The following is a 57,671-nucleotide window of genomic DNA, read 5'->3' as shown; positions in this document are numbered from 1 at the left end:
CTGTTGTTTTCACAGTAGCATTAATGGTCAGGGTTGCAGCGGCATCTTTGACTAGTGATCCTACGCTCCAAAGACCAGTCGTCGGATCATAAGTACCTTGACTTGACGCTGGAGTGCCAACCAAATCATAACCATTTGGTAGTTTATCAACCACCTCTATTCCAGTACCCGTTGCGCTATTTGGACCTATGTTGGTTACTGTTACAGTAAACACAACCGGATCACCCGCATTAGCATTACTATTATCAACTGTTTTAGCAATAGCTATATCTACTTTCGGCGAAGTAACGGTGACAGCGGCACGGTTATTTGCATCATTACTATCCACTTGATCTAGTAATGAAATAGCCGCAACATTTTCGAATTCACCGTTTAATAGCACTCTGGCTTGGACGTTGAATTGGACAGAATTTCCATTGGTTAACGATCCAATGATCCACTCTCCGGTGTTTTCATTGTACACTCCGTTTCCATTAGTATTGGTGCTAATTACAGTGTAGCCAGATGGAATCTGGTTCAATACTCTGACCCCAGTAGCATCGTCTGCACCATTGTTAGTTACGGTGACTACAAAGTTTACGAATTCGCCCACATTGGCAGTCGAATTGTCGACGGTAATACCAACGCCGAGATCAGCTTGTTGTAGCGTTATATCTTGCGAAGCAATATCATTAGTAGCATTCTCATCTAGTTGATCAACTTCGATGATACTAGCAATGTTGTTATAAGCCGTAGAGCTTGTCACCGTGGCAATCACGCTTAAAGTTGCCGATCCAGAAGTTGGAATTGTTCCAATACCCCAGATACCTGTCACTGCATTGTATCCGCCCTGGCTAACAGCACTACTGACTATTTCATAACCTGCTGGTACAAGGTCATCAACTACCACACTAGTAGCCTCGTCAGGTCCATTGTTAGTCACTGTCATTGTGAAAGTCACACGATCTCCAATGTTTGGATTATCGTTGTCGACGACTTTCGTTATGCCCACATCCGCCTTCTGCAATACGATGGATTGACTACTTGTATTATTCGTTACATCAGGATCAAACTGATCCGATGCCGTCACATTGGCTATGTTATTGAAGTTTCCTGAAGCGTTTACGCTCACACTCATTACCAATACAGCACTACTTCCGTCGCCTAGTGTACCTAAACTCCAAGTTCTAGTATTCGGGTCAAAAGTACCTTGTGAGGCAAATGCGCTTTCGAGGTTATAACCACTCGGTAATTGATCTTCTATTTCTACACCCGAAGCTGCATCAGGTCCAATGTTAAAGGCAGTTACCAAGAAGGTAATGACATCACCTGGATTTGGATTCGCGTTATCGACAGTTTTGCTGATTGTGACATCCGCACGCTGTGGTCTTGGTGTCGAGCTTGCGCTATTATTCGTAACGTCAGGATCAAATTGATCGACATTCAATAGCGAAGCAATGTTCTGGTAGTCGCCATCAGATTTCACCGTTGCTGTCAATTCTAAAGTAGCTGATGATCCATTGACGAGGTCATCTACTGTCCAAACACCATTAATATTATTGAATCCGCCTTGACTTGGGTTCGCTGAAATGAAGGTATATCCATTTGGCAATTGATCCTCAAGGGTAATTCCTGTAGCAGCATCTGGGCCGTCGTTGGTTACGGTAATGGTAAAGATTACGTTATCGCCAACATTAGGTCCACCATTGTCGACCGCTTTTTCTACAATGATGTCAGTCTGAGTAGGGAAGATGGTTACGTCGGCTGCATCATTCTCCTCAACTTCATCATGTTCGATCAGGTCTGTAACTATTGAGCTGTTATCATAAGACCCATTCGCCAGTACTTTCGCCGTAATGGTGATAGTCTCCGTATCTCCGTTAGGGATATTTCCGATAGCCCAAACGCCACTGCTCGCTGTATACGCACCTTGACTTGGATTATCCGAAACGAATTCCAAACCATCAGGTAGGAGGTAAGTAATCTCAACATTGGTTGCATCACTTGGGCCGTTATTGACGACTGTCACAGTCACCTCTACTTCGTCACCAACATTTGGTCTAGATATATTGACTTCTTTTTGTAAGCCAATATCAGCTCGAGGTGAGTTCACAAATGTACTTGCCGTATTATTGGTATCGTCAGGATCGTTTTGATCTAGTTCAGATACTGTTGCGGTATTACCGTAATCTCCAGTCGCCTGAACTATTCCTACTACTTCTAGCGTAATGTTAGAGTTGCTTGCTATGCTTCCTGCTTCCCAGATTCCAGTAAACCTATCGTATGTGCCTTGTGAAACTGTCGAATTTACAAACTCATATCCTGAAGGCAGTCTATCGGTAACCTCTACATTAGTTGCTGCATCAGGGCCACTGTTCGCAATAGTGACTGTAAATACTACGCTTTCGCCAACATTAGCCGCGGCATTATCTACCACTTTTGTTACGATTAGGTCTGACATCTGAACAGTTGCGCCTTGGCTAACACTGTTGTTAGAAGCATCAGGATCGTATTGATCAACTGCATTAATATTTGCCACATTCAAGTGAGAGCCTGTGGCTAATACTGTCGCCCTCAATGTAAGTACCGCACTTGAGCTATTGACTAAATTACCTACCGTCCAAATTCCAGTATTGGCGTTATAACTACCAGTACTTGTGGTGGAGGCTGCAAAACTGAATCCACTTGGTAGTCTATCACTTACTTCTACATTCGTAGCAGCATCAGGTCCATTATTCGTAACGGTAATGGTATAAACAACCTGTTCTCCAGGAATTGGAGTAGTATTATCAATCACTTTAGTGATACTCAAGTCTGCTCGTTGAGGAGTTACATCAACTGTTTGTGTATTGTTGATTGGCTGTGGATCGTTTTGATCACTGCTCGAAATAGTAGCCGTATTATTGTAGCCTCCCGTTACTCTTACCGCAGCAACTATTTCTAAGGTAGCCGTCGCACTATTATTTATGACACCTGCCGACCAAATACCATTTGTTGCATTGTAAGTTCCAAATGAAGTTACTGCGTTGACAAAGTCATATCCGCTAGGCAGTACATCAGTGATTTCCACATTTGTAGCTGCATCTGGTCCGTCATTGCTCACAGATAAAGTAAATGTTACTTCCTCACCAATATTTGGTGTTGCATTGCTGACTGTTTTAGTAATGCCTAAATCGGCAGATTGCGCTACAATACTGGCACTGGCTGTATTGTTTCCTGCATTAGGATCAAATTCAGTAGCAGCAGTAATGCTGGCGGTATTCGTGAAATCGCCAGCAGCACCAACTGTGGCCGTTATGGTCAAAGTTGCGCTTGCATCTTTTGCTAATGATCCGACTTCCCAAATACCACTACTCGCAGTATATGTTCCAATACTTGGTGTTGCTGTACCTAAAGCATAACCAGATGGCAACTGATCAGTCACTTCTATTCCAGTGGCATTGGCGGTGCTTGGTCCATTGTTCGTTAAGGTAACAGTGAAGGTTACCAAATCACCCACGTTTGGATCAGTAGCGTCTACTACTTTTTCGAGTACTAAATCAGCTCTTGGTGGATTTACCGTAGCGGTAGCCGCATCATTAGTATCGTTAGGATCATTCTGATCTAGGGCACTAACTGCAGCTGTATTCGCATAGTCACCAGCAGCTTTTACCGTGGCAACAACCGTTAATGTTGCAGTTGCCACATTATCAAGCGAGCCGATATTCCATAGTCCAGAACCATTGTTGTAAGCACCTTTTGTGGTAATCGCACTTACTAAATCGTAACCCGATGGGATAACGTCTTCAAGGGCGAGTCCGGTTGCTTCATTTGGACCATTATTGCTCGCAATAATTGTGAAAGTCACTTCATCACCAACATTGGCCATTGTATTACTGACCGTTTTCGCGATGCTGATATCTGAAGTCTGAAGTGTTACACTTGCACTTGCAGTATTATCTGTGTTATCAGTATCAAATACATCAGAGGCAGTTACCGTTGCCGTGTTTGTGAAAATTCCTGCTGACTGTACAGTCGCTCTGATTGTGAGTGTGGCAGAGGCATTACTTCCTAAACTACTGAGTGACCAAATACCAGTTGAGCTTACATAGCTACCAACTGAAGCAGTAGCGTTAACTATGCTATAGCCGTCAGGGACCTGATCGGTCACTTCTATGTTAGTAGCATCATTTGGTCCTTCGTTCAATAGGGTTACTGTGAAGATGACATCTTCTCCAGGAACTGGCGAACTGTTGTCTACGGTTTTAGAAATGTTCAAGTCTGCAAACTGTGCAGTAACATTAACCGTTGCATCGTCATTGTCAGTATCTGGGTCGTCTTGATCGGCAGCAGTTATACTAGCAGTATTGTCGTAATCTCCAGTTGATTTAACTTTCGCGACTAGATCAATAGTGGCAGTGTTTCCGTTTCCAATCGATCCAATTGTCCAAAGACCTGAGTTATTATTGTAGCTACCGAAAGCTGTATTTGCTTCTACAAATTCATATCCAGAAGGTAATTGATCCGTTACTACAACTCCTGTAGCAGCGTCTGGGCCATTATTAGCCACGCTAATCGTGAAGGTCACGTTTTCATTTACGTTCGGTGTTGCATCGCTAATTACCTTAGACAGGGCTAGGTCTGCTGACTGTGCCACGATACTCGCGCTAGCCGTGTTATCACCTTCATTCGGATCGAAAACATCTGATGCAGTTACGCTAGCCGTGTTAGTAAAGTCACCATTTTCTCTAACGGTTGCCTCAATAACTAATATTACTTGCTCATCTTTAGCCAATTCTCCGACAGTCCATTTTCCATTCACATTATTATAGGATGTTCCTGGAGTAGTTGTTGCGTTTGTTAGCGCATAACCAGACGGCAATTGATCAGTTACTTCTATTCCTGTTGCAGGTGTAGTACTTGGTCCGTTATTGGTCAAAGTAACTGTGAATGTTACTTGATCTCCAACATTCGGATTGTTGGCGTCTACTACTTTAGTAAGGTTCAGATCGGCACGTGGAGGGTTTACACTTTCAGTGGCTGAATCGTTATTTGACGTTGGGTCAACTTGATCCAGTGCTGTAACTGAAGCCGTATTTTCAAAGTCGCCTGAAGACAATACAGTCGCAGTTACTTCAAGTCGTGCTTCGCTCGCATTATTCAGGGTTCCAATTTCCCATTCTCCTGTTGCGCTCGTAAAGGTTCCTTGGGTAGATGTAGCACTAACAAATGTATATCCTGACGGTAGTTGATCTGTGATGCTCAATCTTGTTGCTGTGTTTGGTCCAGCATTCGACGCAGTGATTGTAAACGTTACATTTTCGCCCACATTTGCCGTGGCATTGTCAACTGATTTAGTCAAGCTGATGTCAGCAGTTTGAACCGTAACTGCCGCGTCGGCAGTATTATTTGAGTTATCAAGATCAAACTGATCCGCAGCAGTGATCGTAGCAGTATTTGTAAAATCTCCACTTGCTTGAACTGTTGCCCTTATAGTCAATACAGCACTTCCCGAGTTACCGATGCTAGATACTGCCCAAACGCCACTGTTGCTATCATAAGTACCGATAGAGGCGTTACTACTTACTAGTGAATATCCACTTGGAAGTAGGTCAGTTATGGCAATGTTGGTCGCTGTATTTGGTCCATTGTTGGCGACAGTAATCGTAAAGATTACATCATCTCCAGGTACTGGTGAACTATCGTCAACTGTTTTGGTAATATTCAAATCAGCAAACTGGGCGACAACTTCTACTGTTGACGAGTTATTAGCATCTTCAGGATCATCTTGATCAGCCCCTGTGATGGTGGCTGTATTGTCATGATCTACAGTTTGGTTGACCGTAGCTACTATGGTCAATGTCGCCGTTTGCGCATTAGCAATTGATCCAACAGACCAGATGCCAGTATTCTCAGCATAAGTACCAAAGTTGGTCACTGCAGAAACAAAGTCATATCCACTTGGAATCTGATCAGTTACCTGAACATTTGTCGCAGGATCTGGTCCGAGGTTATTGAGATTAATAGTGAAAGTGATATTGTCACCAATGTTTGGCATTTCATCACTTACCGCTTTAATCACTTCGAGGTCGGAAGCTTGGGCAAGAATACTCGCACTAGCTGTGTTATCTCCCTCGTTCGGATCGAAAACGTCATTTGCAGAAATTCTAGCCGTGTTCGTAAAATCACCAGTTTCGTTCACTGTAGCTGTCATGGTCAACGTGGCTTGTGCCGCATTGGCTAGGGAGCCTACTGTCCAGATTCCTGAATTACGGTCATAAGTTCCTACCGAAGCAGTAGGGGTTACCAAAGTATATCCGGATGGTACTACATCAGTCACTTCAATACCTGTCGCATCTGACGTACTTGGTCCATTATTCACAAGTGTTACGGTAAACGTTATTAGTTCACCGACATTCGGATTGGTATTATCCACAGTTTTGGTGATCGCTAAATCTGCACGCGGTGGTGTCACCGTTGCACTAGCCGTATCATTTCCACTGGTTGGATCAATTTGATCTAGACTATTCACTAAGGCAGTGTTTTCGTATTCACCAGTTGATAGCACGCTAGCCGTCATGGTGAGGGTAACTGCGTCACCATTCGCCAATTGACCGATTGTCCAGATGCCTGTAGCAGAAACATAGTTGCCAGCACTTGGGTTGGCAGATAACAAGTTGTAGCCTGTTGGTAATTCGTCTAGTATTGAAAGACCAGTAGCTCTGTCAGCACCATCATTGGTTACGGTCACTGTAAATGTGACGGTTTCACCGACATTGGCATCATCGTCATCTACAGTCTTAGTGATATTAATATCAGCAGATTGTAGTGTGACTGCACTGCTCGCGGTATTATTCGAATTATCGTTATCAAATTGATCTACAGCAGTAATGCTCGCGGTATTGGTAAAATCTCCACTTGCCTGAACTGTGGTCCTAATTGTTAGGGTAGCAGTGGCACTGTTTGCCAGACTGTTTATGGTCCATGCTCCAGTATTGGTATCGAAATTTCCTTGCGATGCCACGGCACTCACCAGACTAAATCCACTAGGTATTTGGTCGGTGACCGTAATGTTAGTCGCCGCATCTGGTCCAGCATTCGATAGATTTATGGTAAAGATTACGTCATCACCTGGTACCGGATTGTTATTATCTACTGCTTTTGTAATACTCAAATCAGCGATCATTGGGTCGACTGTAACTGAAGCAGTGTTATTCGTATTATCAGTATCATTCTGGTCTGCGGCAGTGATAGTTGCGGTATTCACAAAATCACCAGTCGATAGGGTTGTCGCCCTGACTTCTAGTGTAGCTACTCCAGCATTATTTAGGCTCGAGAACATCCAAACGCCCGAAGTATTATCGTAAGAACCTCTTGAAGGCGTCGCGTTCACGAATGTAAATCCGCTAGGTAGTTGATCTGTGATAGATACGTTCGTTGCCGCATCAGGACCCGCGTTATTCACAGTAATTGTGAAGGCTACTTCATCACCTACATTAGGTGTTGCATCACTGACAACTTTCGTAATGCTAAGGTCTGAGTTTTGAATACCAGACGTTACCGTCGCAGTGTTATTGGCCGTTTCAGGATCGAACTCATTTACGCTAGTAATAGAAGCGGTATTGGCTCTGTCACCACTTGCATTCGCTGTGGCTAATACTTCTAATGTAGCCACACCGTTATTTGCTAAGTTTCCAACTGTCCAAATGCCAGTTGTAGAAACATAGCTTCCTTGACTTTCTGTGGCATTGACAAATGTAAATCCACTTGGCAGTTGATCGGTCAAAATGATATCCGTCGCCTGACTTGGTCCATCATTAGTCACCGTTACTGTAAAGGTTACATTGTCGCCCACGTTAGGACTAGCGTCATCAATTACTTTTGTAACTACAAGATCGGCGTTCGGTGGTGTTACGGTTGCTGTTGCGCTATCGTTCGTTAAGTCAGGATCGTTTTGATCTACTCGTTGAACACTAGCCACATTATCGAAATCGCCAGTTGCTTCTACTGTTGCTACAATGCTAATGGTCGCGTTAGCACTATTGTTAATCGTGCCGACCGTCCAAATTCCACTGATTTGGTTGTATGTTCCTTGACTTGCCGATGCGCTGACGAAGGTATACCCAGACGGTACTTTGTCGAGTATTTCTACGTTGGTAGCTGCATCTGGTCCCGCATTTGATGCTGTGATTGTGAAGGTTACATTTTCACCAACATTCGCGATGTTATTACTTACAATTTTGGTCACGCTTACATCGGCTACTTGAACAGTCGTGGTTGCCGATGCCGTGTCATTTGTATTATCAGTATCGAAAGTAGTGTTTCGTGATACGGTCGCAGTGTTTAAATAATCGCCCGCGGCATTTACAGTTGCTCTGATAATTAAGGTCTGAGTCGTACCACTACCAATACTTCCAACATTCCAAATACCAGTTGTATTATCATACGTTCCTTTAGTTCGTGTAGCATTTACGAAGGTATAACCACTAGGTAGCATATCGGTGATCTGAACTTCGCGTGCACTATTAGGTCCAGCATTTGCCGCAGTGACTGTAAACTCAACAGATTCACCAGGAATAGGAGTGGTGTTGCTTACCACTTTAGTGATGGATACATCAGACAGTAATGCCGTAATCGTAGTACTTGCTTGATTATTTGAGCTATCAAGGTCAGTTTGGTTGGCAGATACCACCGAGATAGTATTAGTATAATTACCTGTGCTTAGCACTTTTCCAACTACCGTTAAATTGGCTGTAGCACCGTTTGGTAATGCCCCAATATTCCATGTTCCTGTGGTCTCATTGTAAGTTCCAAAGTCTTGGTTTGCCGATACAAATTCGAATCCATCAGGAAGTACATTGTTGGCAATTACTCCTGTGGCAGCATCAGGCCCATTATTCGTCAATGTAATTTGGAAAGTGACTTCACCATTTACGTCTTGTGTCGTAACATCTGGCGTAATCGTCACCCCTAAATCAATCGCTTGAGAGTTAGTGCTCACCGTGGCTGTATTATTACCTAGGTTTGGGTCGAATTGATCAGAACCTGTGATTCTAGCGACGTTTGTTAAGTCGCCACTTGCATTCACCGTCGCGTTGATCGTAAGGGTAGCTGTACCACCATTCGTCACTGTGCCTACAGTCCAAAGTCCTGTAGAATTGTCATAGCTACCAGCTGCAGTATTGGCACTTGTGAAAGTGTATCCGCTCGGTAACACGTCAGTTACAACTACATTGGTAGCATCCGAAGTACTTGAAGCTTCGCTCGTTACCACAAGTGTGAATGTTACTTCTTCACCAACAGTCGGCGTATTGGTATTTACACCTTTCGTTATGGATAGGTCAGCTATTGGAGGAGTTACCGTCGCGCTAGCTGAGTCATTTGAATCGGTCGGATCAATCTGATCTAGTTCACCAACAGAAGCGATATTCACATTGTCATCCACCGAAGCCACAGTGGCTGTAATGGTCAGTGTCGCATTGGCACCGTTGGCAAGCGTTCCTACTGTCCAAATGCCCGTAGCATCGTCATAACTTCCAGTAGCGGTATTACTTGATACAAAGGTGTAGCCAGCCGGTAGATCATCGTTGATTTCAAGGTTGGTCGCCGCATCTGGTCCGGCATTGCTTGCCGTAACTGTGAAGACTACGTTCTGTCCAACATTTGCACTTGCATTATCGACAGTTTTGGTAATGCTAATATCTGAAGTTTGAACGGTGACACTTCTAGAAGCAGTATTATCAGATGTATCATTATCAAACTGGTCTGAGCTTGTGACAGAAGCTGTGTTGTTATAATCACCCGTTGCCAGCACTCTTGCTCTAATCGTTAGTGAAGCACTACCTGCATTAGCCAAGTTACCAACTGTCCATACACCTGTACTTGTCGTATAAGTTCCTTGTGAAGTAGAGAAGCTTACTAAGGTATAACCTGAAGGTAGTTGATCAGTGATTTCAATATTTGTTCCAGCACCTGTTCCTTCATTAAGGACCGTTACCGTAAAGATTACATCTTCACCTGGTATCGGGCTAGCGTTATCAACCGTTTTTGTCAAGTTTAAGTCAGCTACTTGAGGTACTACATTTGCAGTAGCCGTATTGTTACTAGCTGTACCATCGGCCTGATCGATTGTCGTTAACGTTGCAGTGTTGTTGTAATCACCTGTTGATTTAACGGTTACTGTTAGGTCTAATGTTACCGAAGTGTTGGCTGCAATTGCACCAACTGTCCAGATACCAGTTCCATTATCATAACTTCCATTTGCCGTGGTGGCTCCTACAAAGTCATAGCCACTCGGTAGCGCATCAGTTATTGTAACACCCGTCGCATTATCTGTACCTGTATGAGATGCCGTAATTGTAAACGTGATGTCATCCCCAATTTGAGGAGAAGCGTTATCAACGACTTTTTCAATCGCCACATCTGCATCTTGTTTGATTGTCGATGCGCTTGATGCATTATTATCAGTATCAGGATCGAACTGATCCGCAGCCGTGATCGTTGCAGTATTTTCAAAATCACCCGTCGCATTCACTGTAGCGGTTATGGCTAGCGTAGCGCTAGTATTACTACTCAAATTACCGATTGTCCAAACACCTGTTCCTGATACATAAGTACCTTGACTTGGTGTGTTGCCGGTAATGGTATAGCCACTTGGCAATTGATCCGTTACTACCACACCTGTTGCATCTTCAGTGCCGTCATTATTGGTCGCCGTGATAACAAATGTTATTTCATCGCCAGTATTAACACGTTCTTGATCTACAGTTTTATCTAGACTGATATCCACTCTAGGTGGCGTAACGGTCTCTGTATCTTGATCATTTGCGCTGTTATCGTCTACTTGATCTAAGCTACTGAGTGATGCTGTATTTCCATAATCACCAGATGCGTTGACGGTAGCTACCACCGTGAGGGTAGTAGATCCACCATTAGCTAAGTTTCCAACTGTCCAAACTCCTGTAGTCGCGTTGTAAGTTCCTGTAGCAGGGGACTGGCTTACCAAAGTATATCCAGAAGGTAAAAGGTTGTCAATGACAAGGTTAGTAGCATCGTCACCGCCATTATTGCTTATGGTTACGGTGAATGTTACATCTTCTCCAACGTTTGCGTTGGCATCGTCGACTGCTACGGTAACAGCAATGTCAGATTCTTGAAGTGTAAGACCTTGGCTTGCGCTATTATTACCGTTATCTGGGTCAAATTGATCTGCACCTTCAATGTTGGCTACGTTCGTAAAGTTGCCAGTTCTTTGTACGGTGCCAGTTAGTGTTAGGACTGCACTTGAACTACTCACTAAGTTGCCAACAGTCCAAATACCAGTGTTTTGATCGTATGTTCCAGTGCTGGCCGTGAAACTAGCGAATGCAATTCCACTTGGTAGTCTATCACTTACTTCTACTGAAGTAGCAGCATCAGGACCATCATTAGTCACTGTAATTGTGTAGACCACTGTTGCGCCTGGAATTGGGTTGTTGTTATTGAGCATTTTAGTAATGCTCAAATCTGCAATCTGTGCATCTACATTGGCGGTACTCGTATTATTACTTGTAGTTGGATCATCTTGGTCTGACCCCGTGATAGAGGCAGTGTTGTTGTATGCGCCTGTCGGTAAGACTTTAGCTCTTATGGTCAGTTCTGGAGTCTGTGTTGTAGTCACATTACCCACTGTCCATAGTCCCGTGGTTGCACTATAGTTACCAAATGCTGTGGTCGAACTTACGAATTGGTATCCGTTTGGTAGAATATCTGTGATTGCCACATTCGTTGCCAAATCAGGTCCAGCGTTAGAAAGGGATAATGTAAATGTTACTTCCTCATCTACATTAGGCGTAGCATTATCCACAACTTTCGTCAAGTTAAGATCGGCAGACTGTGTTACAATAGTGGCAGTAGCACTATTATTACCAGTATTAGGATCAAATTGATCTGCTTTTGTTACGGTTGCTGTATTAGCAAAGTCTCCTGTAGAAAGTACTGTTGCAGTGATCACTAAAGTAGCGTTTGCATCTTTTGCTAGGCTTCCTACCGTCCATAATCCAGTGCCGTTGTCATAAGTTCCAACACTTGGTGTTGCAGAACTGAAGGTATATCCAGAAGGCAATACATCAACTACTTCAATTCCTGAAGCAGAACCAGCTGTAGGGCCATTATTAGTCAATGTCACAGTGAATGTGATCAAGTCACCTACGTTTGGACTACTGTTACTTGCCGTCTTTTCAATGTCTAGATCCATTACAGGTGCAGTAACAGTCTCAGACGCACTGTCATCAGTATTATCTGGATCTTGCTGATCTAGGGTATTCACTGAAGCGGTATTGGTGAAATCTCCTGTGGAGAGTACCGTTGCCGTAATGGTCAAGGTAGCCGATGATGCGTTGCTGAGTGAACCGATAGTCCAAATACCAGCTCCACTATTATAGCTACCGGTTGAGGCAGTTGCATTTAAGAAGCTGTAGCCTGAAGGAATAGCCTCATTAATGCTCAAGTTCGTGGCATCGTCAGCACCTGTGTTCGAAACAGTTACTGTAAACGTTACATTTTCACCGACATTGGCGGTTGCATTGTCTACAGTTTTTGTGATTGCGATGTCAGATGTTTCTAATGTGACGAGGGCACTATCAGAATTATCAGCAGTATCATTATCAAATTGATCAGAGGCCGTTACGCTTGCCGTATTGGTATAATTTCCTGTTGCTAATACAGTAGCTCTTAAAGTGAGTGTAGCGGTACTTCCATTTGCAATGGTGTTCACTGTCCATAGCCCTGTAGAAGCCACATAGCTGCCTTGAGAAGTTACAGCGCTTACAAGGGTATACCCGTTAGGAAGTAAATCTGTCACTTGAACTCCGGTGGCCGTTCCTGTACCTTCATTTAAAACATTTACCGTAAAGATCACATCATCACCAGCATTTGGTGTAGCATTGTCTACAGATTTGGTAACGTTCAGATCGGCTACCATCGGTACTAACGTAATTGTACTTGAGTCGTCCGCATTATCAGGATCATCTTGATCTAGTGAAGTGACTGAAGCAGTATTGGCGTAAGAGCCTGTGGATAGTACAGTGGCTGTTACCTGAAGTGTTGCAGTTCCAGCGTTGTTCAACGTACCTATAGTCCAAACGCCAGTTCCAGATACGTAAGAACCTCTATCTGCGGTATGATTTGCATATGTAAAACCGCTTGGTAATAAATCCGTCACTACTAGGTTATCAGCAGCATCAGGACCAGCGTTATTTACTACCACTGTGAATACCACAGATTCTCCAATATTTGGCGTAAGGTTATCTACGGATTTAGCTACTGAAATATCTGAACTCTCAATAAATGCAGCGGCAGTTGCGGTATTATTGGCTGTGTTGGTGTCGAACTCTGCTACGGCAGAAACAGTTGCTGTGTTTGTTAAAGCACCTGATGCATTTAAGGTAGCAACAATCTCAAGCGACTTTGCAACATCTTTGGCAAGACTTCCAACGGTCCAGATTCCAGTACCATCATCATAAGTGCCTTGGTCGGCAGAAGCGCTAACAAATGTATAGCCAGCTGGAAGCTGGTCGGTTACATTAATGCCTGTAGCCGCATCAGGGCCATTGTTTTCTAAGAGGACTGTAAATGTTACTTGATCGCCAACATTCGCCCCTACAGGAGAGACTGATTTAGAAATAGCCAAATCGATATTCGCTGGGTCGACTGTTTCTGAGGCACTATCATTCGTTGAGGTACCATCGAATTGATCGAGCGATTGGACACTTGCTGTGTTAGTATAAGTTCCAGTAGAAAGAACAGTAGCAACAATGTCCAAGGTGGCATTTGCGCCACTATTCACTGCTCCCACGGCCCATACGCCTGTACCTGCAGTATATATCCCTTGGCTAGCATTAGCGCTTACAAAAGTATAACCTGAAGGTAGTTGGTCAAGAATATTTACGTCCGTGGCATTATTAGGGCCAGCATTACTTACGGTAACCGTAAATGTGGCGTTCTCCCCAACATTTGTAGTGCTATTATCAACCACTTTTGTAACACTCAAATCAGACTGTTGCAGCGTTACTGCTTCAGTAGCCGAATTATTGGCTGAATTGGTATCAAAAGTATTGTTTCTGCTTACTGTGGCAGTGTTCGTATAAGTACCTGCTGTGTTGACAGTAGCGGTGATTAATAAGGTTTCATTGGCCGATGCAGCAATGTTACCAATATCCCATAAACCGGAAGTATTAGTATAAGTACCCGCTGTTGGCGCACTACTCACAAAAGTATATCCTGAAGGAAGTACGTCGGTTACTTGAACACCTTGTGCTGTACTTGTTCCGTTATTTGTGGCTGTCACAGTAAATACAATCGTACCGTTTGGCAGTGGCGTACTGTTATTGACAGTTTTAGTTATCTCTACTTCTGATAGTAATGGGGCAGCGGCTGCGCTTGCAGAATCGTTGGCACCGTTAGCATCAGTTTCCGTTGAAGATGTAACTGAGGCGGTGTTAGTATAAACACCTGTTGCATTAATTGTGGTTCGGATCGTTAACGTAGCAGTTTCAGCATTCGCTAAACTTCCTACTGTCCAAACACCAGTTCCAGATACATAAGTACCATGTGATGTTGTACTTGATACAAATGTATATCCTGAAGGCAGTAAATCATTTGCTACTACATTCGTCGCAAGGTCTGGTCCATTGTTTAATAGAGAAACAGTGAATACGACACTTTCGCCTACGTCCTGAGTAGCGTTGTCCACAGTTTTGCTCATTTGTAAGTCGATAGACTGAACCGATGGACTCACAGATGATGTATTGTTGCCACCATTTGGATCGAATTGATCGGAAGCCGTAATACTAGCCACATTGGTGTAATCGACAACCGCAGTGACTGTTGCGTTAATCGTTAAGGTAGCAGAACCACCATTTGTGATCGTTCCTATATCCCATACACCTGTTCCAGAATTATAAGTTCCTTGACTAGGCGTATCACTATTGTAGGTATATCCTGCAGGCAAGAGGTCAGTTACTTCCACATTTGTAGCGTCGGCCGTACTTGAGGCACCACTCGTCACAGTAATGGTGAATACAACAGGGTCATTTAGTGTTGTGGTCACAACGTCAACTGTCTTAGTAATTCCAAGCTCCGCAATTGGCGGCGTCACCGTAGCCGATGCAGAATCATCAGTTCCATCAGGATCAAGTTGGTCAAGTGACTGTACTGAAGCTGTGTTTGTGTTGTTATCAACGTTGACAACCGTAGCAGTGATGTTCAACGTAGCCGTGACACCATTGGCCAATGAGCCAAGTGTCCAAAGACCCGTGGCATTACTGTAGCTTCCTGTCGCAGTACTACTCGAAACGAATGTAAACCCTGCTGGAAGTTGATCTTCAATGATCACGTTGGTCGCATCATTCGGTCCGTCGTTTCTCGCCGATATTGTGAACGTTACGTTCTGACCTACATTGGCTGTTGGTAAGTCAACTACTTTTGATAGGTTGATATCGGAGTTCTGAACAGTTACTGATTGACTGGCACTGTTATCAGTTCCATCACTATCAAATTGATCAGAAGAGGTAACCGAAGCCGTGTTATTGTAATCTCCACTTGATTTAACGGTTGCTCTTAATGTCAATGAAGCGCTTGCACCATTAGCTAACGTGCCAACTGTCCAAACTCCTGTATCCGATAAATAGCTTCCTTGAGAAGTCGATGCACTTACGAAAGTGTAGCCACTTGGCAATTGATCGGTAATGCTCACATTGGTTGCTTGCCCACCGCCTTGGTTCAATACAGTCACAGTAAAGATGACATCAGCCCCCGGGATAGGAGAAGCGTTATCCACCGATTTACTCATATTCAAATCCGCAAATTGGGTTACTACCACAGCAGTGGCAGAATCATTTCCAGCATTGCTATCAGCTTGATCTATTGTAGTCAAAGAAGCCGTATTGTCATAAGTTCCAGTTGAAAGTACTGTAGCTGTGATCGTTAACGTTGCCGAAGCATTTACTTCAATTGAGCCTACATTCCAAATGCCAGTGCCATTGTTGTAGTTGCCTTGTAGCGTGCTTGCACTCACAAAAGTATAGCCATTAGGTAGCGCATCAGTTATGGTTACTCCAGTTGCTGCATCATCTCCTGAGTGTGTCGCTGTAATTGTAAACGTTACTTGATCGCCAACCTGAGGTGCTGCATCATTCACAGTTTTGGCAATTGCTATATCGGCCGATTGCTTGGTTGTAGCAGCTGAAGCTGCATCATTTGTGGTATTTGTATCAAATTGATCAACCGCAGTAATCGTTGCCGTATTCGTGAAATCACCCGCTCCATTTACTGTTGCGTTGATTTCTAAGGTAGCTGTTGTGTTCTTAGCCAGACTACCTACTGTCCAAACTCCGGTTCCATCTACATAAGAACCTTGACTTGGTGTATCACTCGTGTAAGTATAACCCGATGGTAGTAGGTCAGTCACAGAAATTCCCGAAGCATCAGTTGTTGTGCTGTTGTTTTTGACAGATAATGTGAAGGTCACAGCATCACCTGTGTTCACTCGTTCTCTATCCACCACTTTTTCCATACTGATATCCACCCTTGGAGGCGTTACCGTACTAGTCGCCTGATCATTTGTTGGCGTATTATCTTGCTGATCGAGACTACCGACTGAAGCCGTATTTCCATAGTCGCCAGTGGATTGAACAGTACCTACTACAGTAAGTGTTGCGTTGGCACCGTTGCCCACAGTTCCTACCGTCCACACGCCAGTTCCAGAAACATAAGTTCCCTGACTAGTTGCTTGACTCACGAAAGCGTAGCCTGATGGTAATAAGTCGTTGATCACAAGATTCGTAGCAGCGTCTGGACCGGCATTTGCCGCTGTTATGGTAAAGGTTACATTTTCTCCCACATTCGCTGAGGCATTATCTACCACTTTTGAGATCGAAATATCAGCTTGTTGTAACGTATAAGTTTGACTCGCACTATTATTCGAAATGTCGGTATCGAATTGATCGGCACTTTCTATGTTCGCCACATTAATGCTATTACCAGAAGTCAAAACGGTTCCAGTTAGCGTCAATACTGCAGAAGAGCTATTGGCTAAGCTTCCAACTGTCCAAACTCCTGTTCCTGAATCGTAAGATCCAGTGCTTTCAGTTGATGAAACAAAGGTTAGTCCTGAAGGCAAGCGATCGCTCACAGAAACATTTGTTGCATCGTTCGGCCCATTATTAGTCACTGTTATAGTATAAGTGATTTGAGCACCTGGAATTGGTGTACTGTTGTTTTGAACTTTTGTAATGCTCAAGTCAGCCATTTGTGCCGATACAGGGGTGGTAGAAGTATTGTTTCCACCGTTAGGATCGTCTTGGTCTGAGCCAGTAATAGACGCTGTATTATCATAGTCACCCGTAGAAAGTACTTTCGCCACTATTGTCAAGACTGGAGTCTGGGTAGTAGAAACAGTTCCAATATCCCATAGCCCTGTGGAGGCGGTGTAAGTACCGAAAGTTGTGTTTGAAGAAACAAATGTGTAACCACTTGGTAAAAGGTCTGTTACGGCCACGTTCGTTGCTACATCAGGACCAGCGTTACCCATTGTAAGGGTGAAAGTGATTTCATCATCTACGTTCGGCGTGGCATTACTTACAGCTTTTGTCAAAGATAGGTCTGAAGACAACGCTACAATACTGGCAGTTGCGGTGTTGTTTCCTGCATCTGGATCAAATTGGTCTGCATTAGTGATAGTTGCCGTATTACTGAAATCACCAGAAGCAAGTACAGTGGCTGTGATAGTCAATGTTTCAGTTGCATCTTTTGCGATTGTACCCACCGTCCAAAGACCTGTGCCAGCTGTATAGGTACCCGTGCTTGGAGTTGACGTACCTAAGGTATAACCAGAAGGTAATAAGTCAGTAATTTGAACGCCTGTGGCCGAAGAAGTGCTAGGTCCATTGTTGGTAACACTGACTGTAAATGTGATTACATCACCGACATTTGGATTTGAATTGTTTACCACTTTAGTCAATTCCAGATCTGCTCTTGGCGGCGTGACCGCTGTTGTCGCAGCGTCATCAGCATTGTCAGGATCTAATTGATCGAGTGTTGTAACAGAAGCTGTATTTCCATAATCCCCAGTAGATAATACTGTGGCAGTGATGGTGAGTGTAGCAGAAGTAGCATCATTCAGTGTTCCGATATTCCATATGCCTGAAGCATTGTTGTAAGTACCAGTTGATGCTGAAGCGCTCACAAAAGTATATCCGCTAGGTAGTTCATCTGTAATGGTCAATCCTGTTGCATTGTCTGCACCGGTGTTGGCCGCTGTTACAGTAAAGACTACATTTTCACCAACATTGGCTGTTGGGTTGTCAACTGTTTTGGTGATGTTGATGTCAGCAGTTTGTAAGGTTACAGAAGCACTTGCAGCATTATCAGTTCCATCTGTATCAAAGACATCAGAGGCAGAAACAGTGGCTGTGTTGGTAAAGATTCCAGAAGACTGTACTGTTGCTACAATGCTCAATACAGCGGAAGAACTACTGTTAAGCGCACCAACTGCCCAGATACCAGTCGAAGCAGTGTAAGTACCCGCTGAAGGAGTAGCAGACAATAAAGTATAGCCATCAGGAAGTTGATCGGTGATTTCGATTCCAGTAGCCGCATCAGGTCCTTGGTTAAGTACAGTTACTGTAAATACTACATTGGCACCTGGAGTAGGAGTAGGGTTATCTACCGACTTAGTTACGTTCAAGTCAGCAAATTGAGCAGCGACTGTTTCCGTACTGCTGTTATTTCCACCATCAGGATCAGTTTGATCAGCCGCTGTAATAGAAGCTGTATTGTCATAAGTACCCGTTGCTTTCACTTTAGCGACAATTTCTAAAGTGGCCGTTCCCGCATTAGCTACTGATCCGACAGACCAAAGTCCATTGGTATTGTTATAACTACCAAAGGCAGTAGTAGCAGAAACAAAGTCATATCCATCAGGTAATACATCTGTTACCTGAACACCAGTAGCCGCATCAGGGCCAGCGTTGTTGACGCTAATGGTGAAAGTAATATTATCATCTACGTTAGGCGTATCATCACTAGCCACTTTGGTAATGGATAGATCAGACGACTGAGCTTGCGTACTAGCAGAAGCAGTGTTGTCACCCGCATTAGGATCGTAGACATCGTTAGAAGTTACTGTAGCAGTGTTTGTAAAGTCACCAGCCGCCAGTACTGTTGCGGTAATGGTTAGTGTAGCTTGCGCATCTTTGGCAAGGTTTCCAACTGCCCAGATACCAGTTCCAGCAGTATAAGTTCCTTGACTAGGAGTGGCCGTTCCAAACGTATAACCAGAAGGTATTTGATCCGTCACTTCAATGCCCGTAGCATCCGCTACATCTGGGCCGTTGTTGGTCAATGTTACAGTAAATGTGATAACGTCACCCACGTTAGGATTTAAATCACTAACCGTTTTAGTCAAACTCAGGTCAGCTCTCGGTGCATCTACAATTGCACTAGCAGTATCATTGCCACTGACATTATCAACCTGATCTAGGCTGTTGACACTGGCAGTATTGTTAAAGTCACCATTGGCCAGAACCGTTGCGATTACTTCAAGAGTCACCACACCATCTTTCGGAAGGGTACCGATCGCCCAAATTCCTGTACTACTGGTAAAGGTACCTTGAGTAGAAGTAGAAGAGACAAAAGTATATCCACTTGGTAGTTGATCCAGCACCTGGAGGTTAGTGGCAGCATCATCTCCATTGTTGGTTGCAGTAACTGTGAAGGTCACATTCTCACCTACATTAGCAGTAGCATTATCGACTACTTTTGTTAGGGCGATGTCAGCTTCTTGCAGTGTTACTGAGGTAGAAGCGCTATTGTCAGCAGTATCATTATCAAATTGATCGGCAGTGGTTACTGAAGCCGTATTGGTGAAATCACCAGAGGCCAAAACAGTTGCTCTGATAGAAAGTACAGCAGAGGCAGAGTTTCCAATCGTACCGACAGTCCAAAGACCAGTTCCAGCAACATAGCTTCCTTGAGAAGCATTAGCAGAAACGAAGGTATACCCAGAAGGTAATTGATCGGTCACAGAGACATTAGTCGCCGCATCAGGCCCATCGTTTCTGAGGGTTACCGTAAAGATGACATCATCACCCGGAACAGGGTTAGCATTGTCAACAACCTTACTCATATTCAGGTCAGCAAACTGCGTGTCAACCGTTACCATTGACGTGTTATTGGCGGTTACTGGATCGCCCTGATCGGCTGCCGTAATAGTGGCCGTGTTGTCATAACTACCTGTAGCAAGTACAGTAGCGACTATCTCTAGTGTTGCAGTCTGTGTTGTTGAAACAGAACCGATTGTCCAAAGTCCTGAATTTTCATCATAAGAACCGAAACCTGTGTTTTTCGATATAAAAGTGTATCCATCAGGAAGTAAATCTGTTACTGAAACTCCCGTGGCTAAATCTGTTCCGTTGTTGCTTACTCTAATCGTGAAAGTTATGTCATCTCCAACATTTGGAGCGGCATCACTCACAATTTTCGATACTTCTAGATCGGCAGATTGTGTCACCAATGTCGCCGTGGCAATATTGTTTCCAGCATTCGGGTCAAATTCATTGACAGCAGTTACCGAAGCGGTATTTTCATAATCTCCTGTAGCTAATACGGTGGCTTCGATAGCTAGCGTAGCATTGGCATCTTTTGCCAATGAGCCAACTGCCCAAACACCTGTACCCGCTGTATAAGTACCAGCGCTTGGCGTTGCAGAAACGAAGGTGTATCCGGAAGGTAATTGGTCGGTAACCTCGATTCCTGTAGCAGATCCTGTACTTGGACCGTTATTCGTCAATGTTACCGTGAAGGTGACGTTAGAACCTACGTTAGGCGCAGTGTTATCAACCACTTTTTGAATTTCTAAATCAGCACGAGCAGGTACAACTGTCGCAGAAGCCTGATCATCAGCGTTATCAGGATCAAGTTGATCGAGCGTTGTAACAGAAGCTGTATTTCCATAATCCCCAGTAGATAGTACTGTGGCAGTGATGGTCAGCGTGGCAGAAGTAGCATTATTGAGCGTTCCGATATTCCATATACCTGAAGCATTGTTGTAAGTACCAGTTGATGCTGAAGCACTCACAAAAGTATATCCGCTAGGTAGTTCATCTGTAATGGTCAATCCTGTTGCATTGTCTGTACCAGTGTTAGCCGCTGTTACAGTAAAGACTACATTTTCACCAACATTGGCTGTTGGGTTATCAACTGTTTTGGTGATGTTGATGTCAGCAGTTTGTAAAGTTACCGAAGCACTTGCTGCATTATCAGTTCCATCTGTATCAAAGACATCAGAGGCAGAAACAGTGGCTGTGTTGGTAAAGATTCCGGAAGACTGTACTGTTGCTACAATGCTTAATACAGCAGAAGAACTACTGTTAAGCGCACCAACTGCCCAGATACCTGTCGAAGCAGTGTAAGTACCCGCCGAAGGAGTAGCTGACACTAAAGTATAGCCATCAGGAAGTTGATCGGTAATTTCGATTCCAGTAGCCGCATCAGGTCCTTGGTTAAGTACAGTTACTGTAAATACTACATTGGCACCTGGAGTAGGAGTAGGGTTATCTACAGACTTAGTTACGTTCAAGTCAGCAAATTGAGCAGCAACTGTTTCCGTACTGCTGTTATTTCCTCCATCAGGATCAGTTTGATCAGCCGCTGTAATGGAAGCTGTATTGTCATAAGTACCCGTTGCCTTCACTTTAGCGACAATTTCTAAAGTGGCCGTTCCCGCATTAGCTACTGATCCGACAGACCAAAGTCCATTGGTATTGTTATAACTACCAAAAGCAGTAGTAGCAGAAACAAAGTCATATCCATCAGGTAATACATCTGTTACCTGAACACTAGTAGCCGCATCAGGGCCAGCGTTGTTGACGCTAATGGTGAAAGTAATATTATCATCTACGTTAGGGGTATCATCACTTGCCACTTTGGTAATGGATAGATCAGATGACTGAGCTTGCGTACTAGCAGAAGCAGTGTTATCACCCGCATTAGGATCGTAGACATCGTTAGAAGTTACTGTAGCAGTGTTTGTGAAGTCACCAGCCGCCAGTACTGTTGCGGTAATGGTTAGCGTAGCTTGCGCATCTTTGGCAAGGTTTCCAACTGCCCAGATACCAGTTCCAGCAGTATAAGTTCCTTGACTAGGAGTGGCCGTTCCAAACGTATAACCAGAAGGTATTTGATCCGTCACTTCAATGCCTGTAGCATCCGCTACATCTGGACCGTTGTTGGTCAATGTTACAGTAAATGTGATAACATCACCCACGTTAGGATTTAAATCACTAACAGTTTTAGTCAAACTCAGGTCAGCTCTCGGTGCATCTACAATTGCACTAGCAGTATCATTGCCACTGACATTATCAACCTGATCTAGGCTGTTGACACTGGCAGTATTGTTAAAGTCACCATTGGCCAGAACCGTTGCGATTACTTCAAGGGTCACCACACCATCTTTCGGAAGGGTACCGATCGCCCAAATTCCAGTACTACTGGTAAAAGTACCTTGAGTAGAAGTAGAAGAGACAAAAGTATATCCACTTGGTAGTTGATCCAGTACCTGTAGGTTAGTAGCAGCATCATCTCCATTGTTGGTTGCAGTAACCGTGAAGGTCACATTCTCACCTACATTAGCGGTAGCATTATCGACCACTTTTGTTAGGGCGATGTCAGCTTCTTGCAGTGTTACAGAAGTAGAAGCGCTATTGTCAGCAGTATCATTATCAAATTGATCGGCAGTGGTTACTGAAGCCGTATTGGTGAAATCACCAGAGGCTAAAACAGTTGCTCTGATAGAAAGTACAGCAGAGGCAGAGTTTCCAATCGTACCGACAGTCCAAAGACCAGTTCCAGCAGCATAGCTTCCTTGAGAAGCATTGGCAGAAACGAAGGTATACCCAGAAGGTAATTGATCGGTCACAGAGACATTAGTCGCCGCATCAGGCCCATCGTTTCTGAGGGTTACCGTAAAGATGACATCATCACCTGGAACAGGGTTAGCATTGTCAACAACCTTACTCATATTCAGATCAGCAAACTGCGTATCAACCGTTACCGTTGACGTGTTATTGGCTGTTACTGGATCGTTTTGATCAGAGGTAGTCACAGAAGCAGTATTGTTATACGTTCCAGTCGACAATACTGTCGCTACGATTTCGAGTGTCGCGGTTTGATTTGCCGCAATTGATCCAATATTCCAAAGTCCAGTACCATCAGCATAGGTTCCGAAACCAGTGCTTGATGACACGAAAGTATAGCCGTCAGGTAATTGGTCAGTTACTGTTACGCCAGTGGCTGGATCGTCTCCTTTATTTTCAAGTCTAATCGTGAATGTTACATTATCACCAACGTTTGGTGTTTCATCAGAAATTGACTTTGTGATTTCTAAATCGGCAGATTGTGCCACAATACTCACGGAAGCAGTATTATCCCCCGTATTCGGGTCAAATACATCTGAAGCAGTAATCTGTGCAATATTATTAAAGTCACCCGCCGCTAATACGGTAGCAGTCATTGTCAATGTGGCATTGGCTCCATTAGCTAAATCACCTACCGACCAAATGCCAGTGGTGTTGCTGTAAGTACCTGTACTTGGCGTGATAGTTCCGACCGCGTAGCCAGAAGGTAGTTTATCGGTTACTTCAATTCCTGTTGCTGTTGTAGCGCTTGGTCCATTGTTGGTTACAGTCACTGTAAATGTTACAACATCACCTACATTAGGGCTAGTCGCATCTACAACTTTAGTCAACCCTAGATCTGCTTGAGGTGGGGCTACTGTAGCTGTAGACTGATCATCGGTGTTATCAGGATCTTCCTGATCTAAAGTGTTAACCGAAGCCGTGTTGTCATAGTCACCAGTAGAAAGTACAGTGGCCAAGATGTTTAATGTACTTACACCTGAATTGGCCAAAGTTCCTATCGTCCAAATACCAGTTTCTGCAACATAAGCACCTTGAGAAGGACTTGCAGAAATAAAGGTATAACCTGACGGTAGTTGGTCTAATATTGAAAGACCAGTCGCCTGATCGCTACCATCGTTGGTCACTGTAACTGTAAAGGTCACATTGTCGCCCACGTTTGCCGATGGATTATCCACAACCTTGGTAATATTGATATCGGAAGTTTGTAATGTAACCGTGGTACTCGCTGTATTATTAGCAGTATTTACATCGAACTGATCTGATGCAGTAACTGATGCTGTATTTGTATAATCACCAGTTGATAGGACAGTTGACCTGATGGTTAAAGTGGCTGTTGCACTATTCGCTAAGCTTGTAATTTCCCAAATACCAGATGTACTGTTGTAAGAACCAATTGAAGCAACTGCGCTTACTAAGGTATATCCACTAGGTAATTGATCCGTAATGTCAATTCCCGTTCCTTGATTTGGTCCATTATTGGTCACATTAACGGTAAAGATTACATCTTCTCCCGCTACTGGGGTGCTGTTGTCGACCGTTTTGGTGACCTCAAGATCTGCTCCTTGTGGTATGATCGTCGCAGTGCTCGTATTATTTGTATTGTCCGAATCAGCTTGGTCTACCGCGCTTACAGAGGCTGTATTTGCATAAGTACCTGTCGGAAGTACATCTACCACTATTTCTAATGTGGCTGTTCCTGCATTGTTCAATGTGCCAATGTTCCATGCACCAGTACCTGGGATATAAGTACCTCTTGATGCCGTATGGCTTACATATGAGAGACCGCTTGGAAGTGCATCCGCTATTGACAGATTATCTGCAGCATCTGGTCCTGCATTGTTTACTGTTACAGTAAAAGTTATTTGCTCTCCGACATTTGGAGATAGGTTGTTTGCTGATTTGGCAACGGAAATATCCGCGTTTTCGATGGTTGTTGTCGCCGTAGCAGTGTTATTACCTGGGTTGGCATCAAACTCATTTGCTGCTGTAATGCTAGCACTATTTGTGTAGTCACCGCTCGATTGTAGTGTTCCAACTAATGCCAAAGATGTCGTAGCGCCATTTGCTAGGCTTCCAACAGTCCATACGCCAGTACTGCTTACATAAGTTCCTTGAACTGGAGTGGCACTTACAAAACTATATCCGCTTGGTAGCTGATCAGTAATTTCAATTCCAGTGGCGTCATCAGGGCCATCGTTAGTAATGCTGATCGTGAATGTCACATTTTCACCTACATTGGCTCCAGGTAGGTCTACCGTTTTACTCAAGTTAAGATCGGCTCTTGCCGGCGTCACTGTTTGACTCGCAGTATCATTAGTTGTGTTGTTATCTAACTGATCTACAGACTGAATATTAGCAGTATTGGTGTAATCACCAGTGGAAAGTACTGTCGCAACAATTTCTAATGTTGCTAAACCGCCATCGGCAACTGTGCCTACGGTCCAAAGTCCAGTACCATCGGCGTATGTTCCCTGACTTGGGTTAGCGCTTACAAAGGTGTAGCCCGAAGGAAGGAGATCAGATACGATTACATTGGTCGCTTCGTCAGGCCCAGCATTATCTACTGTTAACGTGAAAGTAGCATTATCGCCAATGTTGGTGGCAGCATCATCTACTATTTTTGCAATACCTATATCTGAAGACTGAACTGTAACAGAAGCTGTTGCTTCATTATTGGTATCGTCAGTATCAAAGGTGTTATTACGGGTGATGGTCGCAACATTGTCATAATCTCCAGTTGTATTCACTGTCGCTTGAATTGTCAAAGTCGCAGTGGTTGAAGCGTTTACATTGCCTATGTTCCATAAACCATTTGTCTCGTCATAAGTACCTCTAGAACGGGTATTGCTTACGTAGGTGTAACCAGTTGGTAAAAGGTCTGTTATTCTAACACCATTTGCACGGTCTGGTCCAGCATTAGCAGCGGTAATAGTAAACTCAACAGTTGCTCCTGGTAGAGGAGTAGGATTATCTACCGTTTTAGTGACCGAAACTTCTGCAATTAGTGGTCTTATACTTGCTGTAGCACTATCGTTTGTATCGTCGGTGTCTGTTTGATCGACAGTGAGTAAAGAGGCGGTATTGTCAAAGTCACCAGTAGCATTCATGCTAACTCTGATCTGGAGTTCGGCTTCTTCGGCTACAGCTAAAGTTCCAATGGTCCATAATCCAGTGTTTTCATCGTATTCACCGTGTGTTCTTGAACGGCTTACAAATTCATAACCAGATGGAAGAATATCTTGTATAACAATTCCTGTTGCTACATCAGGTCCAGCGTTTAATGCAGTAATGAAGAATGTTCTCGTTCTTCCCACATTTTGGGTGGCTCCGCTTGCTCTTTTTGCTACTTGAATATCAACCGCAGAAGTAGCAATGTTCACAATAGCTGTGTTGTTGCCCAAGTCTGGGTCGAAATTATCGGCCGCTGTAATGCTTGCCACATTGGTAAATGCGCCAGCAGCATTTGCAGTTGCTGTAATTACTAGTTCAACCGTAGTTCCATTGGCAATATTACCAATGCTCCATTCGCCTGAATTGTTATCGAAAGTTCCTTGCTCTGGGGTTGCGCTTACAAAGGTGAAACCAGAAGGTATTTGATCCGTGAGGGCTACGCCAGTCGCCAAATCAGGTCCGTTATTGGTTACTGTGATTGTAAAATCAACTGATTCTCCAGCGTCTGCATTTTCTGGACTAACCGCTTTGGTTACGGCTAGGTCAGATGTAAGCGGCGCTACATTTACAGTAATCTGGTCATCTTCTTCAGAGAATAAAGCACCGTCAGAAATTCTAAAATTAAAGTCGGTAAAGTTAGTACCAGAATTTCCAGAAGGAGGGAGGTAAGTGAAATTACCAGCCACAATATCTGTGAAGCTTATTACATCTTCATCGGCGATTGGGTTACCGTTTAGTAGAAGCTGTCCTCTAGATGGTAAAGAAGTGATTCTGATATCAGTCGCTGCCGCAGATTCAGGGTCTTGGTAGTTAACTTGGAAATCGGCACTTGTAAATACGTATGCCGCATCTTGCTTGGCTTCGATTGTATTGCTATCAACGATCGGTGGTTCGTTAACATTGGTCATCTCTACTGTAATGTTGGCTGTATCTGTAAGTTTGCCTTCATCAGTAACCCGTACAACCAGGTCGTATTGGGTGGTAGTTTCAAAATCGAGTAATGACTCATCTGCTACTGTGATTTCGCCTGTAACTTCATCAATGGTGAATATTCCATCATCATTGCCGCCGATAATGGTATAAGTCAATGCATCACCAGCATCAGGATCGCTGGCTACTACGTTGTGAACAGTGGTGCCATTAGTGGCATTTTCTGGTAAGGATACCGTGGCATCATCTCCCACTGGAGGATCATTCACTGGTTGAACGATGATATCAACACCACCTGCAATTGTAAATTCCCCGTCGTTTACGGTGTATCCGAAATCTCCTGGATCACTGGTGCCATCGTATTGCTCTGGTGCATCATATACTAGCGTCGTAAGTTGAGCCGTAGTCAGAACGTCACCCACTTCTACTTCGGTACCGTCAGCTAGTTTTACTGTGCCGAGTGAAGGCAAGGAGGTTACTGCTATGGTAAAGCTATCGCCAGAATCTGAATCTGATGGTGCCGATAATCCAAGCGGTGTTGCTTGAATATTTTCGTTCATCGTGATGGTATTACTGTCGACAATTGGAGCAGTATTTCCAATATTAAAGATGAAGGTTCCTGGGGTTAAGTCTTCAGCTCCGTCGTTATCTACAGCTGCGTAAGTGAAGGTAGAAGGACCGTTATAATTTCCACTTGGATCGAAACGAATACCTAAAGCTTGTGCTGGGGTAATCGATAAGCCCTGCGTGATCACTGTGCCATCTGCCAAGGTAAGTGTTCCATGTGTAGCTGCTGGTATTGTTTTTATGATAATGGCAGTTACCGTTCCATCACTGTCTTGTGTACTTAAGTTATCTAAGTCAGTTGGGCCAGCCGAACTTGGGATTGTATTTGTATTGGTGATGTCATTCGATTCTGGCGGAGAATTCAACGTATTTATTGTGAAGGTAGCTGGAGTTGGGTCTTCATCGTTGTCGTTGTCTCTTGCTGCATATGTAAAGGAAGTTGTACCAACAAAACCAGTTGTTGGGTCGAAGGTCAAACCTGCAGCTTCGGCAGGTGTTAGTACTTGGTTTGGTGTTACCGTTGAGCCATCCGCTAGCTTCAATACACCTTCGCTTGTAGGAGGTACGCTTTTAATGACAAAAGCATCTACTGTACCGTCTACATCAGCACCTGTCAAATCATCAATTGGTGTTGCATCCGCATTGCTTTGTATTCCAGAAGCATTCGTAATATCGTCTGTCGTAGGCGGTGTATTACTCACAGGAATTGTAAAAGTGGCAGGCGTCGCATCTTCAACTCCTTGATCATCTTTCGCGGCATATGTGAAACTGGCATCACCTGTGAAAGTCAATGCTGGGTCGAACTTTAATCCTGCGGCTTCTGCCGGTGTTAATTCCTGACCGCTAGTTACTGGAGTACCATCGCTCAATGTCAGTACACCCGAAGCAGCAGTTGGTAAAGATTTAATAACAAATGCATCAACTGTTCCTTCTGCATCACTACCGGTTAGATCGTCTATATCAACACCAGCGTCACTGCTTAATATGGTACCTGAGTTTGTAACATCATCGGTAGTTGGTGGCGTATTACAAGCCGAAAATTCTGAAGCGTTTTGGAAGTCAAAAACACCTCCTGTGCTTAGTGGTGTTGTGTAACCTGTTTCACTTGTTACTACACCAGTACTCGTATCGACAGTGGCCGATCCTGCACCTAAAGTTCCGTCTTTATCAGTATCTGATAGGCCTGCTTCGAGACTGTCAAAACAACCGTCTCCGTCTGCGTCTATTTCGGATGCATCTATAATGCCATCACCATCAGTGTCTTTTGTAGGAGTAATTAAAATCCCATTATCCGCTACCGTTTCAAGCGCATCAAATAGACCGTTAGTTCCTGAAAGGGTAGTGGCGTTATCAATAATGCCATCGTTATTTCCATCCGTTTGGCCATGGCCTGCTTCAACTAGATCAAAGATTCCATCATTGTCACTATCAAGGTCAAGACTGTTTGGAATGCCGTCTAAATCAGTGTCCAGGTTACAACCTGGGCCTCCTGTAACGACTATGGAAAGATTGTCTATTAAATTACCCGAAGCTATACTGCCGCTTGCTGAACTATTTGCTTGGAAGACTATAAATGTCTCAGTTTGTCCACTCGGAACTGTATAGGAACCAGTGTAAGTGCCCCAAGCTGTATTGCCATCAGTCATTGTGGCCTGTGCAATGGCGCTGGCTACTGAACCACCTATTTTGATAACCGCTTCGTCCGTACCTTCTAATCCTCTATGTTGAACGGACCATGTTATCGTAGTGCCTTCAGCGATAAAGATTTGTTGGAATAGGGCAGCGTCTTGCGTACCGTTTATTTCAAAATATTGACTTCCTTCAGCGGCATTAATACCACCGTAACCATTTCTTGCTACTTCTATTAAGTTGTCGGAAGCATTAGTTTGCCATCCATCAATTGTGTTCTGTAGGACTTGGCTATTTGTTCCACTGATTATCGGGAATTCAAATCCGGCGTTTACAACAGTTTGGCACTCATCGGCATCTGGAATACCATCATTGTCATCATCTAGGTCATCAGCATCGGCTACACCATCTAAGTCAGTATCAAGGGCCACATTGACGATGTAAGTCGCTGGAGTACCATCGGTATCGCCATCATTGTCTTTGCTTGAAAAGGTAAATGAGGCAGGGCCTTCAAAACCGCCGACTGGATCGAATTTCAGTCCATTGGCTTCTGCAACAGTAAGTTCTTGTCCTGCGGTAACAGGTGTGCCATCTGCTAAGGTCAATATGCCTTGCGAAGCAGTTGGCAGGGTGTTTATCACAAAGTTTGTGATTGTGCCATCGCCATCGGTTCCTGTCAGGTCGTCGATATCAACCCCACCAGCACCAGAAGGAATAGCTGTACTACTTGTGATGTCGTCGGTATCTGGTGGCGTGTTGGAAATATTTATGGTGAAAGTAGCCGCTGATGCATCTTCACCGCCATCATCATCTTTTGCGGCATAAGTAAATGTAGCTGGTCCATTATAAGTGCCTGATGGATCGAAAAGTAACCCGTCGGCTTGCGCAGTGGTAAGTTCCTGCCCTGTGGTAACAGGCGTACCATCTGCTAGTGTCAAAATACCATGTGCTGGATCAGGTAATGTCTTTATGACGAACGCATCAACTGTACCATCGCTATCTGCACCAGTTAGGTTATCTATAGCCGAGCCATCAGCATCACTTTGAATCGCATCTGTAGAAGTAATATCATCGGTTGTAGGTAAGTCGTTGATGTCATTGACATCGATCGTCATGGTGTAATTCGTGCCTATTTCCGTACCAGCATCGCCAGAATCATCTTTTACTTTAAACTGGAAGCTTGCGTATCCTACGCCATTTTCGTCGGCAACTGGTTGGTAGGTAAATAGTGTTCTGTCGGTAAACTCTGCCTCGTTCGTGATATCAGAAGTCGTTACGGGTACTCCGTTATAGAAAAGTGTTCCTTGGGCTGGAAGGCTCGCGATGATAACTGCCTCGAAACTATCACCGTCTTCATCGGCAAAGAAGAAATCAGTGTTGGCAAAAGTTAGTGTTCCGTCTTCATCAACATTAACTGTATTGTCAGCACTTAGTGGTGAGGTAACAGGGTTGTCGAAATTGAGAATCAAACAAGCATTAAAGTCTGCGGAAAACTGTCTTACTGAACCAGGTGTATTGGTTTCGCCTGATACACCCATTCTGAACTCTACGATGGCCACATCCTCAAACTTGAGGTGCAACATATTTCTAGCCTCAGTATTGTTAATACCTCCTAAACCAGTTGTGCCGGTTGGTCTGTAAACAATAAATGGATCTTCAAAAGTTCTTGTTAGGCGGGTGTTAGATTCCTGGAAAATTTGTCCGGTCTTCACACCAACAAATTCCCTTCTTCCACTACTTGAAGCATCAATATCAGCAAAAGTGGCTCTGAATTCAGTTTGGTCAACTTCGGTAGTGGTGCCACTGGCGACAAAAGTAAATTTAAAGTCGACATAGCCTGTGCCACTATTGACATTTGCATTCGCAACTCTGATTCTTGGCTGGAAAGCGTTCGGTTCACCTGCTCCTGAATCATCTAATGCATCAAGTATTGCATTATCAATTGTAAGGATCTCAATTAGTGCATCAACACCTGTTGTCGTTGTGGTAAATCTGTAAATGGCACCTTGTTGACGATCGGTTCCAGAAATTAAGCTCGATGAAGTAAAGAATTGGGTGGGTATGGCCGAACATGCCGGGACGTTGTCTATACCTATTGTCGTTTTGGCTGTATTACTGATTCCTGTACCATCAGTTACGGTAGTATTGACAATCCGATCTGTCGTTGTCAACGAACTCGCAGTATTTCTGTAGACTATTTGACTTAATGCCAAAGCATAGTCAGCTTTTGAAGCTGTTCCTGTAAGTGTAATCGTTCCTGTTGATGAGTTGTAAGCACTGGCGGTTATACCTGTAGGTAATGTACCAAATGCGAAAAGTGACTCCGAAGTGCCATCAGGTCGGTTTGTCAAGGTAATGGTAGCACCAGTCATTTCTACATCATCCAAATCGCCCACCGAAGCATCGGTATCTGCGATCGGAATTGCGCTTCCGCCTAATGAGAACGTAGTAATGTATCCGCCTTCAGTGGCTGTAGAATTATCGTCTCCATCTAAATCTAAGATAGGAGGGTTACAAACAGCGCTCGTAAAGGATAGGTCACCATCAGCATCGAATTCAAAACTTCTTGTACCTGTAGTGAACACACCTCCGCTATAAGTAACACTAAAAGATGTTTTGCCGATAATGTTGATTTGTACGGCTCCTTCTAAGTCTGTTGCGCCTTGGTTTTGTGTTCCAGAAAAGCTTAGGCTTGTTCCGTTTAATTGTGCTAACACATTTGAGTTTGATTCTAATGTGAAACCAGCAATCTCAGTGGTGTTAACCGTTACTGTTTCACCAGCCGTTCCACTGCTACCATCTAAGTCACCAATTAAGAAAGCAAAATTGACAGCGATTGGGGTGGATGTACCCATTTCAAAGAACTCATAAAGTAGCGTGACGTCTGACGCTGCGTTTAGATTGAGGTTTGCATTATCTCCAACTACATTTAAACCATGGTTAATCCCCGCATTACTCTGAGCAGTAGAAGTGACCCTCATATCTACGGTAGTCATGCCTTGTGCACCGATCGACGTGTAGGTGATTGTTTCATTTAAACCTGACCCACTTGCATTAGAGGTTCCAGCATAGGTAAAGCTACTATTGCCGCCCGTTCCGACGCCTTCGCAACCGCTAAGACTGGCAGCTGAGAAAAGACTCATGGTTGTAGTTGCTGTATTACTATTATCTGTACCGTCATTGATGACCACTGTTATGGATCGATCAGTAAGGTCTGGCGTGCCATCAGTATTTTCGTAAACGATCTGCGCTAAAGCGGTTTGATAACTTGCCAGAGTACCTGAGCCGGTTAATGTTATTACACCCGTTCCACTGTCATAGCTACTCGCAGTAATTCCGTCAGGTAAAGCACCTAATACTCTTAAAGATTCATTTCCTCCGTCAAGAATATTCGTTAAAGTAATTGTCGCACTTTCTATGTTTGTATCATCTAAATCGGTTATGCTCGCGTTTTCAGCGATAGGCGTTGGTAGGCCGTCAATGGTGAAGCCTGTTGCTAAATCGTTTCCTCCCGTATTACCGTCCAAATCAAGCGTAGGGGCTGTGTTGACTTTGTTTACAGCTATGGTTGTAGTTGCTGTAGAACTATTGTCGTCACCATCATTTACAACGACATTTATAACTCTTGCGTCGTCCTTAGGATCATTACTGGCGTTGTTATATTCTACTTGTTGAATTGCAGTTTGGAAGTCACTCAAAGAGGCTGGTCCAGTGAGGGTAATGACGCCAGTATTGGGGTCGTAAGCACTCGCTGTAATGCCCGTAGGTAATGCGCCATTAATAGAAAATCCTTCGTCTGCGCCATCAAGAATGTTGGTTAGCGTGATAGTAACAGATTCGATTTGGGTATCATCAGTATCGCTAATTCCTATATCCGTGTTTGCGATAGGCACAGCACCGTTTCCTTCCGTAAAGGAAGTGGAAAAACCTGATCCACCACTACTTCCATCGAGGTCAATTTCTGGAGCGGTATTCACTTTTGTAACGGAAATCACACTTGTAGCCGTGTTACTATCATCTGTACCATCATTGACAACCACCGATATATTGCGATCCGTCTCTGTAGGATCAACATCAGTATTATTGTATTGAATTTGTTCGATTGCCGTAATGTAGTCTGCCTTAGAAGCTGAACCAGTTAAGGTCAAAACACCTGTGCTGGCATTATAGCTACTGGCTGTAATACCAGCTGGCAATGCACCGTTGATTGATAGACTTTCTGAAGCACCATCAGGTCGGTTAGTTAAAGTGATAGTGGCACTTTCAATGTTAGTATCGTCGACGTCTACAATTGATACATCTGTGTCTGCAATGTTTACAGCACCGTTTCCTTCTGTGAAACTATTGCTGAATCCTGTTCCCGCTTCGCTACTATCCAAATCGAATTCTGGAGGCGTATTACAGGCCAATACAGATGCATCTGTGTCTTTTACAATGAGTGTTTGCTCATATTCTAGACTGGATGACCCTATATTTAAGGCAGAAATTGAAGCTGGTGTTACGGAAATGTCTACGGTTGTTCTTGATCCTCCACTTGATAGGAAGGATGTACTGACAATGTAAGATGCATTAGGTCCGTTTTGTAAACCAAAGTGAAGAACAGGAGTCTCTTGACTACCATGCCCTGAACCACCATTTACTTCTTGGATAGGGGATAGGATGTTGCCATCACAGTCTTTTAGAACGACTGTCGCACCCAGTGCGCTTCTCGTGAGTCCGCCACCAAGGTCAAGTTGAGGTATGACATTCAAGTAGTTATTCGCAAAGCCACTTGTAGCGACTTCGCTTGAACTCCCAATCAGGTCGTTTCTCCAAAGTTGATTGTTGTCACCATTCACATTGATGTAGACATCCAAATCGCCATCGTTGTCATAGTCCACCATACCGACGGCTTCAACGTTTTCTCCAACTTCTATTCCGTTGTTGTCATTTGGCTGATTAAAAAGGAAGCTACTGCCCGTGGTGTTATTCAACATGAGGTAGCTATCGCCATTACTGTCTCCAAAGAACACGTCAATATCTCCATCATTGTCAATATCACCAGTTGCAATACCGTCAATCCCAGAGTCATTAAGTAGGTTGTTATTAGATCTTCTAAAGGGATTTGAAACTGCTGAGAATACCCCTGGCGAGGTTTGTTGATAAAGTGTTGGAGTGCCGCTATTGGCATCCGAACCCCAGATGAAGTCAAAGTCGCCATCGCCGTCAAAGTCGGCAGTGACCACCGCACCTTTGTTTCCATTGCTTGCATCTTCATTAAATGAAGTATTGACTGTAAAAGTACCATCTCCATCATTGATGAACATGTCATAATTGTTGCTGTCAATGCTGTTCGAATTGGAATTACCTTCTTTTCTAGCGATGATATCCATGAAGCCATCGTTGTTGATGTCAACTACAGCGATGTAATCACCAGTGTTAGATCCGTTTTGAGGAAGTCCTAGGCCACCAGCTCCTGTGCCAGAGGCGCCAACACTGTTTCGGGTGACTTGATCAAATCGATTTCCAGAAACTGACGCGCCATCATTTTTAAAAATGTCTATACCAAAATTGTGACTTTCAATGATAAGATCTAAGAAGCCGTCATTATTGTAATCCATAAAAGCCAAACCTTCTGTGTTTATCCCATCGGACATACTGGTAATGGTCTGGATTCTTGAAAATGAGGAACCGTTATTGTTTTGAAAAATGGCTATGTGTCTTGTCGTGTTGACAATGAAATCTGGGTAACCATCATTATTAAAATCTCCCCAAATGGCCGATCGTTCGGTTTTGGTGCTTTTCAGATTAGGAGCTACGCTGCGTGTAACATCTATAAAAACTCCATTATCGTTTCGAAGAAGGTATGATCGTCTAGACGAATTATTATCATTAGTGTTGACCAAGAGATCTAAGTCACCATCTAAATCATAATCCGCAAAGGAGAACCCACCGTCTTTATTCCGATTATTGACATTAGAGTCGTCTTGACCGTTGCCAGCGACATCGGTAAAGTTCTGTCCAAAGGACGAAAGGTTTAAAGACAAAAAACCGACTAGAGTTAGTAAACCCAGTCGGAAGTTGAAACATCCGAAGATATCAGCAGCCATGTGTTGTTAGTTAGTTTGTTTAGCAGGTACAAAACCTGAACCAAGTGCTTTTAAGCTCCTTCAGCGTAAGTATGATATGATAATTGTTCCCTTAGAAAGACAGGGGTTCCCGATTTGGGATAATGATAAGGTGAATCGGAAAAAGTGCGCGTCCAACTTTATCTCTCAATTGCCAACCATAGCAGAACTGCCGGAGAACTAGAGAGTTAGACCGATTTATGATGTTTAGGCTCTTCAAATAAAATCAATAACGTTCTATAATCCAATTTTTTCTTCTGTAATGGACGGAATATATTTAATGTGAACAACAAATAATTGTATTTGAATGGCGAGATGGTAATTGGAATTCAATGATTCAAGCTGATGAGCGCCTATTTTTATTATAAGTTTAAGCTTTCATGGTCAAACGTTTGCATTAAACTTTTAGGGCATAGCAACGCTCAACGTTTCGCAATCTTTTACATTTGGCAGGCTTAAAATCGACATAATGAAATTTAAACATCCCTATAAATTTGGTAAAGGCTATGAGAAACCTGTAGCCTACTTTTCAATGGAATTTGCCATTGACCAACCATTAAAAATATATTCAGGAGGACTTGGTTTTTTGGCGGGGTCCCACATGCGAAGTGCTTTTGACCTAAAGCAAAATATGATTGGTATAGGTATGCTATGGAAATATGGCTATTACGATCAGGTGAGAAAACACAACAATGAATTAGATGCCCTTTGGCAAGAAAGACATTACAATTTCTTGGAAGACACGGGTATTGAACTTGAAGTCCATGTCAATGAACATCCGGTTAAAGTGAAGGTCTTTTATTTGGCACCAAAGGTTTTCGGAACTGCGCCGATTTTCCTTTTGTCGACAGATCACCCTGAGAATGATTACTTAGCACAGACTATTACACATAAACTGTACGATAATAATGTCTCTACAAGAATAGCTCAATACATTCTATTGGGTATTGGAGGGGCTAAATTATTGGAAGCTATAGGTCATAAGGTAGATCAGTATCATTTCAATGAAGCACATGCTTTGCCTGCCGCTTTTAGGTTAATGGAGAAGCTCGGTGATATCGAAAAGGTAAAAGATCAAGTTGTATTTACAACCCATACACCCGTTAAAGCGGGTAACGAGGTTAATGATCCTATTATGCTTCATAAAATGGGCTTCTTTAACGGTTTTTCTGTTCGAGAGGTAGAAGATATGGTTGGCTTTGAAAATGGTATGTTCAACCACACTTTGGCAGCTCTTAGAATGTCAAAAATCTCTAATGCTGTTTCGAAGAAACACTGTGAGGTTTCCAAAGATATGTGGGGTGGGTTTGACGGTATTTGCGATATTATTCCGATCACCAATGCGCAAAACAAGGCTTATTGGACAGATAAAGAGCTTGAAAAAGCACACGCGAAGAAAGACGATAAGAAATTTATAAAGAGAAAGAAGGACTTAAAACAAGAGTTTTTTGACTTCGTATCTGACCAAACTGGTAAAATATTAGATCCAAATGTATTAACAATTGTCTGGGCGAGACGATTTGCAGGGTACAAGCGAGCCGATCTTATTGCTAGAGATGTGGAACGTTTTGAAAGGCTTTTAAACAATAAAGATTATCCTGTACAAATCATATGGGCGGGTAAGCCATATCCATTAGATCACGGTGCTGTTAGTACTTTCAATTGGCTTGTGCATTTTACAAGAAAGTATCACAATGCTACAATTCTGACTGGTTATGAGTTGGGGCTTTCTGCATTAATGAAAAAAGGATCTGATGTCTGGCTGAATAACCCGAGAATTCCATTAGAAGCATCGGGTACTTCTGGTATGACTGCGGCTATGAATGGCTCACTGAACTTTTCGACAAATGATGGTTGGATTCTAGAGTTCGGCGAGCATGGTAAAAATGGTTTCGTAATTCCTGAAGTGGATACTAGTTTATCAGAGGGTGAACAAGATCAGCACGATGCGGATCATATGATGAGAATTTTGGAAGATGAGATCGTACCAATGTACTATCAAAAGCAAGATGAATGGGTTGCCATGAATTATCAGAGTATGGACGACGTGGATGAGTATTTTAAAGCCTCAAGAATGGCTGATGAATACTACAAAAAGCTCTACAATATTTAACAAGAGAACCTAGAAAGTAAAAAAGCCTGTGTCCAAAATGGATACAGGCTTTTTTATTGTCAAGTTGAAATTCTTACTCGTTTCTTAGCGCATTGACGGGATTTCCATTAGCTGCCTTCACCGACTTGAATAAGACGGTTAAACCAGAAATCATCAAAGCAATAATAGCACAAGTTGCGATTAGAGGTATTGATATAGTCGTTCGGTAAGCAAAGCCTGTTAGCCATTCACTAATTCCATAATAGGCGATCGGTATGGCCAAAATACAGGCGATAAGGACTAGTGACTGAACTTGTTTGGTGAGCAACCAGATAATTTGCTTAGATGAAGCGCCCAATACTTTTCTAATACCAATCTCCTGAAATTTAGCTTCGGCCAGATAGGTGATGAGACCATATAATCCTAGGCAAGAAATTAAAATTGCCACAGTGGTCAAAACACCAAATACTCGACCTAATTTGACTTCTGTAGTGTAGAGTTGCTCAAAGCGCGCATCTAAAAAACGAAAAGAGAGTACCGAATTGGGTATAAACTTTTTCCATGTTGCCTCGATGTTGGCAAGCGTCTCGGAAATATTTTCGCTGTTGATTTTAATCATAGATCTAGCAATCTGATTACCAGTTTGTTCGCTATAATTAAATACCATGGGCTTGATACTCACATGTGGTGACTCAATATGAAAATCCTTAACAATCCCCCTAATTGAACCCCCTAGTTCGGGGTAAGTTTCATTTAATGGGGTTTGTGAATTTAATGGGTTTTTAGTTTCTATCAGTTTTGCCAGGGTCTCGTTGATGATGATGCCATCAGCATTAGTGTCCTTGGTATCAACACTAAAGGCTTGGCCACTGACCATTTCTAAGTCAAGAAGTGATATGTAGTTTTCATCAATCTCATGAATGGTAATTGTGGCATCAAAAGTCTTACTGAACGAGCGCCCTGCCGCTACTTCTCCACCCGGAGGACTTGAGGTTAAACTGACATTAGAGATTGAAGGGATTTGTTCAAGTGCGTTTTTATAAGGCGTAAATTGATCTGTAAAACCAATGTCTGTTACGATGATTTGATCACCTTGAAAAGACATGGTTCTCTCCTGCATATAGGAGATTTGCCTTTGCACTACGAAAGTAGCAATGACAAGGATAACTGAAATAGTAAATTGAAGTACGACCAGTCCTTTTCTAAACCAGCCACCTTTGTGGGTACCGCTAAGTTTTCCCTTCAAAAAATCGGTGAATTTAAATCTTGAAATGATAAAAGCAGGGTAAAGGCCAGAGAAGAGCCCAAGGAGGGTTATAATGCCGAAAATAGCCAATAAAAAAGATGCACTTTGGAGATATTCGAAATAAACCGGTTTATCGATTATTTGCTCAAATGTTGGTAATAGAGCTTGTACAATAATAATAGCAAGGGGAAGAGATAGCCACCATAAGATTAAAGATTCCGTTAAGAACTGAGACTTAAAGCTACCTCGACCAGCACCAATTACCTTCCTGATTCCAGCTTCTTGCCCGCGTTGTAATGCTCTGGCTGCCGTAAGATTTACATAATTGATAGAGGCTAAAAGTAAAATAAGGGCAGCAACGATGATGAATAGCTCGATGATGTTTTTATTCATAACAGCGAAGACATTGTCTGTGGTCACCGTATTGTATTTTATGTCAGCAAAATTGGTGAAGTTATAACTAAACCGATGATGATATTCATTACTAGTCAATTTTGGTATCTCACGTTCTATTTGTGCCAATAAATCAGGTTTATTGGTATTTGGAGCTAGCTTTAAAATGAGTAGCCAAGGGGAGAAACCTTGGCTATTCAGGCTATAACTATCCGTCGCAGGTGCGAGAAAACCGAACTGCATACTAGAGTTATCAGGAAGGTCTTTGATAATGCCAGCAACCTGAAAAAAACTTCTACCTCGAAATGGAGCATTTATTGTTTTTCCGATTGGGTCTTCACTACCGAAGTATTTTTCCGCCATACTTTCGGTTAGCAATATGTTTTTCTTGTCGCTTAGCGCGGTTTTTGGGTTTCCTTTGACTAATTCAAAAGGGAAAATTTCAAAAAAGGTAGAGTCTGCAAAGAGAAATGGTTCTTTGACCAAGGTTAAACCGTCCTCATCTTCTAATCTAATCGTGATATTATATTTGGCTAGACGAGTAAAAGACTCGATTTGAGGAGATATGTCAAGTAAAACTGGCCCATAGCCAGGGTGCATTCCAGCATCGAATGCCTGACTTATAGAAGTCTCACTAAACCGTTCTATTCTTACGATCCGATCTTTATCTGGGATGAAATCGTCCATCAGGTACTGATCTGCTACAAACAAGGTAATTAACAGACTGATTGCGATGCCGACCGATAAGCCGAAAAGATTAATTGCAGTAATAGATTTACTGTTTTTCATGCCTCGGAAGGCAGTTTTCAAGTAGTGTTTGAACATCATGTTGTGATAAGAGAGTTTATAACTATTGGGATGATAATCGAACAAGTAATGCCTAAATGATTTGGCAATTGTCCATGTATATATTCTAGCCGCTTTTTTATGACCATGTGCTGCTAGATTTTCAGTGTATTCTTCGTACAAGTCACCTTCCAGTTCCTCTATGCGGTGATCTGCACAAAAGAATCTTAAGATTTTAGCCGGTAACTTTGGTGGATTATTCATGCGTTTCCATCGTCTGATATGGCTGGCATAATATCCCAAAAAGAGGCACGAATCTGTTTAATCTGATCCAATGCTTGCATAGCAGAAGGAGTTGGAACAAATATACGTTTGCGTTTCCCACCTCGTTTTTTCGAAGCTTCCCCAAATTCTGAGTGGAGAAACCCTTTCTTTTCCATTCTATAAAGCGCTGAGTGAATAGCACTAAGGTTAATACTGCGTTTGGTGTGCTCTTCAACCTTTTTTCTCACCATATTGGCGTAGGCTTCCTCCTTTAAAACACAGGTAGCCAATAGCACTACTTCTTCAAACTCGCCTAGAAAAGTTCCCTTCATACGATTTAATTTATATATAAATGTAAATAATATAAATTCTGAAGTCCAAATATTTTATGTGTAAATGTAAATTTAATGAGCTATTGTCTTTGTGACCGCTTGATTTTGAAAAGGTGGAAGCAAAATTTATTCACCTCAATCGGGAGGCTGGGATTGAAGAATTACTTATAATTGCATCAGCAATGTTTGCTGATTTTATGGGGTATTAGCTCAGTTGGTTTAGAGCGCTGCCTTGACAGGGCAGAGGTCACTGGTTCGAATCCAGTATGTCCCACGCTTAATGCGCCTTTTGGCGCATTTCTTTTATCGGGATGTGGCGCAGTCCGGTAGCGTACTCGTCTGGGGGGCGAGTGGTCGCAGGTTCAAATCCTGTCATCCCGACTCTTTACAATTCAGAATTTTTTTTCCTTAACATTAGCTTTATCACCAAATAGATAGCACCAAGACTGAGGTAAAATGCGCCAAACCATGCGAACGTTTTATCTGGCTTATCGCTCACTACGAATTCATAGGCTAACGTAATGAAGTAGGGTATACTGGTCAGTAAAAAAAGTGGAATGGCCAGTTTGTAAGCTGGTTGCGCTTGAACAGTTAAATGTTTTTCCTCCAAAATAAATCAGTAACTGCTTACTTAACGCCATCACTTTGTTTGTGTTAATCGATTTTTATGAACGGTAAACCATAAAAAAAGCCTCGTCAATTTTGACAAGGCTTTAATTCTATATTTTAAGATTGACTAGTCATTTCCCTTTTTGAAGTTATCGAACTTAGAAGCCGTTTTATTCGGGAAGGTATTATTCTCAATATCAACATCTGACAGCTCCTGAAAAGGATCAAATAGAACTTTTTCAACTTCTTTTTCTTTTACAAATAGCTTAGTCACTTGATTCTCATTTCTTCGCCAGATTTCAGCAGGAATTCTTTCTATTTCTTTGCTACCATCTTTAAAAGTCCACTCTAATACTAAAGGTGTAATCAAGCCTCCTTTATTTTTAAAGGTAATTTGATAAACATTTTTACCAGCGAATCGCTCTCTGATTGCCTCATTATCCACCTCGCTTCGGTATTCACTACCCACTCTGCTATCGGTTAACTTGAATTCTTGTGGCTTACCAAAGAATGGGTTGCTATCGGAACCTGAGTTTTCTCCAAGGTTACCGCTTTCAGCTTGAACTTGTGTCTCCAAACCCTGTGATTCTCCTGCCACTTTAAACCATTGCACATCGGCCACTTCTACATCTACGTTGTCAGTGGAATAAAACCAACCTTTCCAGAACCAATCTAAATCTACGGCTGATGCATCTTCCATAGTCCGGAAAAAGTCAGCAGGTTTCGGGTGCTTAAAAGCCCACCTTTTTGCGTATTCGCGAAAAGCTTCATCGAATAATTCTGGACCCATAACTTGCTCACGTAAAACCACTAATGCCGCGGCAGGTTTATTGTACGCCTCATAACCCAATTGAAGTGACTGCTCTGGACTCGTCATTATCGGGCGCATAAAATCTTTACTGCCTTTCATGTATGGAACAATTGAGGCAGGCGAATTAGAGCTATATGGTAGTTCTGGATAGTATTTTTTCATTGTTAAATATTCAAGGAAAGAATCCAAGCCTTCGTCCATCCACGCCCACTGACGTTCGTCAGAGTTTATAATCATTGGAAAGTAATTGTGTCCAACCTCATGCACAATTACATAAACCATTCTGGTTTTAATAAAATCATCATAGGTACCGTCAGGTCTCGGTCTGCCAAAATTAAAGCAGATCATAGGGTACTCCATACCAATACTTGCTGCATGCACTGAAATTGCTACTGGATAAGGGTAGTCGATTGTCATTTCAGAAAAATTGATCAACGTATTGACCACCGCTTTTGTAGATTCTCTTTCCCAAAGCGGATTCCCTTCCTTCGGGTAGTAAGACATAGCCAGAGGCGTATTGTCTCCGATTTTCACGGCCTGAGCATCCCAGATGAACTTTCGAGAGGAAGCAAAAGCAAAGTCACGGACATTTTTTGCATGATAAACCCAAGTTGATTTACCATTTGCTTTCGTTTTTTCTTTGGCCTCAGCTTCCGCTTGGCTAACGATGATTACAGGTTTATCGAAAGACTTTTTAGCACGTTTGAATCGATTTTGTTCCTGTTTAGTGAGGACATCTTTTGGATTTTGAAGTTCACCCGTCGACGCTACGATGTGATCGGAAGGTGCCGTAATTTCTACTTCAAAGTCACCAAAAGTTAATGCAAACTCACCAGAGCCGATGAATTGCTTATTCTGCCACCCATTAAAGTCATCGTAAACCGCCATTCTTGGGTAAAACTGAGCGATCGTATAGAGGTAGTTTCCATCTTCTTTAAAATACTCGTATCCCGATCGTCCACCTAGTTGAGCGCGGTCGTTGATGTTGTACCACCAGTCTATATTAAAGCTATAAGACTCTCCAGACTTTAAAGGGGTTGGTAGGGTGATTTTCATCATCGTATTATTCACCAAATATCTCAAGTCTTTTCCTTGAGTATCTTTTACTGACATCAACTTAAAACCACCGTCAAATCCAGTGTCGCCAAGTGCCCCTTGAGCCTGTCTTGTTCCTAGTTGAGTAATAGTTGACGGCAGTCTAGCACCGTTTACTTTTGTGCCTAAGTTTTCGGGTTGCCGAACATTCTGATCTAATTGAATCCAGAGATATCTGAGCGTGGTAGGAGAGTTATTGTAGTAAGTGATCGTTTCAGAACCAGTGATCTTTTGGTTTTCATCATCCAGTTCCACTTTTATCTTGTAATCAGCTTTCTGTTGCCAATAGTCAGGACCAGCTTCACCAGAACCCGTGCGATAAGAGTTTGGTGTAGGAAGCATGTTGTCCATCTGTTCAAACTTGCTATTCCATTTAGCTTGGCTAAAAGCTAATAAAGGAGTGAGCATTAGTGCTAAAGTCAATAATCTTTTCATAAGAAGCGCTTATCTTAAAGTGTAAAAGCCGGTTGTTTCTTGGCAGAACAATAATAATGAATTAATCAACGATTCACATAACGGTGATACCTTACACCAAATTCTAATGATGCGTAGATTCTTACTTATTGGTTATTCACTTTGCTCAATATTTGCACTTGCCTCGGCGCAAGACATCAACAGTCAGGTCGTGCTCCAAAACATTGCCATAGGGTCTTGTAACAGGCAGGAAGCCCCACAGGTAATTTGGCCTGAAGTGTTAAAGACAAATCCAGATTTGTGGATTTGGTTGGGGGATAACATCTATGGGGATTCAGAAGATATGGACGTTATCAAAGCCAAATATGATAAACAAAAGAATAATTCTGCCTATCGAGAACTCTTAAAGCAAGTTCCCGTGATCGGTATTTGGGACGATCACGATTATGGTAAAAACGATGCTGGTCAGGAATTTTCACAAAAAGTAGCCAGTAGAGACTTAATGTTTGACTTTTTGGATGTACCAAAACAAAGTCCAGCTTGGGAAAGAAAAGGTGGTTATCAATCTTATACCTACGGATCGGGAAATAAAAAAGTGAAAATTCTGCTTCTTGATGCTCGTTACTTCAGAGGCAACCTTGATAAAAAAGATAGGATATATGTCAAGAATTTAGAGGGTACCGTTTTGGGCGAAGAACAATGGCAATGGTTAGAAAATGAATTAACCAATAGTGATGCGGCGATTCATATACTGGCATCTGGCATTCAGTTTATAGCAGATCAACATCCATTCGAGAAATGGGATAACTTCCCTAAGGAGCGCCAACGTCTACTCGATCTTTTAGTAAAAACGCAACCAAAAAACGCATTCTTCCTGAGTGGCGATCGGCATATTTCTGAAATTGCTCAGCTAGACGTACCAGGTTATGGTAGGTTTTATGATTTTACATCGAGCGGGATGACACATAGTTATAGTTCTAGCACGGAATCTAATACCCATAGGGTAAGTAAATTGATTACAGAGAAGAGTTTTGGGGTTATAAAGATAGATTGGAGTAAACCTAACCCCATAGTAGCATTAGAAATGAGAGGTGTTAATGGCGAGCTACTTGATAAGCCTGTTGTCCTCTTTGGAGACAATTGATTATCTATCACAGGAATACATTTTCCTTAACTTGCGCTGTTATGAAGAGACTCTTTTATATAACCTGCCTAATCTTTTTCGGGAGTTTAACCCAGGCACAAACGCTCGACATTCAAGGGCATAGGGGTGCCAGAGGACTATTGCCAGAAAATACTATTCCTGCCTTTATCAGAGCAATAGAAGAGGGCGTATCGACACTTGAACTGGATGTAGTGATTACAAAAGATAAACAGGTGGTTGTTTCTCATGAGCCTTATATGTCTTCGGGTATTTGCAGTAAACCAGACGGTACTGCTGTCGCATCGGCTGAAAGCAAAAGCTTGAATATATATCAAATGACTTATGAGCAAGTCGCAAGATTTGATTGTGGATCCAGAGGTAATCGCCGATTTCCAGAACAACAGAAAATGTCAGTAGGCAAACCATTATTGAAAGACCTGATCAATACGGTAGAAAAATACTTGACTGATCATAACCTACCGAAGCTTAGCTATAATATCGAAATCAAAAGCTCAGAAAAGGGAGATAATGAGTTTCATCCTGGTGTAGGTGAGTTTTCCCAGCTGGTCTATGCCCTAACCACAGGAATGTTGCCGAAAGATCGGTTTACAATTCAAAGTTTTGATTTTAGAGTACTTAATCATTGGCATGAAGCTTATCCCGATATTACTTTGGTTGCCTTAATTGAAAACACTAAGGGCGTAGAGTCAAACTTGAAGGCTTTAGGGTTCATTCCCGACATTTACAGTCCCAATTATCGCCTACTCAGTAAGAAAGCCGTTGAATTGTGTCATCAGAAGGGTATGAAAGTAGTACCATGGACGGTAAACACATTGGCAGTAATGAAGCGTCTTGTGGCGATGGGGGTTGATGGTCTAATAACAGATTACCCTGATCGAGCCAAAGGCCTATGATCCAAGTACATTCGCTTCATTAATCCGAATCAGATTTTATAGTTGTGGAGAAGTCTTTATTTTTGGCTTTCCAATTTGCTGATGCGCGTTCTCCAAGTTAAAGATAAATACACCGAAAAAGAGTTTCTTCAAGTAGCTGTAAAGCTATATGCCACGGAGAAGAACTGGATACGCCCTTTAGATAAAGATATTCAGGCAGTCTTTGATCCTGTGAAGAACAAGAACTTTAAAAACGGAGAGGCTATTCGCTGGATTTTGAAAAATGACGATGATAAGTCTATCGGTAGAGTCGCAGCTTTTATCAATCACAAGACGTCTCAAAGTTATGATCAACCTACAGGCGGCATGGGTTTCTTTGAATGTGTCAATGATCAAGAAGCCGCATTCATGCTTTTCGATACTTGCAAGGCATGGTTGGAAGAAAAAGGAATGGAAGCAGTTGATGGTCCGATAAACTTTGGGGACAGAAACAACTGGTGGGGACTATTGGTAGATGGTTTTTATGAACCAAACTATCAAATGCCCTACAACTTTCCATATTACCAAGAGCTGTTCGAAGCCTACGGGTTTAAAGAGTATTTCAAGCAATTTACTTATCAGCGCCCAATGGGTAGCGAAGTAGATTTCACACCAAGATTTTATGAGAAAGCTCAGGATACACTAAATAATCCCGATTACGAATTTCGGCACATTACCAAAAAAGAGTTTAAAATAGCCCATGAGTACTTTCGCCAAGTATACAATAAGGCTTGGGCTGGTCATAGCGGAGTAAAACCAATGACCGAACAGCAGGCGAAGTCAACTTTTACCAAACTAAAGCCAATTGCCGATGTAAGGTTGGTCTGGTTTGCCTTTTATAAAGGTGAACCTGTGGCCTTTTTTATCTCAATTCCAGAGTTAAATCAGATTTATAAGCACCTAAATGGAAAGTGGAACCTCTTTAGCAAACTCAAATTCCTATATCTGTTAAAGACGGGTGCCTGTAATAAAGGACTCGGGATAGTATTTGGTGTAACACCCGATCACCAACGAAAAGGGGTAGAGGGTGGACTAGTAGTTTCTTATGTAAAGAACCTAGCCTGGAAAAAGGGCTTTCAGTATACCGATATTGAGATGAATTGGATTGGAGATTTTAACCCAAAAATGATCCGTGTAGTAGAGCAGATTGGTGGAAAAGTATTGAAAACACATATCACTTATCGGAAGTTATTTGATGAAACCAAAGAGTTTCAAAGAGCACCGATTTTATAATTCCTAGAAAATATGAGCAAGAAGTATAATGTATATGGCATTGGTAATGCCTTGGTAGACCTTGAGTTTAAAGTAAGCGATCAGTTTTTATATGATCATAAAGTCCAGAAAGGCCTAATGACTTTGGTAGATGAGGATACGCAATTCCGATTGATCGGTGCGATTGAGCATGACGATCTGAACAGGAAATCGGGCGGTTCTGCAGCCAACTCAATTATCGCGATCAGCCAATTTGGTGGTAAGTCATTCTATTCATGTAAGGTTGCCAACGACGAGTATGGTGATTTCTACCTAAAAGACATGAATGATGCAGGGGTTGATACTAATTTGGACAATGCTCAAAGAGATGCAGGAGTAACTGGGAAATGCCTTGTGATGATCACCTCCGATGCAGACAGAACAATGAATACATTCTTAGGAGCGACATCAGATTTATCGACAAAAGAGATCGATGAAGCTTCGATTAAAGATTCTGAATACATCTACCTCGAAGGATATCTTACGACATCTGAATCAGGCGTTGAGGCTATGAAAGTGGCTAAAAAGATTGCCGAAGACAACAATGTCAAAGTAGCGATTACACTTTCAGACCCTTCGATTGTTCAGTTCTTTAAGGAGAAGTTTGTAGAGGTAATTGGTGCATCTGTTGACTTGCTTTTTTGCAATGAAGACGAGGCTATGTCTTTCACAGGTAAGGATAGCCTTGGTGAGGCTAGAGAGGCGCTGAAAAGTGAAGTGAAAAGGTTCTGTATCACCCTAGGAAGTAATGGAGCCATGATATGGGATGGAGATACTTTTATAGATATTGAACCATACGCTGTAAAAGCAGTTGATACTAATGGTGCTGGAGATATGTTTGCCGGAGCATTTCTTTACGGAATTACAAATGGCATGACGTACGCTTCTGCGGGTAAGTTGGCAAGCTTGGCAAGCTCGAAAGTGGTTTCTCAATATGGACCACGATTAAAGTGGCATGAAGTTCAGGCCATATTACATGAATTGAAATGACAGAATGGTGACAGCCCTTATATCAGCAAGTTGTTCCGTTGACCATTTTAAACGTTTATGAAACTTGTTGCACCATTATTTTCGAGCCGAATTTTAAACATACTATATATCAAATGATCAAGAAAATTAGTTTTCTACTAATGTTATGCCTGATATCATTTTCGATACAAGCACAGAACATTGAGTATGAAGAGTATACTCTAGACAATGGACTGAGTGTACTACTTCACCAAGACAATTCCACGCCTATTGTTACAGTAGGAGTTTTATATCACGTAGGTTCAAAGAATGAGCCAGAAGGTCGTACAGGATTTGCTCACTTCTTTGAGCATTTAATGTTTGAGGGCTCACCGAACATTGGAAGAGGAGAGTATTTCAAAATTATTGAAGCTGCCGGCGGGCAATTTAATGCTAATACTTCACCAGACAGAACCTACTATTTTCAAACGCTTCCGTCTAATCAGTTAGAATTAGGTATTTATATGGAGTCCGAGAGAATGCTCCATGCTAAAATTGATTCTACAGGTATTGCTACCCAAAAAGAGGTAGTGAAAGAGGAAAAAAGACAGAGTGTCGATAATCAACCGTATGGTACCTTACTGATAAACATGCTAAAAAATGCATACCGAGGTACAAATTACGAGTGGGCACCAATTGGTAGTTTCGAAGATATTGATGCTGCTACAGACCAAGATTTTGTTGATTTCTATGAGACGTTTTATGTGCCGAATAATGCGACATTAACGATCGCAGGAGACATAGATATTCCTACCACTAAAAAATTGATCAAAGATTATTTTAGTGAAATAAAAAGGGGTACTAAAACTATTTCTAGACCTAAAATTGTAGCGCCAAAACTTGATGGAACTATCGAAGAGACCATCTTTGACAATATCCAAGTACCTGCTGTGGTTCAAGGTTATAGAATGCCACCTCAGGGCACTGAAGACTATTATGCTTTGCAAGTAGTAACTCAGTTACTATCAGGTGGACAGAGTTCGCGTTTTCAAAAAGTACTTGTCGACGAGAAAAGAATGGCACTTGGCTTTCAAGTATTGCCACTACCTTTAGAAGATGGTGGGCTGTTTATCAATTTTGCATTACCCAATCAAGGTTATGAAGTGAGCGATCTGTCCGACGAGATGGATAATATTATAGAGGAGGTTAAAGCTGGGCTTATTCCAGAAAGAGAGTTTCAAAAGCTTAAAAATCGAATCGAGAATAATTTCATATCGAACTTCTCATCAGGAAGGTCAATCGCTGAAAACATGGCGAACTACAAGGTTTATTTCGGTGATGCTGGCTTAATCAATACAGAAATTGAGCGATATAGAAAAGTAACCCGAGAGGATTTACTGAGAGTTGCTAATAAATATTTTGTGCCTGAAAATAAGGTCGTTCTGACTTTCAGACCAAAATCAGAGCAAGAGAAGCCAGGAGATGCTAAAATCAAAAAGGAAGGAGGGAATAACTAATGAAAAAGATATTGATACTTGCATTGGTGCTAATCACTTTTAATGCCACTGCACAAATAGATAGAACTAAACTTCCTGAACCAGCACCAGCAAAAGAGCTGAAGATTGGAGATTATGAGAAGTTTACGCTAAAGAACGGGTTGACTGTAATTGTCGCTGAGAACCACAAACTTCCGACACTAAGCTGGAACTTATCTTTTATCACTGGACCTATTACAGAGGGTGATAAAGGAGGTTATGCCGGGATTTTCGGACAGGTCATGAGTGCCGGAACGAAAACCAAAACTAAAGATCAGCTGAACGAAGAAATAGACTTTATGGGGGCATCAGTAAATGCCGGTGCCACTTCTATGTCAGCGTTCTCCTTATCCAAGTACAAAGAGGGTGTATTGAAAATCATGACAGATATTCTATACAACCCATCATTTCCAGAGGATGAGTTCGAAAGAGCGGTAGAGCAGACCTTGACTGGTTTAAAGCAATCGACGGAAGATCCGAATACAATTGCAAGCCAGCTAGGTGGAATACTGAACTATGGTAAGGATCATCCATATGGCGAGATTGTGACTGAAGAGACTGTTAAGAATATTACCATCGAAGATCTCAAAAGTCACTATGCAAGATACTTTAAGCCGAACATAGCCTACTTAGTCATTGTGGGAGATATCAACAAAAAAGATGCTCAAAAACTTGCTAAGAAATACTTTGGCGATTGGAAAAAAGGTGATGTTGAAAAAGAAGAGTTCACTGCGCCTAAGCCGATCGAAAAGACTGTTATATCTGTGGTTGATAGGCCTTCTTCAGTTCAGTCAGTAATTAATATCACTTATCCTGTAGATAACAAACCTGGTAACGATGATATCTTGGCTGTTTCGTTAATGAATAACATCCTAGGAGGAGGAGGGTCGGCAAGACTTTTCATGAATTTAAGAGAGGACAAAGGTTATACTTATGGTGCTTACTCAGATGTTGGAAGCAGCCGTTACAGTTCAAGTTTTTACGCGTCCGCAAGTGTCAGAAATGAGGTTACGGACAGTGCTTTAGTCCAGTTTATGTATGAATTGGAGCGTATTGGTAACGAGCAAGTTACTCAGGAAGAACTAGATGCTGCTAAAAGTGCTATCAGAGGTTCTTTTGGGCGTTCATTAGAAAATAGAGGTACTGCAGCGCAATTTGCCTTGAGTACTGAAATCAATAACCTGCCTGAAGACTATTTCGCTACTTACCTGAAAAGACTCGAAGCGGTTACACTTTCAGACATTCAAAGAGTGGCTAAAAAGATCGTTAGACCAGATAAAGCAAATGTGGTTGTAGTTGGTAAAGCGGAGGAAATCGCTGAGAAGTTGAAAGCTTTTGGTGAAGTAAAGTTCTACGATTCCGAAGGAAACCCAGTTCAGGACCCGACCAAGAAAGTAATCGCTGATATTTCTCCTCGATCAATTCTGGATAAATACATAGAAGCAATTGGAGGTAAAGCAGCCGTAGATGGCGTGAAATCCGTTGTGAATAAAAGTACTGCCTCACTAAATATGGCTGGCCAAAGCTTTACCCTAACAAGGACTGTTTACCAACAGGGGCCAGATAAATTTGCAGATGTACAAGTGATTCCTGGCCAAGGAGAAGTATATCAAGTTTATAATGCAGGTGATGCCTTTCTTAAGGCAGGTGGGCAAACGCAATCGCCTCCTGGTCCATTTAAGGAATTGATGAAATATCAAGGAACCCTTTTTGGAGAAAGATTCTATGAAGAGGTTGGTTTTAAACTGGCATATAAGGGAACTTCAAAAATCGATAGCAAAGAAGCACATCGAATTGAAATTAACTTGGGCAGCATTACTGTAAATGAGTACTATGACGTAGCGTCGGGATTAAAAGTAAGGATAGAATTAGGGCCATCTGGCACAATTGATCTTTCGGATTACCGTGAGGTAAATGGCATCATGATTCCTTATAAATTTGCTCAATCAGGTGGTCAATTACCTGTTACACTTGAGTTCATTTCAGACGAAGTTGTCGTAAATGGCGATTTAGATACTTCTGTATTTAACAAATAAGAATTTTCAATCATGCATAAAAAAGGCTCCGAAAACTCGGAGCCTTTTTTATTGAATGCATGCCTCAAGCCATCCTTTCATTCTCTCCCGTTGAGAGGTATCCATCCTTTCAATTTCCTTTACTTGATAAATACTAAAGTATTCATGGATATCCCTTTGCAATTGAATGTGCATTTCTCTACCGAATCGATTGATGATCAATGTAAGTTCAGGTTGATTCGGCACATCTGTACTTTCGCTTCCGTTAATAGATTGAATTTTATCGCCAATACTGAGTAAGCCCTCGGCAAGAGATCCAGATGCGATATCAATAATTGTATTTTCGCTTAGTCGAAATCCAAAATACCTTTCTTCAATTTGTTCGGATTGATGGATTTCAAAAGACAATCCAAATTTTGGTAAAAGCTTATTCAGATAGGTTTCATAAGGTGAAGTGCCACAAACAATTTCCATGAAGTAAGTATCTAATGATGCTTCAAAAACTTCTTCAGCTGCCACCTTGTAATCATCGAAACTGTAACCACTAAAGGTTTTGCCATGCCGTCGCCACATGAGGTGCATTACATCATCCAAAGATTTTTGATTATCAAACTTATCTCGAATCAGCAGGTCTAAGATCGTGGCGGCCAGCGCACCTTCATTGTAGATGGACACTTTTCTACCGGGAATCCCTTTTTCATAACCGTTGAGCCAAAGATCAAAAGAAGATTCAGCGACGGAGTAGGTATTTCTGCCCTCATTTTCGTAATGCCGCTTCAGTAATTTGTTCAGTTCACCTAGATATTCGCTTAAGCTGAAAACGCCCGATCTAGCTAGAAATAAATCTCCGTAGTAAGTAGTGACACCTTCTGTGACAAAACCAGTGGTATGATAATTTTCATTTTGAAAATCATATGGAGTCATTTCTTCGGGGCGAAGTCGAATTACATTCCAAGTATGAAAGAGTTCATGTGAGCTAACACCTAGAAATTCTTTATAAAGACTTCTTTCCGATAGCGCAGCCGCGGGTCCGATCGTTATAACAGTTGAGTTCCAATGCTCTACTCCATGATAGTGTTTATACGGGAGGCACTGAAAAAGGAAGTGGTATTCAGGACAAGGAAATTCACCCATCACCTCGATTTGTAAATCAGTGAAAGCCTTAAAATCCGAAATTAGCTCCTCATCCGATTTTGGATGTTCCCCTTGTATCCATAAGTGGAAATGAGAATTATTGCTTGTGTAATTAACCTGCCTCAAAGTAGCACTGGCAAAAAGAGGACTATCTACTAATTGATAAAAACTAGGGGAGTAAAGTGTGTTTTCACTGATAGACATTAGTCCAGATGCGATTTTATATGACTCGGGTAGGGTTAGCCTTACTTCGCATGGATCATTTAACCGTTCAGGATCGTAAATACAGCAATTAATGAAGTTGAGATAAACCTGTTCATCGTCAAGCCAAGAGTTGCCTGCATCCATAGCAAAGGCGAAATAGTCATAAGAAATAGTCACATCGCCTGCCTCGTTGCTCAGGCGCCAAGAACTTTTATCCTCCTTGCTTATCGCAATTGGACTTCCGTTCGCATCAAAGGCTGCCATATTTTTAATTCTTTTGGCAAAATTTTGAATTTGATAACGCCCCGGTCGCCAGTTAGGAAGTTGTATTAGTAAATTTGCTTTGGCAGAGTCTATAACAACCTCAAAGGTTAGAAAATGGGTGGTAGGCTTACTAAACGAAATGTTGTAGATCATGTAGTTTTAGTGATAAAGAATAAAGCTAAACAATTTTGCACTCACGTTGGTAAAAATGAAAAAGGTACTTATCTTTGCATTCCTTTTTGAGAGAAAGATAAAAATACCATGAAGAGAACATTTCAACCTTCGCAGAGAAAAAGAAAAAATAAGCACGGTTTCAGATCTAGAATGGAGTCTGCTAACGGTAGAAGCGTGATCGCGAGACGTAGAGCTAAAGGAAGACACAAGCTTACTGTTTCTGACGAAAGAAATCACGGTAAGTAATTCTGTCCTGCTGAGGTTTTGCTAAATTAAACCTCGTGTCAGCGTTAACTACAGACAATTTGAAATTCACTTTCCCTAAGTCGGAAAGACTACATAGCAAAAAATTAATACAGGAGCTTTTTAACGAAGGCTCCTCTTTTTATTTATACCCTTTCAAAATTATCTTCCTGCCCAAGGAAGATTTAACGTCTAATCAAGTACTTGTTTCTGTTTCTAAGAAGAAATTTAAAAAGGCTGTGACTAGAAATAAAATCAAACGGCTCATCAAAGAAGCCTACCGCCTGAATAAACATTCCCTTGATCCAGATGCCGACACTTCTTCAAAAGCATTGATTGGTTATATTTATACGGGAAAAGAGGTGATGCCATTTGATTTTATCGAATCTAAACTAAAGAAATCACTTCTTCGTTTGAGAAAAGAATTAGTAGAATCTAAAGACCCCTAAGTTTATGAGGAAGCCAAGAATGAAGAAAAGATATTTGCAGTCTATCGTAGTATCGGGATTCTTACTTTGGTCATTCACCGCACCTCAAAACGACAAGTACTTCGAGATACTTAAGAACCTAGACATATTCGCCACCATGTATAAAGAGGTGAATGCAAATTATGTCGACGATATTAACCCCAATACAATAATGGAAACGGGTATTGATGCAATGCTCGCTACCCTTGATCCCTATACAGTTTACTACCCTGAAGACCAGATTGAAGATGTACGTACCGAAAACACTGGTCAGTATGGAGGTATTGGTGCTGTAATCGGTGAAAAGTATGACAAAAAGGTCATGGTTGTTATGCCAAATAAAGGTTTCGCTGCCGATCGCGCAGGTCTAAAAAGAGGAGATGAAATCATTTCAATCAACGGAATAGATGTCGCCAATGACTATGATAAGGCAAGCGAATATTTAAGAGGTCAATCTTCTAGTACGATTGATTTATTGGTTCGCCGATCTGGCTCTGAAACACTGAATATTGAAGTAGAACTCGAAAAAATTGAATTGCCCAATGTTCCTTACTTCGGTATGGTCAGCGAAGATGTGGGGCTTATTAAGTTAACCGGGTTTAGAGATAAAGCGTCTAGGGAAGTGAAATCTGCCCTAAGGGCTTTGAAAAAAGAAGGTGCAGAAAAAATCATTATAGACCTGAGAGATAATGGCGGTGGTTTGTTAAATGAGGCTGTCAATATTTCAAACCTATTTATTGATAAGGGAGAACTTGTTGTTACCACCAAGGGTAAACTGAAAGAAATGAATGCCACCTATAAGACTTTAAATGTGGCTACGGATACCGATATACCTGTCGCAGTACTGGTGAATAGCTCCAGTGCTTCTGCCTCTGAAATCGTAGCTGGTGTAATGCAAGACTACGATCGAGGAATACTGATAGGTAGAAAATCGTTCGGAAAAGGATTGGTCCAACGTACCATGCCGCTTTCTTATAATTCTCAAATGAAGGTGACGATTGCCAAATACTATACACCGAGTGGACGATGTATTCAAGCCATAGACTATAGTAATAGAAATGAAGATGGCAGTGTGGGTAAAATTGCGGACTCGCTAAAAACGGCGTTCCAGACAAATAATGGTCGAGTCGTTTTCGACGGTGGCGGTGTTGATCCAGATTTTAAGACAGAATTAAGAGTGATTGCACCAATCACAACCTCCTTATTGCAGTCAGATTTATTTTTCCGTTTTGGAAATGAGTATTCAGGTACTGTCGAAGTATCAGAAGAGGCAAAAGATTTTGTGATTTCAGATGAGTTGTATGAGGCTTTTAAAACTTGGGTCTCGGGAAGGGAATTGATTTACACCTCAAAATTGCAGGAAGAAGTACAGCGATTTAAAGAAGCAGCAGAATCAGCATTGGATTACGAAAAAGTTAAGGATCAAATTGCTTCATTAGAACAACTTGTTGCCAATGACTTGTTACTAGACTTAGATCGCAACAAAGAAGAGATCAAGGTATTCCTGAAGGATGAATTTGTAGCAAGGACACTATTAGAAGAAGGTAGGCTAGAAGCTTCATTCGAGAATGATAATGACGTGATCAAAGCGATTGAGATACTTTCTGATTCTGAACAATATCAGAATACCCTACAGGGTAACTAGCCCATTTTATGCAAGATTTTCTTCTCCTCTTTGTTATGGGGCTTGTCGGTGGTTTTCTGGCTGGCCTAATCGGTATTGGAGGAGGGGTAATGTACATCCTCGTACTTCCTTATCTATTATTGAATATGGGGTTCCCTCAAGAGGAAATTGTGCAGTACACAATTGCTAACTCTCTTTTCGGGACAACATTCGCCGCGCTTTCTGGGAATATTGCATTAATGAAGCGGAAAGAGTTTTTCTGGAAGCAAGTCATTTCTATCGGTTTTTTTGGAGCCATCTGCTCCATGTTGGTCTTACTACTTTTTGTCAATACGCCTTTATATCAACGAGATCAATTTAACATCGTAGTCATATTAATTATGTTTTTCATTGCAGTCAGAACTTTAATGCAGTCAAGAAAGCCGATTGGAGGTGAATACGAGAAGAAACCTTCCTTTTTAGGACTAGGTGGTATTGGTGCAGCCGCTGGAACAGTTTCCGCACTCTCAGGACTGGGAGGTGGTACCGTTATAATACCTATCCTCAATAGCGGGCTCAAGATGCCCATGCATAAAGCAAAATCAATTTCCCTTGGGGTAATATTCATCACCTCATTTGTATTGTCAGTTTACAATATTTTCGAAACGCCCATGATAGAATACTCAAATCAAAGTACGGGGTATATTGTATGGCCCTTGGCATTGATAATTTCTTTAGGGGTAATAATCGGTTCTCCATTTGGGGTGATTGTCGGTAGAAAATTATCAAATCGATTAATCAGTTATATCTTTGTACTTTTTGTTTTAGTGGTAATTGCTGACAAGGTGATTCAACTGATCTGAAAACTTAAAAGCCGATGGCCTTAATCTTAAGTATAGAGACTTCCACAACAGTTTGCTCCATTGCCATAACCGATGGTAATGATGTCGTGGCGACACAGAAATTGTTTTTGGAGAAATCTCATTCAAATCTTTTGACCGTAATCATACAAGATACGCTCAAGCAATGTGGTTTGGAGTTAGGGAGTTTTTCGGCAATAGCAGTTTCAGAAGGTCCCGGTTCCTATACAGGTCTAAGAATAGGTGTATCCACAGCAAAGGGGATATGCTATGCGCTGGACAAACCATTAATCGCTATTCCGACACTTGCAGCTTTGGCCCATGAGGTGAATACACGTAATACAGAAAAGTTTCATTTGGCACCCATGCTGGACGCTCGACGTATGGAGGTGTATACTGCGCTATTTGATAGTGATTTGAATACAATTCAAGAAGTCGCACCGATGATTTTAGACGAACAAAGCTTTTTGGAAACCCTTCGGGAAAAAACGGTGTTATTCTTTGGCGGCGGCTCGAACAAATTTGAGCCTTTAGTAGAAGGGGGTGCCAATGCTAGGTTTATAAATGACATTACACCTTCTGCTTGGGCGGTTGGCCAATTGGCGTATCAAAAATGCCTGAGTGAAAGCTTTGAGGATGTAGCCTATTTTGAGCCGTTTTATTTGAAAGCATTTAGAGCAACTGTGCCTAAACCTTTATTATAGATATGGAAGGGGAGATAGTTAATAGAGTAGCAAACAGTCCGATCGTTTCGATCGATTTGGAAGAGCATTATCATGCAGGAGAGCGAGTGGTTTATGATATAGCCGATAATCTTTTTCAAGGCATGATTCTAAGGGAGAAGGATTTTAGAGAATTCGTTAAGTCTCACGACTGGAATCATTATGCTGGAAAGAACGTCGCTTTGGTCTGTTCGGCCGATGCTATTGTGCCCACATGGGCATATATGCTCTTAACAACCAAGCTAGAAGGAGTTGCCCATATGATAGTAATGGGCTCTTTAGAAACATTGGAATACGCTTTATTTAAAGAAGCTCTGTCAAAGATCGATTTAGAAGTATTAGAAAATAGGCCAGTAGTGGTAAAAGGTTGTGGTGATTTGCCAGTGCCAGAATCGGCCTATGTGGAAATTGCTCGGTTATTAAAACCTAAAGTAAAGAGCTTAATGTATGGAGAACCGTGCAGCACGGTACCCTTATATAAGAAGCCAAGACAGCCTAAAAACTAGGGCTTCAATCAGTTAGAAAATTCTTTAAAAAATCTTTTGTAAAAGCTTGGTCAGATCAAGATAAGCTTGCTACATTTGCGTCCCGTTTGAATGAAACGGAGACAAGTTTTGAAACGCTGAAAAAAGATTTAAAATTTATTTCGATTAAGAAGTAATTAAATCAAATTCTTTTCATTACCTTTGCATCCGCTTTGGGGATGAGAGATTGCCAGGGTGTTAAAAAAGGGGTTGCTAGAACGCTAGTGACTGTCAAGATTTGGAGGAGTGAGATATCTTTTCTGAGTTACGTTTACTTCGAGTAATTGATTGT

Annotated in this window: 19 protein-coding genes and 2 tRNA genes (1 of these 21 running past the window's edge); 15 read left to right on the top strand and 6 right to left on the bottom strand. The window is 42.2% G+C overall.

All coding sequences use genetic code 11. The features are described from left to right. A protein-coding gene (locus tag BFP71_RS00575; RefSeq protein ID WP_069833516.1) for an FG-GAP-like repeat-containing protein crosses the window boundary here: on the bottom strand, positions 1-35,299 show its 5' portion. Its footprint begins 6,812 nt before the window's first position; only the first 35,299 of its 42,111 coding nucleotides appear in the window; its start codon is at positions 35,297-35,299; its stop codon lies beyond the left edge, outside the window. A gap of 487 nt (positions 35,300-35,786) precedes the next feature. Between BFP71_RS00575 and glgP the strand changes: the two genes are divergently transcribed. Continuing rightward, the gene (glgP, locus tag BFP71_RS00570) at positions 35,787-37,430 is read left to right on the top strand and encodes an alpha-glucan family phosphorylase (RefSeq protein ID WP_069833515.1); all 1,644 of its coding nucleotides are present in this window, start codon (positions 35,787-35,789) and stop codon (positions 37,428-37,430) included. A 73-nt stretch (positions 37,431-37,503) separates the two neighbouring features. Here glgP and BFP71_RS00565 read toward each other — a convergent pair whose 3' ends face one another. After that, positions 37,504-40,098, bottom strand: coding sequence for an ABC transporter permease (locus BFP71_RS00565; RefSeq protein ID WP_069833514.1), 2,595 nt, complete (start codon positions 40,096-40,098; stop codon positions 37,504-37,506). Next, positions 40,095-40,430, bottom strand: a complete 336-nt coding sequence (locus BFP71_RS00560) for a PadR family transcriptional regulator (protein WP_069833513.1) — start codon at positions 40,428-40,430, stop codon at positions 40,095-40,097. The genes BFP71_RS00565 and BFP71_RS00560 overlap by 4 nt, the downstream gene beginning before the upstream one ends. A gap of 199 nt (positions 40,431-40,629) precedes the next feature. On the opposite strand from BFP71_RS00560, the gene BFP71_RS00555 reads away from it, so the two are divergent. Continuing rightward, a tRNA-Val gene (locus tag BFP71_RS00555) sits at positions 40,630-40,704 on the top strand. Between the two features lie 33 nt (positions 40,705-40,737). Continuing rightward, a tRNA-Pro gene (locus tag BFP71_RS00550) sits at positions 40,738-40,811 on the top strand. 4 nt (positions 40,812-40,815) lie between these two features. On the opposite strand, the gene BFP71_RS00545 is transcribed toward BFP71_RS00550, so the two are convergent. Together BFP71_RS00545 and BFP71_RS00540 are read right to left on the bottom strand one after the other, a co-directional pair. Continuing rightward, positions 40,816-41,040 carry a hypothetical protein gene (locus BFP71_RS00545; protein ID WP_069833512.1) on the bottom strand — a complete coding sequence of 75 codons (225 nt, stop codon included), beginning with the start codon at positions 41,038-41,040 and terminating at the stop codon, positions 40,816-40,818. Positions 41,041-41,166: 126 nt separating this feature from the next. Beyond that, positions 41,167-43,380 carry a M1 family metallopeptidase gene (locus BFP71_RS00540; protein WP_069833511.1) on the bottom strand — a complete coding sequence of 738 codons (2,214 nt, stop codon included), beginning with the start codon at positions 43,378-43,380 and terminating at the stop codon, positions 41,167-41,169. A gap of 106 nt (positions 43,381-43,486) precedes the next feature. Between BFP71_RS00540 and BFP71_RS00535 the strand changes: the two genes are divergently transcribed. The 6 genes from BFP71_RS00535 to BFP71_RS00510 all read left to right on the top strand — a co-directional run bounded on the left by BFP71_RS00535 (position 43,487) and on the right by BFP71_RS00510 (position 51,205). Beyond that, positions 43,487-44,503, top strand: a complete 1,017-nt coding sequence (locus BFP71_RS00535; RefSeq protein WP_222843456.1) for an alkaline phosphatase D family protein — start codon at positions 43,487-43,489, stop codon at positions 44,501-44,503. Positions 44,504-44,544: 41 nt separating this feature from the next. After that, entirely contained in the window at positions 44,545-45,417 is an 873-nt protein-coding gene (locus BFP71_RS00530) for a glycerophosphodiester phosphodiesterase family protein (protein ID WP_088124810.1), read from the top strand. 81 nt (positions 45,418-45,498) lie between these two features. Beyond that, entirely contained in the window at positions 45,499-46,668 is a 1,170-nt protein-coding gene (locus BFP71_RS00525) for a hypothetical protein (RefSeq protein WP_069833510.1), read from the top strand. A 12-nt stretch (positions 46,669-46,680) separates the two neighbouring features. Further along, positions 46,681-47,676 carry an adenosine kinase gene (locus tag BFP71_RS00520; protein WP_069833509.1) on the top strand — a complete coding sequence of 332 codons (996 nt, stop codon included), beginning with the start codon at positions 46,681-46,683 and terminating at the stop codon, positions 47,674-47,676. Between the two features lie 113 nt (positions 47,677-47,789). Further along, positions 47,790-49,151, top strand: coding sequence for a M16 family metallopeptidase (locus BFP71_RS00515; protein ID WP_069833508.1), 1,362 nt, complete (start codon positions 47,790-47,792; stop codon positions 49,149-49,151). Further along, complete coding sequence (locus BFP71_RS00510) at positions 49,151-51,205, top strand: M16 family metallopeptidase (RefSeq protein ID WP_069833507.1); 2,055 nt, start codon at positions 49,151-49,153, stop codon at positions 51,203-51,205. The genes BFP71_RS00515 and BFP71_RS00510 overlap by 1 nt, the downstream gene beginning before the upstream one ends. A 48-nt stretch (positions 51,206-51,253) precedes the next feature. Here the strand turns inward: BFP71_RS00510 and BFP71_RS00505 are convergent, their stop codons facing one another. Continuing rightward, entirely contained in the window at positions 51,254-52,939 is a 1,686-nt protein-coding gene (locus BFP71_RS00505; protein WP_069833506.1) for a M61 family metallopeptidase, read from the bottom strand. Between the two features lie 108 nt (positions 52,940-53,047). Here BFP71_RS00505 and rpmH point away from each other — a divergent pair, with 108 nt between their 5' ends. From rpmH to BFP71_RS00475, 6 genes are read left to right on the top strand one after another with little or no spacing between them, the layout of a single operon-like run. Further along, entirely contained in the window at positions 53,048-53,206 is a 159-nt protein-coding gene (gene rpmH / locus BFP71_RS00500) for a 50S ribosomal protein L34 (protein WP_069833505.1), read from the top strand. Between the two features lie 35 nt (positions 53,207-53,241). Next, entirely contained in the window at positions 53,242-53,652 is a 411-nt protein-coding gene (gene rnpA, locus BFP71_RS00495; RefSeq protein WP_245701798.1) for a ribonuclease P protein component, read from the top strand. 19 nt (positions 53,653-53,671) lie between these two features. Then, on the top strand, positions 53,672-55,315 hold the full coding sequence (locus BFP71_RS00490; RefSeq protein WP_069834512.1) for a S41 family peptidase: 1,644 nt from the start codon (positions 53,672-53,674) through the stop codon (positions 55,313-55,315). A gap of 8 nt (positions 55,316-55,323) precedes the next feature. Further along, complete coding sequence (locus BFP71_RS00485; RefSeq protein ID WP_088124807.1) at positions 55,324-56,136, top strand: sulfite exporter TauE/SafE family protein; 813 nt, start codon at positions 55,324-55,326, stop codon at positions 56,134-56,136. 14 nt (positions 56,137-56,150) lie between these two features. Beyond that, positions 56,151-56,837, top strand: a complete 687-nt coding sequence (gene tsaB, locus BFP71_RS00480) for a tRNA (adenosine(37)-N6)-threonylcarbamoyltransferase complex dimerization subunit type 1 TsaB (protein ID WP_069833503.1) — start codon at positions 56,151-56,153, stop codon at positions 56,835-56,837. A 2-nt stretch (positions 56,838-56,839) separates the two neighbouring features. Next, complete coding sequence (locus BFP71_RS00475; protein ID WP_176723291.1) at positions 56,840-57,361, top strand: DUF2480 family protein; 522 nt, start codon at positions 56,840-56,842, stop codon at positions 57,359-57,361. The last annotated feature ends 310 nt before the right edge of the window (positions 57,362-57,671 follow it).

It is taken from the genome of Roseivirga misakiensis (assembly GCF_001747105.1).
Lineage (GTDB): Bacteria > Bacteroidota > Bacteroidia > Cytophagales > Cyclobacteriaceae > Roseivirga > Roseivirga misakiensis.
The sequence above is the reverse complement of the archived record's forward strand: the minus strand, read 5'-3'. Positions and strand labels throughout refer to the sequence as shown.

What these genes read in the sequence shown, in the direction of transcription:
- tsaB (WP_069833503.1), top strand. Translation starts at nt 56,151, where the DNA reads ATGGCCTTAATCTTAAGTATAGAGACTTCCACAACAGTTTGCTCCATT.
- BFP71_RS00485 (WP_088124807.1), top strand. Translation starts at nt 55,324, where the DNA reads ATGCAAGATTTTCTTCTCCTCTTTGTTATGGGGCTTGTCGGTGGTTTT.
- rpmH (WP_069833505.1), top strand. Translation starts at nt 53,048, where the DNA reads ATGAAGAGAACATTTCAACCTTCGCAGAGAAAAAGAAAAAATAAGCAC.
- BFP71_RS00525 (WP_069833510.1), top strand. Translation starts at nt 45,499, where the DNA reads ATGCGCGTTCTCCAAGTTAAAGATAAATACACCGAAAAAGAGTTTCTT.
- BFP71_RS00520 (WP_069833509.1), top strand. Translation starts at nt 46,681, where the DNA reads ATGAGCAAGAAGTATAATGTATATGGCATTGGTAATGCCTTGGTAGAC.
- BFP71_RS00560 (WP_069833513.1), bottom strand. Translation starts at nt 40,430, where the DNA reads ATGAAGGGAACTTTTCTAGGCGAGTTTGAAGAAGTAGTGCTATTGGCT.
- BFP71_RS00535 (WP_222843456.1), top strand. Translation starts at nt 43,487, where the DNA reads ATGATGCGTAGATTCTTACTTATTGGTTATTCACTTTGCTCAATATTT.
- glgP (WP_069833515.1), top strand. Translation starts at nt 35,787, where the DNA reads ATGAAATTTAAACATCCCTATAAATTTGGTAAAGGCTATGAGAAACCT.
- BFP71_RS00475 (WP_176723291.1), top strand. Translation starts at nt 56,840, where the DNA reads ATGGAAGGGGAGATAGTTAATAGAGTAGCAAACAGTCCGATCGTTTCG.
- BFP71_RS00565 (WP_069833514.1), bottom strand. Translation starts at nt 40,098, where the DNA reads ATGAATAATCCACCAAAGTTACCGGCTAAAATCTTAAGATTCTTTTGT.
- BFP71_RS00505 (WP_069833506.1), bottom strand. Translation starts at nt 52,939, where the DNA reads ATGATCTACAACATTTCGTTTAGTAAGCCTACCACCCATTTTCTAACC.
- BFP71_RS00510 (WP_069833507.1), top strand. Translation starts at nt 49,151, where the DNA reads ATGAAAAAGATATTGATACTTGCATTGGTGCTAATCACTTTTAATGCC.
- BFP71_RS00530 (WP_088124810.1), top strand. Translation starts at nt 44,545, where the DNA reads ATGAAGAGACTCTTTTATATAACCTGCCTAATCTTTTTCGGGAGTTTA.
- BFP71_RS00540 (WP_069833511.1), bottom strand. Translation starts at nt 43,380, where the DNA reads ATGAAAAGATTATTGACTTTAGCACTAATGCTCACTCCTTTATTAGCT.
- BFP71_RS00490 (WP_069834512.1), top strand. Translation starts at nt 53,672, where the DNA reads ATGAAGAAAAGATATTTGCAGTCTATCGTAGTATCGGGATTCTTACTT.
- BFP71_RS00515 (WP_069833508.1), top strand. Translation starts at nt 47,790, where the DNA reads ATGATCAAGAAAATTAGTTTTCTACTAATGTTATGCCTGATATCATTT.